Source organism: Actinoplanes sp. NPDC051411, from assembly GCF_040682075.1.
In the GTDB taxonomy this organism is placed as follows: Bacteria; Actinomycetota; Actinomycetes; order Mycobacteriales; family Micromonosporaceae; genus Actinoplanes.
In genome coordinates this window covers 1-56,570 of the sequence record NZ_JBFBAD010000043.1, presented here as the reverse complement: position 1 = coordinate 56,570, position 56,570 = coordinate 1, and the positions used below count along the sequence as shown (strand labels likewise).

Below are 56,570 nucleotides of genomic sequence, written 5' to 3'. Positions count from 1 at the left end.
GGAAGACCGTCACCAGCCCGCCCTTCATCATCGGCAGGGCGACCCGGCCGAAGGTGCGCCAGTCGCCGGCGCCGTCGATCCGGGCGGCTTCCAAAACCTCGGTGGGCACGGCGGCGGCCGCGAAGATGCGGCACAGATAGATCCCGTACGGGGAGATGATGTTGGGCAGAAGCACCGACCAGTAGGTGTTGGTCATCCCGACCTTGGCCAGCAGCAGATATTGCGGGACCGCCAGCAGCACCCCGGGCACCAGCACACCGGCCAGGACCAGGTTGAAGATCGCCGACTTGCCGGCAAACGTGTATTTGGCGAGCGCGAAGCCGGCCATCGCCGAGACCAGCATCGAGGCGGCTCCGCCGACTCCGGCGTAGAGCGCCGAGTTGAGCATCCACCGCCAGTAGAGCCCGCCGCGGTAGTCGCTGAGCGTGCGCACGTTGTCGAACAGGTGCGTGCTCGGCGACAGCGTGAGCGTGCTGAACAGCTCGCCGGCGCTCTTGGTCGACGCGATCAGTACCCACAACACGGGGAACAGGCAGTAGGCGGCGCCGAGCAGCAGGAGCACGGTGGCGGTCGGGCTCCGGCGCAGGTTTCCCCGGCTTTTGACCGCCCGCGCCGGCTTCGCGGCGGCCGGCGTGACCGGCAGGGTGGTGGTCAGGGCCATCGTGTCAGTCCTCCTGGCTGAAGGCGCGCGAGCCGACGATCTTGAGGAATCCGAACGACACCATGAAGCTCGCCAGCGCGATCACGACCGAGGTGGCGGCGGCCGAATAGATGTCGTTGCGGGTGAAGGCGTCGCGGAAGACCTTCATCAGCGGCGTCCAGGTGGTCGAGATCGTGTTGCTCAGCGGCCGCAGCGTCATCGGCTCGGCGAACACCTGCAGGGTCGCGATCAGCGAGAAGACGAACGTCATCACCAGCGAGGGCGCGATGATCGGGATCTTGATGCGGAGCGCGATCTGGGTGTCCGACGCGCCGTCGAGCCGGGCCGCCTCGAACAGGTCGGTCGGGATGGTCCGCAGCGCGGTGTAGAGCACGATCATGTTGAAACCGGTGCCGCCCCAGACCGCGATGTTGGCCACCGCCCAGAGCACCCAGGAATTGTCGAGGAAGTTGGGCGGGTGGAGACCGGCGCCCTGCATGGCGTCGACGATCGGGCTCACCCGGGGCAGGTAGAGGAAGCCCCAGAGCAGCGAGGCGACCACGGCCGGCACGGCGTACGGCAGGAAGATCGCGGTGCGCGCGAACGTGCCGACCCGGGTGCGCCCGGCGTCCAGCAGGAGGGCCATCAGCAGGGCCAGGCCGAGCATGATCGGAACGACGATCGCGCCGTACGCCCCGATCCGCTCGACGCTGGGCAGGAAGTCGGGGTCGGTCATCGACCGGGCGTAGTTGCTCAGCCCGGCCCACACCTCGGTCCGCGAACCGGCGCCCAGCCCCAGGCCTTTGACGTGCACCCGGCGCAGGCTCAGGTAGATCGTGTAGACGATCGGCGCGGCCAGGAAGGCGGCGAACAGGACCAGTGCCGGCGCGAGGAACGAATAAGGCGCTCCCCGCGTACGGGAAAAGCTTGCTCGCATGCGACCGTGACCTCCCCTCTGGTTTGTCCCGGCGTCAGCCGGCGAGTTTGAAGCCGGTGTTCTTCATGTCGGCGACGGTGGCCTGCTGCATGGTCGCGAGCGCGGCGGTGAACTGGGACGCCTGCTTCGACTCGGCCGCCTTGCCGAAGTTGTCGTTGTAGGAGCTGAAGGTGACGTTGACGTCGGGCCCGTAGGTGAACGGGTTGGTGGCCTGCCCGGCCTGCTGGGCGACCGCGTAGTAGTCGGGCTGGTTGCTGAAGAACGCCGGCGGCGAGGTCAGCGCGGTGCTGGTCGCGTCGTTGGCGGCCGGGTAGACGTTGGAGTCGCCGGCTAGGGCCTTGAGCGCGGCCGGGTCGGTGTTGAGCCAGGCGATGAACTGGGCCGCCTCGTCCTTGTGCTTGCTCTGCGTGGTGACGCTGGTCGCCGAGCCGCCCCAGTTGCCGTTGGCCGCCTTGGCGGTGTCCCACTGCGGCAGCGTCGCGGCCTTCCACTTGCCCTTGGTCTTGGCCGCGCTGCCCTCGAGGACGCCTGGGCCCCAGACCGCGCCGAGCCAGCCGACCTGGGTGCCGTCGTTGAGGGCGGCGTTCCACTCCGGGGTGTACATCGGCTTGTTGTCGATCACGCCCTGCTGCACCAGGTTGCCCCAGTAGGAGGCGACCTTCTGGGTGTTGGCGTCGTTGATGTCGACCGTCCAGGAGTCGCCCTGCACGCCCCACCAGCTGGCGCCGGCCTGCTGGGCGAGGCCCGTGAACCAGCCCGGGTCGTTGGCCGAGAAGGTGCCGAGGTACTGCTTCGTGTCGGCCTGATGGATCTTCTTGGCGTCGGCGGCGTAGTCGTCCCAGGTCTTGGGCGCCGACAGGCCGAGCTTGGCGAAGACGTCGGTGCGGTAGAAGAACATCATCGGGCCGGTGTCCTGCGGGACGCCGTAGACCGCGTCGGAGCCTAGGGTGACCGAGTTCCACGCGCTGGCCGGGAACTTGTCCTTGAGCGAGCCGGCCTGCTTGGCGATGTCGGCGATCGCGTTGGCCGAGACCAGGGTCGGGATCTTCTGATATTCGGCCTGCATGACGTCGGGGGCGCCGCTGCCGGCCTTGACCGCGGTGAGCAGCTTGGTGACCGCCGGGTCGCCGCCGTCCTGCTTGTTGACCGTGACGTGGATGTCGGGGTGGGTGGAGTTCCAGCCCGCGACGACCTTGTCCATGTTGGGGGCCCAGCTCCAGTAGGTGAGCTCGACCTTGCCGCCCGTCTTGGCCGCGCCCGTCTTGTCGTCGTCCTTGTTGCCGCACGCGCTTGCCAAGATCAAAATCGCGGCCAGGACTCCGGCCAGCGTCATCTTCCTGTTCATCGGTCCTCCGGAGACGTGCGTCACTGAACCGTGCCTGTGACCGGTTACAGTGCTGCTCGGTTTCCTCGTTGTCAAGGGCTTGCGTCAGCGCTGTTATCAGGCTGTATGGTCCTGTGACCGGTTACAGGTCCGGCAACGTTACCGCCATCGTCGGAGGAGTCGCTCGTGCTGCTCGTGCGTCACCAACCCTGGGCCACGCCGCTTCGCCGGCCGCGGATGAGCAACGACGAAGACGCGCGTCCCGGCGTCGCGCTGACCAGCCGGGCCCTGCTGCGCGACGGGGTGCCGGTCATCCCGGTCTCCGGCGAGCTGCACTACAGCCGGGTTCCGCGCTCGCGCTGGCGGTCGCGGCTGCGCCAGATGCGGGCCGGCGGGGTGACCGTTGTGGCGTCATATGTGTTCTGGCTCCACCACGTTCCGCTTCGCGGCCGCCCGCGCTTCGACGGCAACCTCGACGTGGCCGCCTTCGTCGATCTGTGCGCCTCCGAGGGAATGGACCTGATCCTCCGGATCGGTCCGTGGTGCCACGGCGAAACCCGCAACGGCGGCTTCCCCGATTGGGTTCAGCACGCTGCCGTACGCCATCGGACCGACGACCCGGCCTATCTCGCTCTGGTGCGCGATTGGTTCGGCCAGCTCGGGCGCCAACTGGACGGGCGGTCGTCCTACCTCGGCATTCAGCTCGAGAACGAGCTGTACGACCAGCCCCAGCACCTGGTCACGTTGAAATCGATGGCCCGTGACGCCGGCATGGCCGCGCCGCTCTGGACCGCGACGGCCTGGGGGAGCGCGTCGCTGCCCGCCTCCACGGTGATGCCGCTCTACGGCGGCTACGGCGACGGGTTCTGGGTCGACGCCGACGCGCCGTGGGACCCGACGTTTCGCGCGCACTACCTCTTCTCGCACGTCTGGGACGACCCGGGGATCGGGGCCGACCTGCGGCGGGACCGGCCGCCGGCCGCCCCGTCCCCGCTTTCTCCCGACTTCCCCCCGGCCACCGCCGAACTGGGCGGCGGCATGGCGACGGCCTACCATCGGCGGCCCCTTCCGACGGCGCTCGACGTGGCCGCGGTCGCGCATTGCAAGATCGGCAACGGATCGGCCTGGCAGGGCTACTACATGTATGCCGGTGGCACCAACCCACCCGGCACCCACGAATCGCACGAGACCGGCTACCCGAACGATCTGCAGCGCCTCGGCTACGACTTCCACGCGCCGATCGGGGAGGCGGGAGTGCTCGGCCCGGGCCACTCCCTGTTGCGGCAGCAGCACGCGTTCCTGGCCGCCTTCGGGGCGTCGCTGACCGAGATGCCGTCCAGCCTGCCGTCGTTTCCGCCGGCCGGCGTCGAAGACTCGTCGACCCTTCGCTGGGCCCTGCGCTCGGACGGGGTCAGCGGCTTCCTCTTCATCGCCTGGCACCAGCCGCACGTGCCGCTCGACACCTGTCGTGATGCCCAGTTCCGGGTCACGCTCGACGACGATTCCCTGGTCCTGCCGTCGCAACCGGTCGACATCCCGGCCGGAACCCTGGCGCGCTGGCCGCTCCGGCTCACGCTCGCGGGCGTACGCCTGGACTGGGTGACCGCCTCCGCCCTGACCGTCCTCCCCGGCCCCACCCTCGTCGTGACCGCCTCCCCGGGCGTCCCGGTGGAATACGCGGTCGACGGGGTGGCCCATGCGGTGACGCCGTCCCGGGAGCCTCGGCGGGTCGGTGACCTCGATCTCCTGGTGCTCCCGGCGGAGGACGCCGCGCTGGTGTGGGTCTGCTCGGACGGGCCGGGCGGCCGACGCCTGCTGCTGAGCGCGTCGGAGCTGAGCTGGGGCCCCTCGGGCCGGATCGCGGCCGCCGGCCCGGATGCCCTGGTCTACGACCCGGCGTCGCGCGCCTTCACCCCGCTCGCACTGGCCGCGATGGAAAACGGCGGAAGGTTGCCGGAGCCGGAGCGGGCAACGGTAGCGGTCGAGCGGGAGGCCGGGCGCGCGGTGCCGGTCTCCTACGGCAAGTTCGACGGGCGGGAGTCGGCGCCGGCTCAGGACGTGTTCGACGACCTCGCGGCGGTCTACCGGGTCGACCTTCCCCCGTGGGCGGCCGATCCGGCGCTCGACGCGCTGCTGTTCATCGGGTGGGCCGGCGACGTCGGACAGCTGCGGGTGGACGGGCGCACGGTCACCGACCGATTCTGGGACGGCTCCGAGTGGGTCGTGAACCTGCGTGACGCCGGCTATCGGCCCGGCGCCCGCGTCAGGCTGCATCTGCTGCCGCTGGCCGCCGGGTCGCCGGTGTGGTTGCCGGCCGAGGCGCGGGAGCGGCTGCTCGCCTCGGACGGGCAGTTGCTGGCTCTCGACCACGTCCGGGTGGCCGGGCAGCTGAGACTGGAGGAGACCTCGTAAATCCGGCCCCTAGGTCAACGACTTCGCATAGCGCCGGCAGGGGACCCGGACGCTTCCGGTGGCGGTGGCCGCCTCGTAGTCGAAGCCGCCGGTGTCGTGCCAGCCCTGGCGCTCGTAGAACCGCCGGGCCCGGGCGTTGCCCGGCACCACGGCCAGCCAGGCCTCGGCGAAGCCGGCCGCCGCGATCTGGCGCTCGGCCTCGGCCAGCAGGGCGGCGGCCACACCGGAACCGCGGTGACCGGCGGCGACGTAGACCTGTTCGGCCTCGTCGCCGGTGACCATGACGAAGCCGGCCACCTCACCCCGGACGACGGCCACGGTCGTGTCGGCCGCGCGCGCCGCGGACGCCAGCCGGGCGGCCGCGCGCACCCCGAACGACTGCGGCGTGCGATGGGCGACCAGCGCCTCGGGCACGTGGCCGAGGTGGCCGTCGAGCCAGCCGCGGTGCCAGATGTGCGCGATGGCCTCGGCGTCGGCCGTCGTCGCGATCCGCAGTTCGACCTCGGTCATGGCGGCCGGCCACCGTCCGTAAGAAAGCGTCCACAATGGAATATCGGAATCGGAAATATCAGAAACGGGAATGTCAGGATCGTCACGGTTAGCATACGCCCGCCGACGCGAGGCCCACTGATGAGCGAAAGCGAACTCGCGACCGACATCCCGCACTCCGCCCGGGTCTGGAACTACCGGCTGGGCGGCAAGGACAACTTCGAGGTCGACCGTCCGGTCGGCGATCAGTTCGCCGACTTCTATCCGACCTGTCGGACCCGGCCGCGATCCTCGAGGCGGCGGGCCGCACCACGCTCGACCTGACCGAGCCGGCCGGCCCGATCCTCATGAACATCCTCGGGCACGTGGCCGACCTCGACCGGGCCGTCGAGATCGTCCGGCATCTGATGGGCGCGCTGCCCTCCGGCAGCTGTCCGGTCACCGCCGACGGCACCAACGTGCTCGACGGGCCGGCGTTCGAGGAGGCCATCGGCGTGTGGAACGCGAACGCGCCGCTCTCCTACCACTTGCGCAGGCCGGAGGAAGTGGCCCGCTTCCTCGAGGGGCTGGAGATCGTCGAGCCGGGTCTGGTGCCGTGCAACAGCTGGCGCCCGGCGCCGGGGGCGGCGGGCGACGAGCTGCACGAGTTCGGCGCGGTCGGCCGGAAACCCTGACGCGGTCAAGGCCGAGAATTCTCCTGGTCGACCAGTTCTTTCGTTTCCGGACCGGCCGGTGTCGCCCGGTCCGGCTGCTCGGCCGGTGACTGGCTGGTGTTGTCGTTCTTCACCGCGTAGGTGAGGCCCCCGGTGCCGCCGAAGGCGACCAGGAAGGCGATCAGCGCGGTGATCCACTGGCCCATGGTGATGGTTTCGAATCCGCTGTCCTGACCCTGGAAGGCCGTCGACAGTGAGGTCAGGAATGCGATCAGTCCGCTGATGATCCCGGCGGCCCACGCCTTCTTCCTCATCATGATGTCTCCCCGTTCTGGAGGTCATCCGGGAGTGGCGCCGGCGATGGCCGGTGCCGGCCGTTCGCAAACCGGCCGGCGTGCCGCACGTCGGTCATGGTCACTCCCGTATCCGATCGGGCCGGCATTCGCGGCCCACGAGGGGAGAGCGCCCGCACCGCGGCCCAGATACCCCGGGTCAGAAATGTGGGGAGGGGAGGGTACCGGCGCCGGCGCCGGTACCCTGCGCGCCTAGGAGCTGATCTTGCCGGTGCCGGCGCCCGCGGTGACGATGGACTTCACCGAGCTCGGGGTGTCGACCGTGTAGGAGTAGGGGATCGAGCCGACGCTGCCGCTGGTCAGGATCGTGCCCGAGTTGACCGAGTAGTTGTTGCGCGCCACCAGGTTGCCCGGGTCGGAGTCGCCCTCGCTGAGGTGCGTCGGGTCGGTGATGTTCTCGAAGTAGTTGCCCTCGACCAGCACGCCCGCGTTCTCCGTCGTCGCGATGCTGTAGCTGTAATCGAACGACGTCGTGTTGGTGTAGTAGTTGTTGAAGACGTGCACCGGGTTGCCGAAACGAACCCGCGGGCCGCGCTCGGCGCAATTGATGAACGCGTTGTGGTGATAGGTGATCCGCAGGTGGCCGGTGTCCTCCGACGCGTTGCTGTCGCTGTGCCCGACCAGCGAGCACTTGATGTGGTCGTGGAGCCGGTTCCAGGAGACGGTGATGTAGTCGGCGGCGTGGGTCAGGTCGACCAGGCCGTCGTAGTAGTCGGTGCCGTGCGAGGTGTCGCTCGACAGGTCGTTGTGGTCGATCCAGATGCGGGTGCCGCCGTCGACGTGGATCGCGTCGCCGTTGCCGTTGCCGGCCAGCACCTTCGAGATGTTCAGGTTGCGGATGATGACGTTGCTGACGTCCTTGACGTTGATGCCGCAGCCGGTGAGGCCGGAGCTCGCGCCGACGCCGATGATCGTCTTGTTGGCGGCCACGCGTACGTCGTCGGAGCAGCTGAACAGGCCGCTGACCCGGATCGTCTCGGTGGTCGCCGACTTCGCCTGGGCGACCAGGTCGGCGTACGAGGTGACCGTGACCGAGCCGCCGCCGGCCCCGCCGGTCGTGCCGCCGCCCTGGGTGGCCCAGCCGACGAGGCCGGTGCTGCTGCCTCCGCCGCCGGTCGGCGGCGGGCTGGTGGGCTGGGTGGTCGGAGGTGTGGTCGGAGGTGTGGTCGTGCCTCCGCCGCCTGTACTGGAATCGACCACGACGTCGTCGAAGCGGGCCGCCGCGCTCTCGGTGAGCAGGCCGATCCGGCCGGCCGAGATCGACGAGTCGGTGGCCGAGCCGACGCTGGTGCCGTCGATCGTGCCGCTGATCGTGTGGCCCGCGACGGTGAGCTTGAGCGTGTACCAGGTGCTGGTGGAGAGCGACCGGCTGAGCGAGCCGAGCACCGTGATCGTGCTGCCGCTCATCGCCTCCAGCTGCACCTTGCCGCCGCCGACCAGCGACAGCCGGTACATCTTGGTCGCGCTGTCGACGCGGGCGGTCAGTGCGGCGACGGCGGTGCTCGATCCGAACGAGGTCGCCTTGACCCGGGCCTGCACCGAGTAGTCCGTCCAGCCGGCGTCGCCGGCGAACTCCCGGGCCCGCGCGCTGCCCGCGTCGGACTGCTGGAACACCTGTGAGCCGTCGGACACGACCGACCAGGTGCCGCCCGACTTCGACCAGCCGGTGGAGCCGGATTCGAAGTTGGACGAGAAGACCGTGGCGGCCGACGCGTCGGTGACGGTCAGCGCGAAGGTCGCGGCGACCGCCGCGGCCAGTCCCCCGGCGGCCGCCAGCCGGTGGAGCCGGCGGCGGGGGACGGATCTCGGTGCCATGCGCTTTCTCCTTGTCGCATTGGGACGACCGCTTTTCCGGGCACGGCAGATCGGCGGCATTGCAACAATTGGCCGTCGATTTGCAAGAGGGAGCGTGCTCTATTAGCACCCGTCGCTTCAGCGGTTTCCGGGACGGATTTGCTTGCTGAAATCTCTCACCGTAGATATATGAGAGTCAATGACAATTGTTTGCAGGTTTGTTGCAGCCGAGTAATTTGTCCGAGTTGCCGACGGCGGTCGATCGGCGCCGGCATTGCGCCGGCACCGCCTTTTTCTGTACGCGTGGCGCGGCGAAACCGAAGCGGCCGCGCGATATCGGCCACCGACGCCGGTCGTTCCGGCGCGGTGCCGGCGGGTGGCGGCCGGTTGTAGTCCTCTGGTACCTCTGGGTGTTCGGCGGCGACCTGGGGGAGGCCGGATGCGGCGGCGGGATGGGGATCCGGTGGCGCGGCTGCGGCAGCGGCTCGACGCGTTCGGGTCCAGTTCGGACGCTCGGCACGTGCTGGAGCCGGCGGCCGTCGACACGGCCGAGGAGGTACTCGGGCAGGCCGGTGGGCGGGTCGACCCGCGGACGGCCGAGGCGGTCTTTCTCATTGCCTGCTTCTACTGGTACCGCTTTCAGCTGCTGCCGGCCGGGCGGCGGCAGGCCGACCTCGACCGGGCGGTCGCGCTGACCGAGGCACTGATGGGGGCGGTGCCGCAGCTGGTGCCGGCGTCGATCGTGATGCTGCTCGCCGCGCACGGGGGCAAGGCGCACGGGGGCAAGGCGCACGGGGGCAAGGCGCGCCGGCCGGAGCCGGCCGGCGACGAGGCGCAGAAGCTGTTTCTCGAAGCGGCGCAGATCATGGGCCGGGCCGAGCGGAGCGGCGACTACAGCGGGGCCGACCGGGCGGCCGACCTGCTGCGGCGAGCCGTCGCGAAGGGGAAAGGGCCCGCGCGGCTGCATTTCCTGTCGGCGCTCGGCCGCGTTCATCGCGACATCTTCCTGCACCGCGGGCGGCCGGCCGAGCATCTTCGCAAGGCGGTCGAACTGCACCGGGAGAGCCTGGAATCGACGCCGGGCGGCGACCGGGAACGGCCGACGCGGATGTTCAACCTCGGCAACGTTCTCGGTGACCTGTTCGAGGTCAGTGGTGACCCGGCCCGGCTGAACGAGTCGATTGTTCTGCTCGGCGACGTCGAGCGGGCGGCCGGCGTCGATCCGCGGATCCGGGCGATGGCGCAGGGCAATCTGGGTCAGCGGCTGAGGGACCGCTGGCTGTTGCGGCGCGATCGGGCCGATCTGGACCGGGCGGTGGAAACGCTGGCGGCCGCGGTCGCGGGCCTGTCCGACGCGCGCTTTTTCGTGGTGCTCGGCACGGCCTATACGGAAAGATATGTCGAGACCCGCGATCCGGCCGACCGGGACCGCGCGATCGATGCTTATCGGAATGCGCCGCAAGCCAGTGCCACGCTCGGTCCACTGCTCGGCGACCGGTACGAGAGCACCAATGATCCCGCCGATCTGGACGGGGCGATCGACGCTTATCGGAATGCCGGCGGCGCCGCGATGAAGCATGCCGCCGGACAGTTGCTCGAGACCCGTTATGAACGGAATCGCCAGGGCGCCGATCTGAACGAGTCGATTTATCTGCTGCGGCTGAGCATCGACGAGGCCGTCGACGACGAGACGCGGGGCGAGCGGCTGGCCTCTCTGGCCTACACGTTCAGTCGATGGCACGCGGATCTGCCGGGAATCGACGGGTTGCGGCTTGCCGAGGAGGCGCTGATCGAGGCGGAGCGGCTTTTGCCGGCCGGGCACCCGGCGCGTCCGGACGCATTGAACAACCTCGGCAATCTGTGGCGGGAAGATGCCGACCGCACCGGCCGGATCGACCGGTTGGAACCGGCGGCCGCACTGCTCCGGGAGGCCGCCTCCGCCGATTCGCCGAAGACGCCGCTCTATCTGTCCAATCTCAGCCTGGTGCTGCAGGCGCTGTTCGGCCACACCCAGGACATGCCGACGCTCACCGAGGCGATCGAGGTACTGCGAAGGGCGCTGGCCACGACGCCGCCCGACTATCCCGACCGGCTTCTGCTGCTGACCAACTACGGCTCGGCGCTCAACCGCCGGGTCGAGGCCACGGCCGGCGACAAAGACCAGAATCAGCACGATGCCACCGCGTCGGTGGCCTCTCTGCGAGAGGCCGCTCTGCTCGTACGGCGGGACGGTGACGCCGGGGCCGAAGCGGCGACTCTCGGCACACTGGCTCTGGCCAACCTGAGTCGCTACCAGGTGACCGGCGAGGCGGAAGCGCTCGACGAAGCGGTCGAAGCGCTGGAGAGGGCCCGCGAGCTGGCCGGCCCGGCCGACCGGCGACGGGCATTCACCAATCTCGGCAACGTGCTGCTGGTGCGGTCCCGGCTCGACGGGCGGTCGGCCGACCTTCCGGCGGCCCTAGACGCGTATCGGCGGGCACCCGAGGGATTGGACGCCGGCCACGCCGAACAAACGATGTATCTGCTCAACATCGCGACGGCGCTGGACGAAGCTCTCGGCGTACCGGAAAGGGCGCAGGCGGAAGTCGAAGCCCTCCGAAACGAGGCGCTGGCCGCGCTCAGCGCGGCGAGCGCGGTCGAGGCCGCGCCGTCTCTGCTGAGGGCGACGGCCGCCCGAAGATATGCCGCACTGGCCGAGGGCGCCGGTGATCTGCCCGCGGCTCTGGACGGTTATACGACGGCGATTGAATTGCTCGACCTGGTCGCGTGGCACGGTATGGATCCCGATGATCAGGCGCGATTGCTGACCCGATTCGCCGGACTGGCCGGGGCGGCGGCCGCATGCGCGATCGAGGCGGGCCGGCCGGAGCGGGCGGTCGAGTTGCTGGAATACGGCCGGGGTGTGCTGCTCACGCGGGTGCGGGACGCCCGGGTGAGCCTGGACCGGTTGCGGGAAAGGGAGCCGGCGCGGGCCGATCGGCTGGCCGAAGTGCAGGACCTGCTCGACGGCGCGTCGGCGAATGGGGTGCCCGAGCGACGGCACGAAATGGCGGTTCAGCGCCGGGAAGTGCTGGCCGGCATCCGGCGGGTGCCCGGGTTCGCCGATTTCCTGCGGCCGCCGGAATTCGCCGATCTGGTGCGTGCGGCCGATCGCGGGCCGGTTGTCGTGGTCAATGTGGCTGGTCGCCGATGCGACGCGCTGGTGCTGGCCGGCGGTGAGGTCCGGGTCGTTTCGCTGCCGGGGCTGAGCGCCGGCGAACTGGCCGACCGGGTCGTCGCTTTCCTGACCGCGGTCGGCGTGGTCACCTCGTCCCCCGACGACCGCGGCCGGGGGACGGCCCGCCGGATGATCGCCGAAACGATCGAATGGTTGTCGAGCGTTGTCGCCGAGCCGGTGCTCGATGTTCTGGGGCCGGAGATTTCCCGTGTCTGGTGGTGCCCGACCGGTTTGCTGAGCCTTTTGCCGTTGCACGCGGCGGCGCTGGACCGAACTGTTCCGTCCTATACGGCATCGTTGCGGGAGCTTCTGCACGACGGCGCGAATATCGTCGACACCGCGCTTTTCGTCGGGATGCCGAAGACTGAAGGCCTGGCCGATCTGCCCGGGGTGGCACGGGAGGAAAGGATCGTCGCCGGACATGTGACTCGGGTCCGATCGCTGGTCGGCCCGGAGGCCCGCAAAGAAGAGGTGCTGGCCGCATTGGCGGGAAGTCCGGCCGTGCATTTCTCGTGTCACGGCAGCCAGGATCTGGCCGTTCCGGCGCTCGGTCGACTCGCCTTGGCCGATGGGCCGTTGAGCGTCCGCGATCTGTGGGACCTCCGGTCGACCGGACCGGCCGGGCTGGCCGTGCTGTCGGCCTGCGAGACCGTGCGGGGCGGGGAGGTGCTGCCGGACGAGACGATCAGCCTCGGCACGGCGTTTCAGATCGCCGGCTTCCGGCACGTGATCGGCTCGCTGTGGTCGATCGCCGACTCGATCACGGCCGTGGTGTGTTCGCGGCTCTATGACGGCCTGGCCGTTCCCGGCGGCATCGATCCGTCCCGGTCGGCGGTCGCGCTGCACGCCGCGGTGCTGGAAGTCAGGCGGGCGTTGCCGGACGCACCCGAGTTCTGGGCGGCCTATGCGCACTTCGGTCCGTAGCAGAATTCACCCTTGTCTAGATAGGCACGTCACGACCGCTTTTACGGGTGATTTACCAAAGTAGATATTTTCGTGCGTCAATTTCTGTCCTATGGTGGCGCTCAACCCCTCACGCCTCGCGAAGGAGCCATCATGCGACTGCGCTCAGCCCACCGGCTGGCCACCGTACTGGCCACTGCCGCCCTGCTCACCCCGGTCTCCGCCGGCCCGGCAACCGCCGCCGGCGGCTTCGGCCCGGCCCACCACCCCGCCGGGGCCACCGCACTCCGGACGATCGGCGGCAACTTCAACATCAACGGGTACAACTGGGGCGGCTACGCGGCCACGGGCACCTTCAGCTCGGTCGCCGCCACCTGGTCCGAGCCCACCGTGAAGTGCAACTCCCGCAGCGACCTGTACGCGCCCTGGGTCGGCATCGACGGCTATTCGTCGTCGACCGTCGAGCAGACCGGCGTCGCGACCGACTGCTCGTCCGGCTCGGCGGTCTACCAGGCCTGGTACGAGATGTACCCGGCCGCGCCGGTCTACCTGAGCTCGTCGTCCTACCCGGTGCGGGCCGGTGACAGCATCCACGCCTCGGTCACCCACACCAGCGGCAGCACCTACACGCTGGCGATCAGCGACACGACCCGCGGCTGGAACTACTCGACCAACAAGTCGCTCTCCGGCGCCCGCAACGCGAACGCCGAGGCGATCATCGAGTCGCCCCCCGGCAAATACCCGAACTTCGGCTCGCTCAAGTTCACCTCGGTGACCGCGAACGGCTCGCCGATCGGCAACTTCAGCCCGGTCGCGATGGACCCGAGCGCCAACGGCGTCTACGAAGCGCACGCCAGCGCCCTTTCCGGAGGCAACAGCTTCACCATGACCTACTCACACGAGTAACGCCCAGCCGACGCGCCCCGGGGGATCCCGGGGCGCGTCGCGCGCTCCCACCTTCGCCGGAAGCCCAGGTGTTCCGGGCCGCGAGCGCGCTAGATTTCTGGCGTGACGATCGCCGATCTTGACGTCGCCGCGCGGCCGGCCGGACGGCCGCTGGGGATGGTGCCGTCACGGTCGGTGGCGCTGCTGGTCATCGGGCTGTTCACGCTGGCCCTGGTCACCGGGTCGGTCCGGTCGGCCCCGCACCTCACCGGGCTGCTGTGGTCTGGGCCGTACGACCGGGACAACGACACTGTGACGCTGACGCCGGCGACGCTCTACGTGTCGCATCACGCGACGCTGACGGCGTACGGGCTGGCCGACGGCGCGGTGCGGTGGTCGGCCGCGTCGCCCGGCGTGGTGGCGGCGGTTCCGTCCGTGGCCGGCGGGGTGATCGTGGCGCCGGACGGCTTCGAGAGGTACTTCGAACGCCCCGACCTGCTGCTCTCCCGGACGACCCGCACGATCGGCCGGGACGCGCGGACCGGTGCGGTGCTGTGGCGGGCGGCGGGCGCCCCGCAGGACGTCACCGACCGGTCGGTGCTGCTGCTCGACGACACCGGCGGGCCGCCCGAACTCCGCGACGTCGGACTGCACGACGGCCGCGTGCTGTGGAGCCGGCCGGTGCCCGGCCTGGCGAGCGTGGTCGTCGCGGGCGGCGCGGTGGTCACGGCGGGCGTGGACGGGCGGCTCACGGTCCTGCGGTACGCCGACGGTGCTGTTACGCGTACGGCAAAGGTGCCGTGGCCGGGCAACGCCCGGCTGTCCGCCGCCGCCGGCCGCCTGGTTGTCACCAGCCAGGGCTCGTCCGGTCAGGCGAACACGGTGTACCGCCCCGACACGCTCGCCGAGTTGTGGCATGCCGGCGGCTCACTCTTCGACTGCCGGGCGGTGCTGTGCGGCACGGTGCCGGGCGCCCTGATCGGCTACGACCCGGACACCGGCGCGGGCCGCTGGCGCCTGCCCGGCGTGACGGTCGCCTGGCCGGTCCGCGACGACCGGATCATCGCCTCGTCCGACCTGGACGGCCGCTTTCAGCTCCTCGACCCGGCGACCGGCCGCCCACTCGGCGCCGGGAGCGCCGGGCTCGGCAGCTGGCGCCCGGACGGGCGGACCACCGTGTCCGGCGCCCCGGAGGCGTCGTCGGCCTACGTGATCCGCGACGAGGCCGCGCTCGTACGCCTCGACCTGCGCACCGGCAGCCAGTACCTCGCGGGCACGGTGGCCGGCACCGGGTGGATCGGCTGCCGCAACGTCGCGAAGTATCTGGTCTGCCTGCAGAACAACCGGCTCACGGTGACCGCCGTCGACTGACGCCGGGCGCCCTACGTCGCTACAAGCTGAGCGGATCGACGTCGCAGTTCACCCGGATGCCCGCGCCGGCCGCCGCGGTGACCGGATGTTCCTCGCCGAGAGTGGTGCGGAACGCGTTCATCGTGGCCTCGAACAGCGTGCTCGCCTCGCCGTCCCGGCCCAGGCCACGGAGGTCCATCGCCAGATTGACGCCGCAGGCGAGCGTCGTGGGGTGCCGTTGACCGAGGAACTTCCCGCACTGCCGGTAGTTTTCCTCGTCGAGCGCGAACGCCTCGTCGAACTCGCCGAGTCCGAAACGGTCACTGGCCAGGTTGATGCGCGCGGCCAGAACCAGCGCGTGCGACTCGCCGAGCCGCTCGCTCAAGGACCGGACGGCCTGCTCGTTCAGGTCCCTTGCCCGCTGATGGTCACCGAGTAGACGCAAGGTCACGGCAAGGTCGGACCGGGCCCCGGCGGTGTGCGGGTGGCCGTCGCCGTACCGCTCTACGAGACTCCGCAACGCGGCCTCGCCGGACTCGCGGGCGGCGTTCCAGTCGCCGGTTTCCCGTTGATCGATCGAGACGGTCAGCTGAGCGAGAACCGTTTCCGGATGCTGGTCGCCGTACCGGTCACGGTAGCGGCGAAGCACGTCACTGGACAGGTCGAGGGCCTCCCGGCGCAGGCCCGCCTTACGCCGGAACCGGGCCAGCTCGCGGTTGACGCGCAACAGGTCCGGGTGATCGTCGTAGCCCAGGACACGGCGGGTCGCGACCACGACATCCTCCTGGTCGGCATGCGCCTTGACATAGTCGCCGAGCTCACGCCGGTCGAGGTTGATGCCGCCGGCGGTGAGCAGGCTGTCCGGATGATCGTTGCCGAAGATCTGCACCTTCGACTGATACGTCCGCTCGTCGAGTTGAAGGGCCCGCCCGAAGAGGCCGGAGAGCCGCATGCTGACGGCGAGATTGTGGGCCGCGTTCAGCGTGAACGGGTCGTCGGCGCCGAAGGCCCGGTCGGCACGCTCGTAGACGGTCTGGGAGAGCACCAGGGCGCCGGCGAAGTCGCCGGCCACGCGGCGGTCGGACGCGACCGCACCCATCGCGTTCAGGGTCTCCGCGGCGTCTTCGCCCTCCGCTGACCGGTAGAGCTCCAGAGTCCTGGCATTCAGGGTGGCCGCGACCGGGTAGTCGCCGATCACGAAGTGCAGGAAGCCGAGCCAGTAGGCCATCCGCAACGTGCCCGGCTCACTCTCGTCACCCCACTCCAACCAGGCCCGGTAGGCGCGCCGGGCGAGTTCGCGGGCTTCTTCGTGCTCGCCCCATCGCCAGAGATAGCGGACCTCGTTCATGATCATGGCGCGGACGAGATCGTCCCGGCAGCTCTCGGCCTGCGAGGCGACGAGGTGGGGATACAGCTCGGCGTACCGGGGCCAGTAATCCGGATCGTCCGGCTGATCGGGGTCGTTGCCCGCGAGAATGAGGTGGGCGCCGTGACGCATGGCCTCGCGCGTGGCCGGGTCCATCTGGCTGATCAGGACCCGCTGAACCAGACGGTGCATCTGGAAGGAGCCGCTGCGGTGATCGAGGCGGACGAGTGCCAGCTTGCCGATGGTGCGGATCGCCCTGTCGCGACGATCCGAGTTGAACACCAGCGGGTCGAGCTTGGAGATCAGTTGCTTGCTGATCGGTTCCGGCGCCAAGAACGCACACAGCTGCAACAGCCGCAGGGCCGAGGGATCGCGCCGGCCCAGGCCCTGCAGCGAGATGTTCCAGACCGCGGCCACCTGGGGCGGATAATCCAGCTCCTCGCGGGCCGAGTCTTCGCCCAGTTCCGATCGGCTCTCGTCGAGGAGCGTCAGATAGTCATCGGGCGCCATCTTCGTCTCGGCCCGCCAGGCGGCCGCCGCCTCGATCGCCAGCGGCAGGTCACCGAGGACGGTGGCCAGCCGGTCGGCGTCGTCCGAGGCGAGGCCGGGGTCGCGGCGGCGCATCAGCTCGACGCTTTCGTTCCGGTCGAAGACCTGGATCGGCAGGGCGCTCGCCATTTCGCTCCAGTTCGGATTTCGCGAGGTGACCACGATGCTCCCCGGACCCCCGCGCGGGAAGAAACGCTCGACCTCCGCCGGATTCTCGGCGTTGTCGAAGATGAGAAGCCAATTCGCGTACGGCCGGCCGATCCGTAACGCTTCGAGAGCGGCCGGCACGGCGGTATTCGCCGTCATCGGCACCGGCAATGCGAGACGGGCGGCCAGGTCGGTCAACGCGGTTCGGATCTGGGTCGGCTGCTCGGCCGGGACCCACCAGATCAGGTCGAAGTCTGACTGATGCCGATACACGTACTCGGTGACGAGCTGCGACTTGCCGATTCCGCCCGGGCCGTGGACCGCCGAAGGAAGAACCGCGGTCGTGCCCGTCCGAAGCCGCTGGTGGAGCCGGTCGAGCAGCTCGCTCCGGCCGGTGAAGTCGGCGTTGCGCAGCGGCAGATTACCGACGACGGCCGGAAGGCGGGAGGCGTGTTGCCGACCCGCCGGCAATTCGTTGATGATGCTCGGCACCGAGCTTCCTTCCGCATCTGGACCGAGACTCACCGGCGGCAAGCCACCGGCGTCAGGTCTCGGCGTACCCCGTGACGACATTGACTCAGACATCGCGGACTCCATTGCAAAGCCGTCGGTCGTAACTCTCGGCGGCACGTTGTGCCGATACCGCCATCGGAGCGGCGTGACGGTTCCCGACAATAACCGGCAAGCCCGATTGAAGTGTTACCAGTAGCTGTATTTTTCAGCGGCGTCGCCCGGACGGCCACGGCTCGACCGGCTTATTGAACAGTGTGGCCGGAATGAACAATGCGAGGGGCCGGCGTCGACATAGGACGCGGCTCCCGGCTGAGCCGGCCCGGTAGCCGAATCAGCCGCCTGTCGCCGGCGGACGGAAGTGGAAGCGGTAGAGGCCGGCGGCGCCGGCGACGGACAGGGTGCGGGGAGAGGTCCAGGTGCAGGCGTACGCCACCTGGTCGAGCCGCATCATGGCGACCGCGCCGTCGGTCCCGTGCCAGATCTGGATCGCCCGCCGGCTGTCGACGGTGGCCAGGTGGTCGCCATCGGGGGAGATCGCCAGCGATCGGATCAGGCCGCCGGCCGCGGTGCGGAACCGGGTGCGCTGCCGGCTTCTCAGGTCGAACAGGTCGAGGGCCGGGCCCCGCGCGACCGCGATTTTCCAGCCGTCGGAGGTGACGGCCACGGCGCCGATCAGGCCGGGGGCGTCGGTCGCGCGGCGGCGTATCGTGCCGGTCGCGGGATCGACCAGCACGATGTCGTGGTCGGTGGTCGCGACCACGAGCACGCCGCCGTCGGGGCTGAACGCGGCCGTCGTCACGCCTCGCACCTGCCACAGCGCGCGCCCGTCGGCGCTGTCCCAGAGCTGCAGTGGTGCGTCCGGCCCCCAGGTGGCGATCAGCGAGCCGCCCGGCGCGATGAGGATCGAGGCCGCGTCGCCCTGGTGGCCGCGCAGGACCGACCGGATGCCGCCGGTCACCGTGTCGCGGATCGTCCGGTCGTCGCCGAGCACGAACCAGGCGCCGTCGTCGGCGACCGCGGCGGCCGAGACCGGGCCGGGCGCGGCCACGAAGTGTGAGCCGATGTTGATCGCCTGGTCGGTCGCGGTCAGCAGCGTCCGGCCGTCGGGGGAGAGCGAGACCGCGCGCAGCGGTCCGCCGGCCGGCACCGACCGGGGGCCGAAGCCGGCCTCCCAGACGCGCACCAGTTCGTCCTGACCGCCGGTGGCCAGCCACTGCCCGCCGGGCGCCACCGCGAGAGCGTCGACCCGCCCGTCGACCCAGTTCAGGGAGTCGGTGCTGCCGCGATGACCGGGGTAGCGGCGAAGCTCCCGGCCGCTCGCGGTCCACAGGAGAACTCGGTTGTCGATCCCGCCGACGGCGAGCCACCTCTCGTCCGGGGCCCAGACCAGGCACTGGGCGGGGCCGCCCAGCCGGGTCTCGTCCATCGTCCGGAGGTCCCACCGGCGGGTCGGGGAGGACCAGTGGGCGGTGGCCAGGAACCGGGAGGACGGGCTGACGGCGAGGGCCGAGACGACGCCGCCGGTGGAGAAGTGGAGGGTCTTGCGGCCGGAGCCCGGGTTGAAGACGCGGACCTGGCCGGTGAAGTCGCCGGACGCCACGAAGCCGCCGTCCGGCGCGATCGCCACCGACCGGGCCGCCGCTCCCGGCCCGCGCAGCTGGCGCCGGGGCCGCCCGCTGACCGCGTCCCACAGCCGTACCGTGCCGTCCTCGCCGCCGGTCACCAGCCAGCTTCCGTCGGGCGAGATCGCGACGGTCCACACCGGCCCGCTGCCGCAGTCCAGTTCGGCCCGCGCCTCGCCGGTGGCGGCGTCCCACAGCCGTACGAGATGGTCGTTGCCGGCGGTGACCAGCCACCCGCCGTTCGGTGCGATCGCCAGCGCGTGGACCGCCTCCGGATGGGCTTTGATCCGCAGCCGTAGCGAGCCGTCGGTGAGGTTCCACGCGCGCACCTCGCCGGTCACCGTCCCGGCCGCGAGCCAGCTTCCGTCCGGTGCGACGGCGAGGGCCTGGGTCCACGACCCGGCGGCCAGGGTGCGGATCAGCGCCGGGTCGAGCGGGTCGGGCACCACGCCCTCGACCGCCAGGACCGGCTGGTGGGACGTCGGCAACCGGCTGTGCAGGATGTCGGTCACGGCGTGCGGCGGATCGGTCGGCGCCAGCAGGTGGGCGGCCCGGGCCAGGGTCCGGCGCAGATCGCCGGAAGGCCGGCGGGCGAGGTCGGCGAGCGGTCCGGCGAGGCCGTCCCGCTCCAGGCGTACGGCGAGCCAGTCGAGTCCCGGCGGCTCGCGCCCGGCGGCGAGCAGATGTTCGACGTAGTGGTGCCGCAGGTAGCGGGAGTCGGCCGGCACCGGGGTGCTGTCGAGCAGCGCGGCGTGCAGGGCGGGTGCGCCGGCGGCGGCTCCCGGCAGCCGTACGGTGGCGCCCACGCCCGTCGAAGCCCGCGCGATCAGCCGCAGGTCGGCGAGCCGCGAGAGCAGTGCGTCGGCTTCGTCGCGGGTCATCCGGCCGGTCTCGAACCAGAATCCCAGCACCAGCTCGACCGGCACCGCGTCGTCGGCGAACACCGCCAGCTCGGCCCACCGGTCCCGTTCGTCGGGCTTGAGCAGGTCGGCCAGCGCCGTCACCGCCCCGTCCCGTTCGAGCGCGAAGGCGACCGCCCGCGGGTCGGGCCGGTCGGCGAGCAGCCGGTTGGCCCGCCGCAGGGACCGGGGCAGCCCGTCGCCGAGCGAGGCCAGCGCGGCGACCGTCTCCTCGGGCAGCGGCGGTCGCCCGGCCATCAGCACCGACCGGGCCAGCTCCGGCGGCACACGGCCGAGAGCGAGCGAGAGGCCGGCTCCGGCGGCCAGCGACGCGTCGCGGGTGGTGACGAGACGGGCCGAACGGCCGGTGACCGGGAACGCGGCCAGCTGCTCGGCCGAGCGTACGTCGTCGAGGATCAGCAGGTGGGGCCGCTGACCGGCGAGAACCGTGGCGAGTTGTCCAGCGGCGTCGGCCACGTCGGACGCGGGGTGGGCGGGTGCCGGATCCAGCCCGCGTACGAGATGGGAAACCTTGCCCGCCAGGGCACCCAGCCGGGCGTGTGGTCCGAGGGTGACCCAGTGAACGCCGCGGAAGCGGCGCTCGATGCGCGGGTCGGCCCGCACCAGCCGGGCCAGCGTGGTCGTCCCCGAACCGGCCGGCCCGTGCACCGTGACCGTCATGCCCGGTTCGCGCAGCGCGTCGACGATGCGGGCGACCTCGGCCGCCCGGCCCAGCATCCCGCCCGCCGGCACCGGCTCCCCGGGCGCGGTGCGTGCGCCCCGCAGGCGGGCGGCGAGCCGGCGGAAGTCCATGATCAGCTCTTGCGGCCGACTCCCGCGTAGAGGCCGACCGCGGCCCGGTCGGGGATCTCGTCACCCGACTGCCGGTCGGCCGCGAAGTTGTCCTTGCCGCCCAGCCAGTAGTCGTAGCGGCGGGCCGGGTGGGCGACCGACGTGTCGAGCTGATCCATGGGCGACATCATTTCGTCCCCGGCGCCCGTGCGAAACCCCGCGAGTCGGGCTAGGGTCTGATCTCGTGGGCGTACGAACCTGGATCGAGGGTTGGCCGGTCTATCGCCAGCTGACCGGGACCGACCCGCTGGGCCGGGGCGCCGCCGCGCAGTCCGACCAGTCGAAGTCGTTGACCGCCCGCACCGAGACCGCCGACTCCGTGGCCCGGTCCGTGTGCCCCTACTGCGCGGTCGGTTGCGGACAGAAGGTCTTCGTCAAGGACGGCAAGGTCGTCCAGATCGAGGGCGACCCCGACAGCCCGGTCTCCCGCGGCCGGCTGTGCCCCAAGGGCTCGGCCAGCAAGAGCCTGGTGACCAGCGACCGGCGCCAGCAGAAGGTGCTCTACCGGCGGGCGTACGGCACTGACTGGGAGACCCTCGACCTCGAGACGGCGATGGACATGATCGCCGACCGGGTGCTGGCCGCGCGCGAGGCGACCTGGCAGGACACCGACCCCGACGGCAAGCCGCTCAACCGCACGCTGGGCATCTCGAGCCTGGGCGGCGCGACGCTCGACAATGAAGAGAACTATCTGATCAAGAAGCTCTTCACGGCGATCGGCGCCATCCAGATCGAGAACCAGGCGCGTATTTGACACTCCGCCACCGTCCCCGGTCTGGGGACCTCCTTCGGCCGTGGCGGGGCCACCAGCTTCCTCCAGGATCTGGCTAACGCCGACTGCATCGTGATTCAGGGTTCCAACATGGCCGAGGCCCACCCGGTGGGCTTCCAGTGGGTGGTGGAGGCCAAGAAGCGCGGCGCCAAGATCATCCACATCGACCCGCGGTTCACGCGGACGAGCGCGCTCGCGCACACTTTTCTGCCGGTGCGCGCGGGGGCCGACATCGCGTTCCTGGGCGGGGTGATCAACTACATCCTGAACAACGAGAAGGACTTCCGGGAGTACGTTCTGGCGTACACCAACGCGTCCATGATCGTGAGTGAGGACTTCCGCGACACCGAGGACCTCGACGGGCTGTTCTCCGGTTTCGACCCGGAGACCAACACCTACGACCAGTCCAGCTGGATGTACTCGGGTTCCGAGGAGGACGCGGCCGGGTCGGGGGAGTCGCACACCGGGCGGGAGACCGCGTCCGGGCTGCGGCACGAGTCGCACGGCGTACCGGTGCCGTCCGACGTGCCGCGTGACCCGACGCTGCAGGATCCGCGCTGCGTCTACCAGATCCTCAAGCGGCACTACGCCCGCTACACGCCCGAGGTCGTCGAGCGGCTCTGCGGCGTGCCCCAGGACAAGTTCCTCGAGGTCTGCGAGGCGTGGACGGCCAACTCGGGCCGCGAGCGCACCAGCGCGCTGGTCTACTCGGTCGGCTGGACCCAGCACAGCGTCGGCGTGCAGTACATCCGCACCGGCGCGATCATCCAGCTGCTGCTCGGCAACATGGGCCGGCCGGGCGGCGGCGTGCTGGCCCTGCGCGGGCACGCCAGCATCCAGGGCTCGACCGACATCCCGACCCTGTTCAACCTGCTGCCCGGCTACCTGCCGATGCCGCACCACACCAAGCACGAGTCGTTCCGCGACTGGGTCGACGAGATCCGCCACCCGGGCCAGAAGGGCTTCTGGGCCAACGCCGAGTCGTACGCGGTCAGCCTGCTCAAGGCCTATTTCGGCGACGCCGCGACCAAGGACAACGACTGGGGCTTCGGCTGGATGCCGAAGATCACCGGCGATCACGGTACGTACCGGCAGACGCTCGACATGATCGACGGGAAGATCAAGGGGTTCTTCCTGCTCGGCCAGAACCCGGCCGTCGGGTCGGCGCACGGCCGCGCCCAGCGGATCGGCATGGCCAACCTCGACTGGCTCGTGGTCCGCGACCTCTACATGATCGAGAGCGCCACGTTCTGGAAGAACGGCCCCGAGGTCGCGACCGGCGAGATGAGCCCGGAGTCGGTCAGGACCGAGGTCTTCTTCATGCCCGCCGCCTCGCACGTCGAGAAGGAGGGCACGTTCACCCAGACCCAGCGCATGCTGCAGTGGCGCGAGAAGGCGGTCGAGCCGCCGGGCGACGCCCGCAGCGATCTCTGGTTCTTCTACCACCTCGGCCGCCGCATCAAGGAGCGGCTGGCCGGGTCGACGCTGCCCCGAGATCAGGGCATCGCGGCACTGACCTGGGAATACGGCCGCGACGAGCCGGACGCCGAGGCCGTGCTCCGGGAGATCAACGGCTACGATCTGACCACCGGCAAGCCACTGTCGACGTTCAACCAGATGAAGCCCGACGGCTCGACCTCCGGTGGCTGCTGGATCTACACCGGCGTCTTCGCCGACGGGGTCAACCAGGCCGCGCGCCGCAAGCCGGGCTCCGAGCAGAACTGGGTGGCCGGCGAGTGGGGCTGGGCCTGGCCGGCCAACCGGCGCACGCTCTACAACCGCGCCTCGGCCGACCCCGACGGCAAGCCCTGGTCGGAGCGGAAGAAGTACGTCTGGTGGGACCCGTCCGGGAAGGAATGGGTCGGCGAGGACGTGCCCGACTTCGAGAAGACGAAGCCGCCCTCGTACCGCCCGCCGGACGGTGCCTCGGGCGTCGAGGCGATCTCGGGCGACGACGCGTTCATCATGCAGGGCGACGGGAAGGGCTGGCTGTACGCCCCGAGCGGCCTCATCGACGGCCCGATGCCGACCCACTACGAGCCGGCCGAGTCGATGGTCCGCAACCCGCTCTACACCCAGCAGGCCAACCCGACCCGCAAGGTCTACGACCGGTCGGACAACCTGACCAACCCGAGCCCGCCCGAACCGCACTCCGAGATCTTCCCGTTCGTCTTCAGCACGAGCCGGCTCACCGAGCACCACACCGCGGGTGGCATGAGCCGCCAGTTGGCCTACCTGTCCGAGCTGCAGCCGGAGATGTTCGTCGAGGTGTCGCCCGAGTTGGCGTCGCTTCGCGGTCTCGACCACCTCGGCTGGGCCCACATCGTGACCGCGCGGGCCGCGATCGAGGCCAAGGTGCTGATCACCGACCGGCTGACCCCGCTGCGCATCGAGGGCCGCATCGTGCACCAGCTCTGGCTGCCCTACCACTGGGGCGGCGAGGGCCTGGTCACCGGCGACTCGGCCAACGACCTCATCGGCATCACCCTCGACCCCAACGTGCTCATTCAGGAGAGCAAGGTCGGCACCTGCGACATCCAGCCCGGCCGCCGGCCGGTCGGTCCGGCGCTCCTGACGTACGTTGAGGGCTACCGTCAGCGCGCGGGACTGACCCCCGACCACCACACGCCGGCCGTCACCAAGGACTCGCCCGATGCCTAACAGCCTGTTCGGACCGCTCGACCCGGCGCCCGACGCCGGGTATGTCGACGCGCCGCCGAGGGTCGGCTTCTTCACCGACACGTCGGTCTGCATCGGCTGCAAGGCGTGCGAGGTGGCGTGCAAGGAGTGGAACGCCATCCCGGACGACGGCTTCAACCTGCTCGGCCAGTCCTACGACAACACCGGTGGGCTGTCGGCCAACTCGTGGCGGCATGTGGCGTTCATCGAGCAGCCCCGGGCCGGCTCCGGCGCGGCCACGGATGTGCCGGGCGCCTTCGCGGGCCAGCCGGTCGGCCCGTCGGCAAGCGCGCGGACCGCGGTCGTGGCGGCCACGACGACCGTGCCGACCGGCACCGAGCCGGGCATCACGCCCGCGGTCGACGCGCTCGCGGCAGCGGCCATGATCGGGACTCCGCCGGGCGCCCCGCAGACCGCCCCCACCCCGACACTGGGTGGGGACACTATTGCAGCCGGGTCCGACAGTTTCTCCGGCTCGTCCACCGGGCCGCAGTTTCTCGGCATGCCGGGATCGGACCTGCCCGGCCGCACGCTCGACGCTCCGCGCAGCGACTTCCGCTGGCTGATGATGTCCAACGTGTGCAAGCACTGCACGCACGCCGCCTGCCTCGACGTCTGCCCGACCGGTGCGCTGTTCCGCACCGAGTTCGGCACGGTCGTCGTGCAGGACGACATCTGCAACGGCTGCGGCTACTGCATTCCGGCCTGCCCGTACGGCGTGATCGACCGCCGCGAGGACGACGGCCGGGCCTGGAAGTGCACGATGTGCTACGACCGCATCGGCGACGGCCTGCAGCCGGCCTGCGCGACCGCGTGCCCGACCGAGTCCATCCAGTACGGCGAGCTCGACGAGCTGCGCGAACGCGCGGCGGCGCGGGTGGCCGCACTGCACGAGCAGGGCGTCGAGTCGGCCCGACTCTACGGCCACGACCCGTCCGACGGGGTGGGCGGCGACGGGGCCTTCTTCCTGCTGCTCGACGAGCCCGAGGTCTACGGCCTGCCGCCCGACCCGGTCGTCGCCACGCGCGACCTGCCCAAGATGTGGAAGAAGGCGGGCCTGGCCGCCCTGACCATCGCCGCCGCCGTGGTGGTCTCGTTCTCCGGAAGGCGCCCATGACCGACCCCCAGCCGACGAGCGATCCCCAGCCGATCAACGGGTCGCGCTCCGAGAGCGCGCGCGGGAATGGTCCGCGGTCCGGGCGCGGCCGGGATGCCGGGGAGCGGCGGCGTCGCGGCGGGGGCGACCGGGCTATGGTGCCGCCGGCGACGTTCCGGTCCTACTACGGGCGGCCGGTCGTGCGGGCCGCGCCGTGGGAGAAGGACGTCCCGGCGTACCTGTTCACCGGTGGCCTCGCCGCCGGCTCGGCCCTGCTCGCCGCCGGGGGTCAGCTGACCCGTCGCCGGGGGCTGCGCCGGGCCGGGCGGCTCGGTGCCGCGGGCGCGCTCGGCCTGAGCACCTACTTCCTGATCAACGACCTCGGCCGGCCCGAGCGGTTCGTCAACATGCTGCGGGTGGCCAAGCCGACCTCGGCAATGTCGATGGGCACCTGGATCCTGTCCGGCTTCGGCGTGGCGGCCGGCGCGGCCGCGGCCGCCGAGGCGGCTCCGATGCTGCCCAGGCGCGGGCTGCTCGGCCTGGTGCGCAAGGTGCTGCCCCCGGTCGGGGCGGCCGCAGGCCTCGGTGCGGCGGCGCTCGCACCCGCGCTCGCGACGTACACGGCTGTGCTGCTCACCGACACCGCGACGCCGAGCTGGAACGCCGCGTACAAGGAGTTGCCGTTCGTCTTCGCCGGGAGTGCGATGGCCAGTGGCGCCGCGGTCGGCCTGATCGCCGCACCGGCCGACGAGGCGGGGCCGGCCCGGCGGATGGCTGTGCTCGGTGCCGGGCTCGAGCTCTACAACGCACACCGGGTGGAGACCGGGAAAGGCATTCTCAGCGAGCCCTATCAGAACGAGCAAGCCGGGAAATGGCTGCGCTCCGCCCGTACGCTCACCGCGGCCGGCGCCCTCGGGGCGCTCGCCGGGCGACGCAGCCGGATCATCTCCGCGCTGTCCGGGTTCGCTCTTCTCGCCGGGTCGGCATTGACGCGGTTCGGTGTCTTCGAGGCCGGCATCGCATCGGCCAAGGACCCGAAATACACGGTCGTCCCGCAGCGGGAACGGCTCGACGGCAAGCTTCGCTGATCAAGCGTTCCTCCTGCTCGAACAGAAGATGCGCGGGGGCGCCGGGGCCGGTAGCGTCATTGACTAAAGTCGATCAAGACGCGCCCCGGCGAGGAGGTCGAGATGGCGACGTCCAGCACCAATACTCCCGAACAGGTGACCGTCGAGAGAAATCCGACCCGCGGCCGCTGGTGGATCGTCGCCGCCGCCGTTCTCGTCCAACTGGCCCTCGGCGCGGTCTACGCGTGGAGTGTCTTCAACAAACCCTTGCAAGCCGAATTCGGCTGGAGCAAATCCGAGGCCGTGCTGCCGTTCGAGTTCGCGATCGGCACGATTTTCATCGGCAGCCTGATCGGCGGCCGCATTCAGGACCGCCGCGGCCCGCGCACGGTCGCCCTCGCCGGTGTCGTGCTCTATGCGATCGGCACCATGCTCGCCTCGCTGGTCAACACCGGCGGCCAATTGTGGCTGCTCGTGGTGACCTATGGCGTGCTCGGCGGCATCGGGCTCGGCGCGGCCTACATCACGCCGATCGCGATGCTCTCGAAATGGTTCCCCGACCGGCGTGGCCTGATCACCGGCATCGCGGTGGCCGGCTTCGGATTCGGCGCCGTGATCACCGCCCCGGCGGCCAAGGCGCTGCTCAACGGCACCGACGACAAGACCAGCGTCTTCCTGCCACTGGGCATCGCCTATCTGATCGCGGGCGTGGTCGGCGCGCTGTTCTTCCGCAATCCGCCGGCCGGCTACCAGGTGCCCGGTTTCGTGCCCGCGTCGACCGGGCGGGCGGTCGCCGGAACCCGTAACTACTCGCTGCCCGAGGCGCTGCGCACCAAACAGTGGTACATGCTGACCGCCATTCTGACGCTGAACGTGACCTGCGGCATCGGCTTCATCTCGCAGGCCTCCGACGCGGCCCAGGGGGTGGCCGGGGTGTCGGCGGGGACGGCGGCCACGATGGTCGGCGTGCTCGGCCTGTTCAACGGCGGCGGCCGCATCTTCTGGGCGTGGCTGTCCGACCGTACGGGCCGGATGTTCGCGTTCCTCGGCATGCTGGCGTTGCAGCTGGTCTGCTTCGCGATCCTGCCCTGGGCGTCGGCGTTCGCGCTGTTCGCGGTCCTGGCCGCGCTGATCTACCTGGCCTACGGCGGCGGGTTCGGCACGATGCCGGCGACGGCGGCCGACTACTTCGGCACGCCCAACGCGGGCGCGATCTACGGCGCGATGATCGTCGCCTGGAGTATCGGCGGCGTGGTCGGGCCGCTGCTCACGGCCGCGCTCTACGACGCCGACAACCAGAGCTACACGCTGCCGTTCCTGGTGCTGGCGGCGATCGCGCTGGTGTCGCTGGTGCTGCCGCGGATCACGAAGATGCCCGCGGCGCCCGCACTCGAAGAGGCACCCGCGGTTCAATAGAGCGGTGGCAACCTGGCCGGCCGCGATCCGGTTTCCGGACGGCACAACCAAATACGCCCGGTACAGCACGGTCGTCGAGGCCGTGCTGTCCGGCTTCTACTCGGACGCGCTTCTGACCGAGCCCGATCCGCCGGTCGTCGCGGACTTCGCGCCGGTCGCCGACCTGGTCCCGGTGACGGTCACGGTCGCCCCCGACGACCGGACCTGGCATGCGGTCGTCGACCCCGCGCGGAACGAACTGGTCGGGCCGCGGTCGGCGAGCATCGGGTACGACCTGCAGGAACGTTTTGAGCTGGCACGGGACGCGGACGGCGTACGTCATCTGCGCGCAAGGAAAGACGTGGCCCTCTGTGGCCGGTCAGCGCAAGGCCCGGCCCTGCCTTTCCATCGTCCGTGGTCCCTGGACGGTTCGGGACCGGAGGTCCCGGACGTCGACCTGTTCGCTTCCTGGGCCGGCGGCGCCGTATGCCGGGACTGCCTGCTGACCGGTCTGCCGTCTAGCATTCACCGGCATGGACGCCAGGGAGATCACGACTGACGAGCCCGATCCGCGCGCGATAGCCGCCGAGCGACTGACCTTCTTCGCCGACGCGGTCATCGCGATCGCCATCACGCTGCTCGCTCTCGAGTTGCCGGTGCCCACGGGGAACACCAACCACCTGGTGCTGCACTCGTTGTCCGCCAATCGCGGCGAATACATCTCGTTCGTCATCAGCTTCTATGTGATCGGCTTCTACTGGGCCCACCATCACAAGGTCTTCCGCTATGTGACCGTGCTCGGCGGCCGGCTGGTCTTCCTGACCCTCCTGTGGCTTTTCATGCTGGTGCTGACGCCGTTCGCCACCCGCATGCTGAGCGGCGACGGCGGATTCCAGGTGCGGTTCGTGTTCTATGCGATCGTGCAGGCGCTGGCCGGCCTGGTGTGGCTGCTCATGGTCCTCCAGATTCAGAGGAACCGGCTCTACCGCGCCGACACACCGCCCGATCTGTTCAAGAACGCCTATTTCGGCACCGGCGGTCTGGCGGCCGGCTTCCTGCTGTCGATACCGTTCGCGTTCTTCCTCAGCGACTACGCCTACGACCTGTGGATCGCCGTGCCGATCGCGACCGCACTCGTCGGGCGGCGCTTCTTCAAGCAGCGCTAGCGGACCTGGATCGTGATCCCGTCGCCGTGCGCGGGGAAGAGCTCGCCGATCACCGGGTGACCCGGGATCTCGCCCGCGATCAGCAGACCGCCCGAGGTCTGGGCGTCGGCCAGCAGCAGCAGCTCGTCCTCGGACGCGGAACCCGGGTCGAGGTGCGGCCGCACCCAGTCCAGGTTGCGTCGGGTGCCGCCACTGACGTACCCGCCGCGCAGCGCCTCCCGGGCGCCCTCCAGATAGGGCACCGCGGCAGCGTCGACGCGGGCCGTCAGGCCGCTCGCCCGGGCGAGTTTGTGCAGGTGGCCGAGCAGGCCGAAGCCGGTGACGTCGGTCGCGCAGACCACGCCGGCCTTCAGGGCGGCCTCGGAGGCGTCCCGGTTGAGGGCGCTCATCGTGGCGACCGCGTGCGCGAAGACCTCGCCGGTCGCCTTGTGGCGGCTGTTGAGCACGCCGATGCCGAGCGGTTTGGTCAGGGTGAGCGGCATGCCGGGCGCGCCCTGGTCGTTACGCAGGATCCGGTCGGGGTCGGCGACGCCGGTGACCGCCATGCCGTACTTCGGCTCCGGGTCGTCGACGCTGTGCCCGCCGGCGACATGGCAGGCGGCCTCCCGGGCGACGTCGAGGCCGCCACGCAGCACCTCGGCGGCCAGCTCCATCGGCAGCAGCTCCCGCGGCCAGGCGAGCAGGTTGACCCCGACGACGGGCGTTCCGCCCATCGCATAGACGTCGGAGAGAGCGTTGGCGGCGGCGATCCGGCCCCAGTCGTACGCGTCGTCGACCACCGGCGTGAAAAAATCGGCCGTCGCGACGATCGCCGTACCCCGCATGATCTTCACAACGGCCGCGTCGTCCCCGTCGTCGAGGCCGACCAGCAGCTCACCGGGCCCGTTCGGCGTCTCGGCCCCGACCAGGCCGGCGACCACCGCTTCGAGCTCCCCGGGCGGGATCTTGCAGGCACAGCCACCGCCGTGCGCGTACTGGGTCAGCCGAGTGATCGTCATGCGTCCACTTTTACACCGTCGGACTCGGATAGGGTGATCGGCGGAGGCGTTCAGGTGGCTGGTGCCCCTCCCGGTCTTCAAAACCGGTGTGACCCGGCACCCGGGTCAGGCGGGTTCGATTCCCGTCCGCCTCCGCTCAAGTTTGCGCTTCACGAGCGGGACTAGTCAGGCCGCTGCAAGTGGGCTGGCACGCGGAGACCGTGCCGTTCTTTGACTCTCACCTGGGCGAGTCGATCAACATTGGGCTGGAGCGGTCTACCGCGGACTCGTTCGACGTCCCCGCGGGCAAAGCTCGAACTGCGGAAAAGCGCGAGAAGGCGCTCGTCGATCGTTTCGCGGCTGTCCTTGCCGGCGAAGGTCACCAGGTGGCTCGACGAAGGATCACGCCGGCGGGCCAGTTGGTGCCGATGTATACCGATATCTATGACGTCACTGTCGGTGAGCTTTTCGAGGCGAAGGCCACGGCCCGACGGGAAGATGTGCGGATGGCTATTGGGCAGCTATTCGACTATCGCCGTCATATGCCGGCTGGAACGGACCTGACAATCCTGCTGCCCAGCCGACCATCGAACGACATCCTTCACCTCATCAGAAGCGTTGGCTTCGCTTGTGCTTATGAGTCCGACGGCCATTTCGAGCGTATCGAGCCGTAACCGGAGGGCGCCGCGAAGCCGTACTATCCGTCGATGCGTTCGTTGATGATTCGGCCGGGTGGGCCGGGCGACGTCGGTGCTGTGCTCACCGTGTTCGACGATGCGGTTCGGTGGCTGGTGGCACGCGGGCAGCCCGGGCAGTGGGGGAGCACGCCGTTCTCCGAGGTTCCGGAGACGGTCGCGCTGGCCGAGGAGTACGCGGCTTCGGCCGGGTTCTTCGTCGCCGAGCATGCCGGCCGGACCGTCGGGGTGCTGGTCGTCGGGCAGTCGTCCGAGCCGGTGCCGGCGCCGAGCGAGCCCGAGCTGTTCGTCAAGCTGCTGGTGACCGACCACTCGGATGCCGCGCGGGGCGTCGGCTCCCTGCTGCTCGAGCATGCGCGGGTCCTGGCCGTCACGGGCGGCGTCGGGCTGCTGCGCCTGGACTGTTACGCGGGCAACGGCGGCGGCCTCGTGCACTACTACGAGCGGCAGGGCTTCACGGCCACCCAGACTTTCACCGTCGATAAGCCGGACGGCCCGTGGCATGGCCAGCTGCTGGAGCGGCGTCTGCCAGGGCGGCGGTGATCTGGCGGGTGGTCTGCGCGGCGATGCGGGCGTCGCCGGCGGCGTAGGCGCGGTGGGCCAGCAGGCCGCCGGTCAGGGTCCAGCCGCGGCCGCGGGCCCACGTGGCCTCGTCGAGATCGAGCGCGGCGCGGAAGGCGGCCCTCGGGGCCGGTTCCAGGAGGGTGTACGCGATCTGCAGGTCGGTCGCCGGATCGCCCACGCCGAGGCCCCCGAAGTCGATGACCGCGCTCAGCCGGCCGTCGGCCGCGAGCAGGTTGCCGGTGTGGAAGTCGCCGTGAAACCAGACCGGCGCGCGGCCCCAGGGCGGGGCCTCGAGGGCCTCCTCCCACACCCGGGTCAGCACCGCGGCGTCGAAGAACCCGGCCAGCTCCGTGATCGCCGCCCGCGTGACCTCATCGCGACCCGCGAGCGGCCCGGCGTCCAGTTCCCGGCCCGGGAGCGGCCCGGCGTCCGCGTCCAGTTCCCGGCCCGGGAGCGGCCCGGCGTCCGTGTCCGGGTCACGGCCCGCGAGCGGCCCGGCGTCCGGCCAATCGTCGGCCGGCGGGGGAACGGGCAGGCTCTGCAGAGTGGACAGGAAGCCGGCCAGTGTCAGAGCGGTCTCGACCGAACCGCCCAGCCCTTCGGCCGACGTCCCCGGCAACCAGCGCGGCACGCCCCACGACCACGGATAGCCGAAGTCGGCCCGACCCACCGCGACCGGCACCGGCACGGTCAGCGGCAGATGCGGCGCCAGCACCGGCAGCCACGCCGCCTCCTTGGCCGCCTGACCGACCGCACCCGGGTGCCGCGGGAACCGGGCCGACAGCTCCGCCCCCAGCCGATAGATCACGTGGTCGGATCCGGCCGGGTCGAGGCGCCGGAGCGGCAGCCCACTCCATTGCGGGAACTGCGTGTCGATCAGCTGCCGGGCCAGCGGTGCGTCAACGGGAAACACCGGTCGAACCTGTCAAACGGCGGGGGAGATGTCGACGGGATTAACGTACGGGTGTGACGACGGATGCGCGACGGCTCGTGCCGCGTACGGATGTGGTGTTGAACGACCCGCGCCTGCGGGAAGCCGCGGACCGCCTGGGGCGGCCCGTCGTCAAGGCGGCCGTGACCGCCGCCCAGCAGCGGGTCCGCGACGGTGATCTGGCTCCCGGCGAGGTCGCCGCGGCGGCCGTCGCCGCGTTGCCGGGGACCGCCGGTGGCCTGCGTCCGGTGCTCAACGCGACCGGCGTCGTCCTGCACACCAACCTGGGCCGGGCGGCACTGTCCGATGCGGCGCGGGAGGCGGTCGCGGCGGCGAGCGGCCACACCGACGTCGAGCTCGACCTGGGCACGGGAAAGAGGGCGCGCCGCGGGCGCGGTGCCGTCCAAGCCCTCGCGGCGACGGTCCCCGAGGCGGGCGGCGTCCACGTGGTCAACAACGGCGCGGCCGCCCTGGTGCTGGCCGCGACCGCGCTGGCCCGCGACAAGGAGATCATTGTCAGCCGCGGCGAGATGGTGGAGATCGGCGACGGTTTCCGCCTGCCCGACCTGCTGGCGTCGACCGGTGCCCGGCTCCACGAGGTCGGCACCACGAACCGCACGTCGCGCAAAGACTATGAAGACGCGATAAATCGCGACACCGGATTCATCCTCAAGGTCCATCCGTCGAACTTCGTGATCAAAGGCTTCACGAGCGGCGCCGCGATAAGCGCGTTGAAAGACCTGAGTGTCCCGATTGTCGCCGACATCGGCTCGGGCCTGCTGCGGCCCGACCCGCTCCTGCCCGACGAGCCCGACGCGGCGACGACGCTGACCAGCGGCGCCGACCTGGTCACGGCCAGCGGCGACAAACTCATGGGTGGCCCCCAGGCCGGCCTGATGCTCGGCACCGGGCCCCTCATCGAGAAGCTCCGCCGGCATCCCCTGGCCCGGGCGCTGCGGGTCGACAAACTCACCCTCGCCGCGCTCCAGGCCACCCTCGAAGGCCCCGAAACCCCCACCTGGGAAGCGTTGCGGATGCCGCCCGAAACCCTCAAACACCGCACGGAACGGCTCATCGCGATGCTCGCGGTCGAGGACATCACCCTCGAGAAAACCGAGGCCGTCGTGGGTGGCGGCGGGGCGCCCGAGGTCGCGCTCCCGTCGTGGTCGCTCTCACTGCCGGAGGCGTACGCGAAAAGCTTGCGGGAAGGCACGCCGCCGATCGTCGGGAGGGTTGAGCGCGGGCGCCTCCTGCTCGATCTCCGCTGCGTGCCGGCGGACCGTGACCGGGACGTCGTCGAGGCCATCCAGCGATGCACGTCCTAGCCACCGCCGGCCACGTCGATCACGGCAAGTCGACGCTGGTCCGGGCCCTGACCGGCATGGAGCCGGACCGCTGGGCCGAGGAGCGCCGCCGCGGCATGACCATCGACCTGGGCTTCGCCTGGACGACCCTGCCGTCGGGGGTGACGGTCGCGTTCGTCGACGTGCCCGGGCACGAGCGGTTCGTGCCCAACATGCTGGCCGGGGTCGGGCCGGTCCCGGCCGCGATGATCGTGGTCGCGGCCGACGAGGGCTGGATGCCGCAGTCGGCCGAGCATCTGGCCGCGCTGGCCGCGCTGGACGTGCGGCACGGTCTCCTGGTCGTGACGCGAAGCGACCTCGCCGACCCGTCGGCCGCGATCGCCGAGGCGCGGGCGGAGATCGCGCGGACGGCCCTCGGTGACGTGCCCGCGGTGGCGGTGAGCGGCGTGACCGGCGCCGGCCTGGACGAGTTGCGGGCCGAGCTCGACGAACTCCTGGCGACCCTGCCCGGCCCCGAGATCGAAGCCCCGGTCCGCCTCTGGATCGACCGCGCGTTCACCGTCAAGGGCGCGGGCACCGTCGTCACCGGCACCCTCGGCGCGGGCCGGATCAGAACCGGCGACGAGCTCGTGCTCGGCGATCGGACGGTCCGGGCCCGCGGGTTGCAGAGCATGGGCGCGCCCGAGCCCGAGGTCGCGGCCGTGGCCCGGGTCGCGGTCAACCTGCGGGGCGTCGAGAAGGACGCCGTCGGCCGGGGAGACGCGCTGCTGAGCCCCGGCCAGTTCCGCGGCACCGACCTGATCGACGTCCGGGTGCACGGCGATCCCGCCGCCGACCTGCCCGCGACCATCACCTTCCACATCGGATCGGCCGCGGTTCCGGTCCACGTCCGGCCCCTCGGCGAGGACACCGCCCGGCTGCGACTCGCGAGGCCACTGCCCCTGCGCATCGGGGACCGGGGTCTTCTCCGCGACCCCGGGAAGCATCACGTCGCCGGAGGTGTGACGGTGCTCGACTGCGTACCCCCAGGTTTGAGCCGGCGGGGATCCGCCGCGGCCCGGGCCGCCGTTCTGTCCGAAATGGACGGTGTCCCGGACCTGGCCGGCGAGGTGGCCCGGCGGCGGCTGATCCGCGCCGGGGACCTGGCCGCGATGGGAGTTCCGCTGTCGTCGCCGCCGACCGTCGCGGGCTGGTTCGTCGCCCCCGACCTCTGGTCCGAGCTGTCCGAGCGGGCCGGCCGGCAGGTGGCCGACTATCAGAAGGCCAATCCCCTGGAGCCGGGGATGCCCGTCGACGCCCTCCGCCACCGACTCGAACTGCCGGACCGCGCCCTGACCGAGGCCCTGATCCGCCCGCCGCTGATCCTGCGCAACGGACGAGTCTCCGCCGGCAGATCGGACATGTCCGACCTGGAGGCGCTGATCGGCAAAGCCTTCGACGGCCTGCCGGCCCACACCGCCCCCGAGGCCAACGACCTGACGGCCCTGGGGCTGGGCCCCCGTCAACTGGCCGCCGCGGTCCGCACCGGACTCCTGATCCAGCTCGCCCCGCAGGTCGTGCTCCGCGCCGACGCCGTCGAAACCGCGGCGGCCGTTCTGTCGCGGATATCCACACCCTTCACTCTCAGCGAAGCCCGTCAGGCTCTCAACACCACCCGCCGGGTAGCGGTTCCCCTGCTGGAACTCCTCGACAAACGCGGCATCACCCGCCGCCTTCCCGATGATCGCCGGACAGTGACCTGACTCGATCAGTTCTTCTCCGGGTCGCCCCCTGTTTGCGATCGCCGGGAGAAGAATGGCGGCCATGAGCCCGATCAACCGCCGTGGATTCCTGGCGCTGGCCGGTGGTGCCACCGCCATGGCCACCCTGTCACCCAGCATCGCGCGCGCCGCGGCCATCCCGGCCGACCGCCGCACCGGGAGCATCAAGGACATCGACCACATCGTCGTCCTGATGCAGGAAAACAGGTCGTTCGACCACTACTTCGGCTCGCTGCGCGGGGTGCGCGGCTTCGGCGACCGCACGCCGGTGACCCTCCCGGACGGCCAGTCGGTGTGGCACCAGGACGGCATCCTGCCGTTCCGCCCCGAGGCCGACGACCTGGGCCTGCAGTTCATCCAGGACCTGGCGCACGGCTGGAACGACGGGCACGACGCGTTCAACGGCGGCCGCTACGACCGGTGGGTGCCGGCCAAGACGCCGACCACGATGGCGTACCTGACGCGGGAGGACATCCCGTTCCACTACGCGCTGGCCGACGCCTTCACGATCTGCGACGCGTACCACTGCTCGCTGCTCGGCCCGACCGACCCCAACCGCTACTACATGTGGACCGGTTACGTCGGCAACGACGGCCAGGGCGGAGGCCCGGTCGTCACCAACGACGAGCTGGGCTACAACTGGACGACCTATCCCGAGCGGCTCGAAAAGGCCGGCGTCTCCTGGAAGATCTACCAGGACCAGGGCGACGGACTCGACGCGGCCGGCTCCTGGGGCTGGACGCAGGACGCCTACATCGGCAACTACGGCGACAACTCGCTGCTCTACTTCGACAACTACCGCAACGCGCAGCCGGGCAGCCCCCTGTACGAGAAGGCGCGTACCGGAACTTCCGGCAGCGATTTCTTCGCGCCTTTGCGAAACGACGTCGTCAACGGCAAGCTGCCGCAGATCTCCTGGATCGTCGCCCCCGAGGCCTACAGCGAGCACCCGAACTGGCCGGCCAACTACGGCGCCTGGTACGTCGCTCAGGTCCTCGACGCGCTGACCGCCGACCCCAAGGTCTGGGCGCGCACCGCGCTGTTCGTCACCTACGACGAGAACGACGGCTTCTTCGACCACATGGTCCCCGGCTACCCGACCGCCGGCCAGTCCACGGTGTCGACCGCCGGCGAGTTCCTCGACGAGCCCGCCTTCACCCCCGGCCCCTACGGCCTCGGCGTCCGCGTCCCGATGGTCGTCGTCTCCCCGTGGAGCACCGGCGGCTACGTCTGCTCCGAGGTCTTCGACCACACGTCGATCATCCGGTTCATGGAGAAGCGGTTCGGCGTCCACGAGCCCAACATCTCGGCCTGGCGCCGCGCGGTCTCCGGCGACCTGACCACCGCGTTCGACTTCGGCAAGACCCGCACGACCCCGCCCCACCTGCCCGACACGGCCGGCTACGAGCCGCCGGACCGCGTCCGCCACCCCGACTACGTGCCGACGCCACCCACCGACCCGAAACTCCCGCACCAGGAACCGGGCCGCCGCCCCACCCGCCCGGTGCCCTACGACGTGGCCGCGGACGCCCACTACCACGGCTCCCAACTGGAAATCACCTTCGCCAGCAAGGGCCCGATCGGCGCCGTCTTCCACGTCACCCGCCCCGGCGCCGACCCGCAGACCTTCACGGCCGCCCCGCGCACCCACCTGACCGGCTCGTGGCCGTCCGAGGCCGACGTCACGGTCCACGGCCCGAACGGCTTCCTCCGCCACTTCCGCGGCGCCGGCGTCGACGCCACCGTCCGCCAGGACCACATCACCCTGGCCAACCCGTCCGCCCGCCCGGCCCGCGTCATCCTCACCGACGCCTACACCGGCGACCGCACGGTGGTCCGCCTCAACCCGGGCCAGAGCCAGGTCCACAAGGTCCGCCTCCGCGACGGCTGGTACGACGTCGCCCTCGCCGGCGACCTCGACAAAACCTACGCCCGGCGGCTGGTCGGCCACGTCGAGGACGGCAAGCCGAGCCTCAGCCAGCCTTAAAGAACAAGATGTCGTAGCGGGGTGGGTGGTGACGGACCGCCGCTCCCGCCGAGGGCCCGGCCGGGCCGAGCAGGGCGCTGGCGCGCCCAAACCGCTCACCCCGGCCGGGCGACCTGCGTAATCGGTTGCGCTCCCAAAGACCGGATGCGTCCCCGCGCGCTAATCGGTTGCGCTCTCCGGACCAGGGCGCCCACCATGCGCGGATGACCTCACCACCCGCGCTGGGCAACGGTTCTCGCCTCGACTTCAACTCGCCGCTGTCCGAGGACCGTGCCGCACGCCTGGTGACTTCGCTGGCCGCCCCGTCACCGGCGACGATTCTGGATCTGGGCTGCGGCTGGGCCGAACTCCTGCTCCGCCTCCTGGCCGCCGCCCCGGTCGCCACCGGCACCGGCGTCGAAGTCCACGGGCCCGACCTGGCCCGCGCCCGCACCAACGCGGCCGCCCGCAAGCTGGCCGACCGCGTGTCCTTCGTCGAGGGCCCGGCCGAGTCCCACCCCGACCCGGCCGACGTGGTCATCAGCATCGGCGCGTTCCACGCCTTCGGCACCGTCGCCGAGGCGCTGAAGGCGCTGCACTCCCGCGTGAACCCCGGCGGCCGGCTGCTGTTCGGCGCCGAATTCTGGGAGCGGCCCCCACCGGCCGACCGTCTCGCCGGCATGTGGCCGGGCGCGTCGCTCGACGACTGCACCGACCTGGCCGGCCTGGTCGACCAGGCTATCGTGGCCGGCTTCCGCCCCCTGCAGGTCCAGACCGCCTCCACCGCCGAGTGGGAGGACTTCGAGTCGGGCCTGGCCGCCGACGTGGAGGAGTGGCTGGCCTCCCACCCGGCCCATCCGGAGGCGGCCACCGTCCGCGAAAAGCTCGACGCCCAGCGCGGCATGTGGTTGAGAGGCCACCGCGGCTTCCTGGGCTTCGCCTATCTGACGCTGGCCGTCAGCTGACGGCTGGCGCTGCCGGTCGGCTGGCGCTGGCGGTCGGTTTGCGCTGGCTGGTGGCCGGCTGGCGCTGGGTCGGCTGACTGTTGCCGGCCGCTGCCTCTGGCCGTCGGCCGACTCTGGCCAGACGCTGAGCATGGCTGCAGTGGAGTGTGGCCTCAGCTGACCCCCGCTGGCGGCCGACCTCGGCTGGCGGCTGGCGGCTGGCGGCTGGCTCATGCTGCGCGGACTGACCTGCTCAGCGTCGCCAGGATGGCGATGAGTGTGAGCCAGCCGGCCAGGATCCAGGTCAGGGCCGGCGCGCCGAGCAGGGCGATCAGGGTGCCGCTGGCGGTGGTTCCGATCGCGGCGGCGCCGGTGGTCAGGGTGTCGATGGTGCTGGTGATCCGGCCCCGCAGGGCGTCGGGGATGACGGCCAGCCGGTAGGTGTCGAGGGCGATGTTGTAGACCGGGGCGACCACTGACTCCGCGAACGCGACGACCAGGAGCAGCCACCACGTCGGTGCCAGGGCGTAGAACGGGAAGGCAAGCGCCTCGATCCACAGCATCGTGATCGACAGGGCGCCGAGCGAGAACCGCCGGGTGAGGCCGGGGGCCAGGAGGCTGCCGAGCAGGGCGCCGGCTCCCGCGCCGGTGAAGACCAGGCCGACCTGGGCCGGGTTGGCGTGCAGGCCCTGGGCCAGCACGATGATCAGCAGGTAGCCGGCGCCGAAGCGGAGGCCGTCGGCCGCGTCCAGCACGGCCAGCGTACGGATTACCGGTTGGCGCCACAGCCATGCCAGGCCGTGGCCGATGTCGGTCACGAGAGTCGGGTGCGAAGCGGTCCGGGCCGGCTGGAAGTCGGCCCGGATGGCCCGCAGGGTTGCCGCCGACGCCAGGAACGAGACCGCGTTCACGGCGAACGGGAACATGCGGCCGACGGCGTAGGCGAGGCCGGCCACGGCGGCACCGGCGATGCGGAGCGCGCTGGACATCGCGCCGATCGTTCCCAGCGCCCGCGGCAAGGCGGCGCGGGGGACGACGTTGGGCAGCGCCGAGCTGTTCGCCGCGCCGAACAGGGTGCTGAGCGCCCCGTTGAGCACCGCGGCGGCATAGAGCTGCGGCATTCCCAGCACTCCGAACAGCGCGGCGGCCGGGACGCCGGCGGTGATCACCGCGCGGCCGATCTCGCACCAGATCATCGTTGTCTTGCGGTTCCACCGGTCGGCCAGGGCGCCCGCGAGCAGGCCGAACACGAGGCCGACCAGGGTTTGCAGGCCGAGCAGGAGGCCGGCCTGTTTCGACGACCCGGTCAGGGCGATTACCAGCAGGGGCAGGGCCAGGAACTGGAGTGAGTCGCCCAGCTGCGAGACCAGCCGTCCGCCGAGCAGCAGGCGGAAGTCGTGGCGGGGCGGCAGAACGGTGAGACTGTCCATCGCGGACTCCGGTCGACGATTGAGCTTCGGCCAGGGACACGGAAGACACGCCGGAAAAGGGCAGACTCCACCCGCGTGTCGAAGCGTGGCCGCTAAACGTCGCGGGGCGAGAACATGGGCGAGACGCTATCGGCCGGCGCGGTGCCCGGCAACGCGAATTCCTCAGTCGAAGTAGTGGACCAGGCAGAACTCGTGGCCCTCGGGATCGGTCACGACGACGACCACGCCCTCGTCGTAGTCGTGGCGCTCGCCGGTGGCCCGCCCGCCGAGCGCGATCACCGCCCCCACGGCCTCGTCGATGTCGTCGACGGAGATGTCGAGGTGGATGCGCACCTTGCCGGTCGCGGGCTCGGGCACCGGCTGGAACACCAGCCGGGGCTGCGGGTCGCCCTGCTCGCCGAGGTAGACCCAGCCGTCCCGGGACGGCCCGGGCTCACGATCGAGCAGGGCGCTCCAGAACCGGGCGACCCGCTCGGTGTCGAGGCAGTCGATCGTCACGCCGGACCACACGTTCGCCATGGGGGCGATCCTCGCATTTGTCGGGCGGGCTCACCGCGTACGGGAAATGGCCAGCGCCGCCTCGGCGGCGGCAACCAGATCGGCCCGTTCGGAAGGGTTTGGTGGGCGGCCGGTGGCCGTCATGAGCGCGAGCGTGCCGTTTTTGACCGCGGCGAAGGCCGCGTGAGCGCGGGGCGTCGGTGACCCGCCGGCCAGAGCCGAGGTCAGAGTGTCGTTGAGTTCCCGCGACTGGGGCAGCGCGCGTTCCCGCATCGCCCGCGCGGTCGACGGGTCGTCGCCCAGCAGGCGGCTGACCGCGTAGAGCGAGGCCGTGTGGTCGACGATGGCGCCGAGCAGCTCGGGGAGCGGGCGCCCGGAAGCGGTCGAGGCCAGCGTCTGGAATGCGTCCATCGGCTCGGCGACCAGCGCGGACAGGATCTCGTCCTTGGCCGTGAAGTGGTAATAGAGCGCGGCCTTGCTGATGCCCAGCCGCTTGGTGATGTCGGCGATCGACGTGCCCGCGTAGCCGTGTTCGCCGAAGAGCTCGAGCGCCACGTCGAGGATCCGCTGCTGGGTGTCCGCCATGGCGACCACCCTACTTGACGACCGGTCGGTAAGGAGCGCAGGCTACTTACCGACCGACCGGTAAGCGACGGAGGAACCAGATGAGCGAAGTTCGAGACGCCGTCGAGCGGATGTTCGCGGCCGCCAACCGGGGCGACTACGAGGCGGCCGACACGGTCTTCACCGCCGATTTCCGCAGCCACCCGCTGGGCACGACCGGCATCCCGCCGATCCGCGACTCGTGGCGGGCGATGTTCACCCGCTTCCCCGGCCTGCGGGTCGTGCCCCAGCGGATGATCAGCGACGGCGACCGCGTGGCCGTCTGGTCGAAGATCGAGAACATGCCCGGCACCCCCGAGCTGATGGAGCTGATCCGCGTGCGCGACGGCCGGGTCGCCGAACTCTGGGCCCTTGGCACGATCCGGCAGAATCTGGGCATGCGACTGGAGCCGATGACCGAAGCCCGCTATCAGACCTATTACCAGGAGCAGCTCGACTCCTACGCCACCAGCGTCGAGAAGAGCGGCGTCCCGCGCGACGAGGCGGTCCGGCGGTCCAAGAGGGACAGCGACCGCCTGCTCACCGAGGGCCGGCAGACCCCCGACCACCACCTCCTCGTCGCCTGGGACGGCGACGAGGAGGTCGGCCACATCTGGATCAAGCTGACCGATCGGCGCGCGTACGTGTACGACTTCGGCGTCCCCGAACACCTGCGGCGACAGGGTTACGGGCGCGCCACGATGGAGCTCGCCGAGCAGTGGTGCCGCGAACAGGGTGCCACCGAGATCGGCCTGCACGTCTTCGCCCACAACCCGGGCGCCCGCCGCCTCTACGAGCAGCTCGGCTTCCAGGAGACCGGCCGCCTCATGGACAAGAGACTCTGACTCGGTCGTATCGGCGGCTTCGGCCGGGAATCCGGGAAACTCGCTTGCCACCGCCGCGTGCCGGCGCCAGGGTTCGGTCGTGGAACCGTTGCCCGAACGCCTTTCCGTCGGCGTCCCGCTGGTGCGCCGGCTGATCGACACGCAGTTCCCCCGCTGGGCCGATCAGCCGATCCGGCCGGTGCCGCGCGGAGGCTGGGACAACCACACCTTCCGCCTCGGCACCGACATGCTGGTCCGCCTGCCGAGCGCCGCGTCCTATGCCCTGGCGGTCGAGAAGGAACAGCGCTGGCTGCCGTTCCTGGCGCCGAGGCTGCCGTTGCCCATTCCGGTTCCGCTCGCCGCGGGCCGGCCGGACGTGGATTATCCCCATCCGTGGTCGGTCTACCGCTGGATCGACGGCGAAACCGTGAGCGTCCCTCTCGATTCCTGTGCCGACGCGCTGGCCGATTTCCTCACGGCACTGCGGGGGGTCGATCCGGCCGGCGGACCGGGGCCCGGGCTGCACAACTGGTACCGCGGGGGCCCGCTGCAGACCTATGACGAGGGCATCAAGGACGGCATCGAGAAGCTCGACGATCCGGGCCTGCGCGGCGCCGTCGCGGATTCCTGGCAGGAGTCGCTCGACGCCCCGTGGCACGGCGAGCCGGTCTGGTTCCACGGCGACATCGCCCCGGGCAACCTGCTGGCCGACCGGGGTGCCCTCAGCGCGGTCATCGACTTCGGCACGTGCGGCGTCGGCGATCCGGCCTGCGACCTCGCGATCGCCTGGACCTCGCTGACCGCGTCGGCCCGCGAGGCCTTCCGCAACCGTATGGGCGTCGACGACGCGACGTGGCTGCGCGGGCGCGGCTGGGCCCTGTGGAAGGCCACGGTGGCCGGGCCGGCGCTCGACGTCATCGACCGGATCCTGGGCCGGGCGGACAGGTGGCCGGCGTCCTCCTGCTGACCCTGACCGCCGAACGCGACTTCCACCCGCCGCCCGCGCCCGCCTGCACCGCGTGCTGGTCGACGAACTCCACGAGCCCCCGAACAGCCCCTCCGCCTGCCGTCTCCCCACGACGACCGGCTGCGCACGATCGCCCGCACCCTGAGCCGCCTCTTCACGACGAGCTGGGCATGACCTTCTACGAGTGGCGCACCCAGCTGCGCATCTGCCACGCCCTGGTCCTGCTGGCCGAGGGCCACGACACCACCCGCGTGGCCCTCGCCTGTGGCTGGTCCAACCCGAGCCGATTCATCGCCGCCTTCACCGCAGTGGCCGGCAGCGCACCGTGGCCGTAGTTGAGGCTTGACGAGCCCATCGGTAAGCCGTAGCTTACGGTAAGCCATGACGAACGCAACCGCGATGTTGAGCGCGCTGGGCGACCCGACCCGGCAAGCCATTCTCGACAAGCTGACCCACGGGCCCCTCGCCGTCGGCCAGCTGGCCGACGTGCTGCCGGTGAGCCGCCCGGCCGTCTCCCAGCACCTCAAGGTGCTCAAGGAGGTGGGCCTGGTGACCGACCGGCAGGAGGGCACCCGCCGCCTCTACCAGGCCGACCCCGAGGCGCTGGCCGTGCTCCGGGCCTACCTCGACGCCTTCTGGGAGCGCTCGCTGGCCGCCTTCCAGGACCGGACCGCGAAAGACCGGACCGCGAAAGACCGGGCCGCGACAGACCGGACCGCGAAAGACCGGGCCGCGACAGACCAGACCGCGAAAGACCAAACTGCGAAAAACCAGACCGGAGAAAGCCCATGATCGAGACGGATAGCGCCGTCCGGCGGGAGATCGTCGTCGACGTCCCACCGGAGCGCGCGTTCGAACTGTTCACCGCCGAGATGACCTCGTGGTGGCCGGCCGACCATCACATCGGCTCGGCCCCGATCGCCGAAGTGCTCATCGAACCGCGCCCCGGCGGCCGCTGGTACACCCGGCACGAGGACGGCACCGAGACCTCGACCGGCGTCGTCGTGGCCTGGGAGCCGCCCGGCCGTTTCGTCGTCACCTGGCAGATCGGCGCCGACTGGAAGTTCCACACCGACCTGGTCACCACCGTCGACGTCCGCTTCGAGCCGGCCGGCGACGGGCGCACCCGGGTCCGGCTCGAGCACCGCGACCTCGACGCCTTCGGCGCCGACGCGGCCGCGATGAAGAAGACGTTCGAGGATCCGGGCGCCTGGGATTCCACGCTCCGGGCGTACGCGTCGGCGGCGTCATGACGACCCGCTACGTGATGCTCTACCACTCGGCCGACGACGTGGCCCAGAAGGCACCGGCCCACTTCCCGGCCCATCTCGCCCGCATCCACGAGTTCCGCGACCGGGGCGAGGTCCTCTCCATCGGCACGTTCGCCGACCCTCAGCAGCACGGCGCCATGGCGATCTTCCCGACCCGCGAGGCGGCCGAGAAGTTCGTGGCCGACGATCCCTTCCTGCTCAACGGCGTCATCCGCGCCTACGAGATCCGGGAGTGGAACGACATGCTCAGCTGACCGTCGCCGGTGAGAGCCGCAGGAACGGCAGCCGGCGGCCGAGTTCGGCCAGATCCGCGTCGGAGCCGTCGATCTCGTATCCCATCCGGCGGGCGACCACCCGGGCCGCCCGCCGGTGCCGGCGGCCGTAGGCGAGCAGCACCGCCGAGCCTTCCTCGGCGTCGAGCGCCCGGACCGTCACCGGCTGCCGGTGGGTGCCGAGCGTCATCGTCGTGCGGGGCGAGGCGAGCAGGTTGCGATACCAGTCCGCGCGCGGCCCGTACCCCGACGCCACCGTGACCGCGCCGCCGGCCCGGTCCACCACCTCGAGCACCACCTCATGCTGCCGCCCGGTGCGCCGCCCGACGTGTTCGACCAGCACCAGCCGCCGCCCGAAGACCCCGCCGAGCCCGGCGTGACAGAGCGCGATCGGCAATCTCAGCAGCCGTCGGCCAAGGCCGCCGGGAGGGTCCGGCTTTCCGACCGTACGCACGGAATCAGCGCCTCACCGGCGTCAACTCGACCGGGCGGCGGTCGTCGGGGTCGAGGTGCAGGATGCCGTCGATCGCCGCGATCATGGGCGAGATCACCCAGTTGTAGCAGGGAACGGCCACCGCCTCGGCGATCTCGTGCACGTTGCGCGCGGTCACGCTGGCGTCGATGTGTGGGATGTCGGGCCGGACGTCGCTCATGATTCCCCCTAAAGTCATTGCACACTGCAATCATTGTCCTATGCACCGGTCGAGCGCCAGCCCTCTCACCCCGGACGACAAGTCAGACGTATAGCCCCGCCCACCCCCGGGTATCCGCAGTTCAGAGGCGGGGAGGGCGACATGGCGGAAATGGCGGTCCGGACCGCCGAGGGCGCGGCCCTCGACGGCGACCTCACGCTGCCGGCGCACACCCGGGGCGTCGTGCTGTTCGCGCACGGCAGCGGCAGCTCACGGCACAGCCCCCGCAACCGCGCGGTCGGCGGGGCCCTCAACCGGCACGGCCTGGCGACCCTGCTCGTCGACCTGCTCACCGCCGACGAGGAGGTGCGCGACGCACGTACCCATGATCTGAGGTTCGACATCGGCCTGCTGGCCGACCGCCTGGCCGGCATCGTCGACCGGCTCGGCGGCGCGCCGGAGACGGCCGGCCGGCCGGTCGGCCTCTTCGGCGCCAGCACCGGCGCCGCGGCCGCCCTGGTCGCCGCAGCCGGGCGGCCCGGCGACATCGCCGCCGTGGTCTCCCGCGGCGGCCGCCCCGACCTGGCCGGCCCGGCCCTGATCCAGGTCACGGCGCCCACGCTGATGCTGGTCGGCGAGCTCGACACGGCCGTACGCGAGCTCAACGAGCAGGCCCGCACCGTGATGACCGCGCACGCCGAACTGCGGATCGTCCCCGGCGCCACCCACCTGTTCGAGGAACCGGGCGCGCTCGACGTGGTCGCCGAGGAGGCGGCCGCCTGGTTCACCACCTACCTCTGAGGGGGTCAGCCATGCTCTTCGCCGACCGGGACCAGGCGGGCCGCGAGCTCGCCGACGAGATCACGCGACTGTGCCCGCCGGGCGCGGCCGACCAGCGGCCGCTCGTGCTGGCGCTGCCCCGCGGCGGCGTACCGGTGGCCGCCCACGTCGCCGCGGCGATCGACGCCGACCTCGGCGTGGTGGTCGCCCGCAAGATCGGGGCGCCGGGCCGTCCCGAGTACGGCATCGGCGCGATCGCCGAGGACGGGCCGCCCACCTTCGACATCGAGGCCCTGGACGCCCTCGGCCTGACCGAAACCGACCTGGCCGGCGCCGTGGCCGCCGAGCGCACCGAGCTGGCCCGGCGCATCCGGCGCTACCGCGGCGACCGGCCGCTGCCGGCCATGACCGGCCGCACCGTCATCCTCGTCGACGACGGCCTCGCGACGGGGGTCACGGCGGTTGCCACCCTGCGCTGGCTGCGGCTCCGCGCCCCGGCCCGGCTGATGCTCGCCGTGCCGGTCTGCGCCGCCGCCGCCCGCGACCTGGTCGACGCCGAATCCGACCAGGTCGTCTGCCTGCACATGCCGCCACTGTTCCGCGCGGTCGGCCGCTGGTACGACGACTTCGCCCAGCTCACCGACGCCGACGTGGACCGGCTGCTCCACGCCGCGGCCCACTGACCCCGCCGGCCCCACCCGAGGGTTTTCGAGGGTTTCCGCGGCAGTCTTCCGCATGGCGACGGCCCGTCCGTCTCGGTGGTTCGAGTCAGTTTCGCCGCGCTACCCACTGGCGGGCGTGGGCTCAGGGCGTTCGCGTCAGCCTCCACCAGAGGGACGGGGCGGTCACGGCGCGGTCGGTGCGGAGCTCGACGCGTACAGCCGAAGGGCCGGGGCGCGCCTCGGCCGCACCGACGGTCTGGCCGGAACGCACCGAGGCGCCCGGCGCCGAGGTGATGACCTTGACCGGCACGCTCAGGCCGGGCCAGCCGATGACCTTCAGCGCGGAGGCCGCGCTGACCGTGGCCTCCGCGCCCCACGCCGTCGTGATCTTGCCGATCGGCTGGGCGGGAATGATCGAATAGGTGTGGATCGCCGACCGAACCGAGGTCAGCAGCTTGTGCACGACCTTGTTGACCCGCTCGAGCTGCGCGGGCGTGCCCTCCCCGGGCTGGTTGAAGACCGCGCCGACAATCGTGAGAACCTGGCCGTCGAGCTCGAGCCGGCTGGCGAAGACCAGATTGCCGCCGGCCTCCGTCGTCGACCCGGTCTTGATGCCGAAAACGCCGTCCCGGCCGAGCATGTCGTTGTAGTTCTTGATCCTGCCAGCGACCGGGATCGTGGCCGCCGGCTCGGCGATGATGTCCGCGAACACCTCGTCCTCCACCGCGGCCCGGGCGAGAATGACCTGGTCAGCCGCGGTGCTCACGGTGCTCGGCAGAAAGCCGCTCGGGTCGGTGTACTTCGTGCCGGTCATGCCCAGCTCGGCCGCCGCATCATTCATGTCGGCGATGAACGCGTCGGCGCTCCCGGCATCCCAGACGCCGAGCATGTGGGCAATATTGTTGGCCGACGGCAGCATCAAAGCCTCAAGAGCCTGCCGCTCGGTGATCCGCTCACCCGTCGCGACCTTGACCAGCGACTGCCCGCTCGGAATGCGCGACTGATAGTCCTCCACGTCAGCCGCGCTCACGGTGAGCATCGGGCCGGGGTCGTCGCCGCTCAGCGGATGGTTCTTGAGAATCAGGTACGCCGTCATCACCTTGGCGACGCTCCCGATCGGAGCCGACTTCTTCCCGTTGACACCACCGAGACGGCCAAGCCCCTCGACCATCATCTCGGCCGAGCCGCTCTTGGGCCACGGAAGCTTGAGCGCCGAGCCCGGAATCTTGATGCTCTGCGCGACGGTGACCGTGACGTGGGGCGGGGGAGGGGTACGACGGAGCTGGACGGTGACGCCGGAGGTGAGCGCGGCCAGCACCACGATGAGGGTCAGCAGGAGAGCGCGGCGCTTGGTCAGGTGGAGCTTGAGGGTGATCGGGGTCGGTTCTTTTCCCAGTTCCGGCGCGGTCGTGGGCCTGGGCTCGGGTTCGTCCTTGGGGCCGTCCTTGGGGTCGTCCTTCGGCCTGTCGTTTGGCTCGGCTTCGGGCGCGGTGGTCGGCTCGGATTTGGGCGGGGCTTTCGGTTCGGCCTTCGGTTCGGATTTGGGCCGGGTTTTCGGCTCGGATTCGGGTTCGGTTTCTGGTTCGGTCTTTGGTTCGGCTTTCGGTTTGGTTTTCGGTTTGGTTTTCGGCTCGGCCGCAGGCAGAGCGATCGGCTGGGTGGCGTCCGACTGCGGGATGGCCTTCGCCGGCGACACGGCCTTCGCGGATGCCGGCGGGAGGGCCATGACCTGCGTGGTGTCTGCCGTCGCACCTGGTGCCGAGGGCGCGGAGCCTTGCGCGGGCGAGGACGATGACCTGCTGCCAGCGGGCGAGGTGCCCTTTGCCGGCGCCGATGACGTGGTGGCCGTCGTGATCGGGCGAGTGGCTTCCGCCGGCGGCGACGGCGCCGCGGCCTTCGCCGTTTGCGCGATCGGCCGCGTGGCATCGGCGGGCCGGTCGGCCTTCGCCGGTGCCGAGGGCCCAGCCGCTACGGGCGCAGCACCTTTCGCGCTCGCCGCAGGCTGGGCCGGCCACGGCGGCGCGGGTCGCGCGGTTCCTCTCGCGGGTGGGGTAGTGGTCGGGGGTGTTGCCTGTGCTGAGCCCTTCGCGGGTGGGGTGGCGGTCGGGGATGTCGCTCGCGCCGAGCCCTTCGCGGGTGCTGCGGCTGGGGTAGTGGTCGGGGGTGTTGCCCGTGCCGAACCCCTTGCAGGTGCTGCAGGTTGGGTAGTGGTCGGGGGTGTTGCCGGTGCCGAACCCCTCGCGGGTGGTGCGGGCTGGGTAGCGGGCGGCGGTGTTGGGGGCGCATCCTTCGCCGGCGCTGCGGATTGGGCAGCGGTCGGCGGCTCGGTGGCAGCTGCCGCGTTCGAGGGTTCGGCGCGCTTCGGCGGAGTTACGGATGCGGAGGCTCTCGCCGCTGCCGCAGGCTGTGCCGTCGTCGGCCGCGCGGTGCCCTTCGCCGGTGCTGTGGTTTGGCCGCCGCTCGGCGGTTCCGCCGGGGTTTTGGGCTGGGCGGCAGTCGGTGGTTCCTTGGGGGTTGCGGGCTGGGCGGTAGGCGGTGGCTGGGTGGAAGCCTGGTCATGGGCAGCCTCCGGCGGCGTCGCGGATGTGCTGGCCTTCGTGGGTTCTGTGGGCCTTGCGGTCGTCGGTGGTGTCGCCCGTGCGGTGCCCCTTGCCGGCGCCGTGGGTTGCGCAGTCGTCGGTGGTGTCGGCTCTGCGGCGGCCTTTGCGCCCGTCGCGGGCTGGCCGGTCGTCGGTGGCTGCGCTGACTCTGCGGGCTGGGTGGCAGTCGGTGGCTGAGCTGGCGCTGCGCGCTGGGTGGCAGTCGGCGGCTGAGCTGGCTCTGCGGCCTGGGTGTCACTCGGCGTCTGAGTGGAGGCCTCGCCTTGGGACCCCTTAGGCGCCGCGGATGCTGCGGCATTCGACGGTGTCCCGGATTGGGGGGCGGTCGGTTCCGCGGGATCTGTGCCCTGAGGAGGCTTGGCGGGCGTCATGGCCTTCGTGGTCGCCGGAGGCGTCGCCCGTGCGGTTCCTCTGGCTGGGGCGGCTTCTTGATTCGCCCCTGCCTGCGCTTCGCCCGCGGAGTCTTTCGCGGACATTGCCGGTGCGGATGTTGCCGGCTGGGCGCCAGACGGTGGCCCCTCGGGCGCCGCCGCCTTCGACACGGCCGTCGGTTGCGCGGTCGTCGCCGGCGACGTGGGCTGCGTTTCCGCCGACGCTGTGGGCTGCGCCGGTGTCGGCTCCGCGGTGTCCTTGGCGGGCACCGTCCCAGCCGGTGTTTCCGCTGGCGATGTGGCGGGCGCCGCCGCAGCCGGTGTTTCCGCTGGCGGTGTCGCGGGCTTGGCCGCCTTCACCGGCGACGTCGCCTGGGCGGCCCGTGGCGGCCATGACGGCGGGCCCGGCTTCGTCGGTGCCGCGGCCTCCGCCTTCGGAGGCCATGACGGCGGGCTTGCCTTTGTTGGCGACGCGGGCCGCGTACCCGTCTCGGCGCCCGCCGGTTTCGAAGGCCCGGCCGATGGGGGTGTCGCCGAATCTTCGGGGAGCGGTTTTGCCGGTACGTTAGCTTCCGACAGGGCGGTAGGCTGCGTCGGGGCTTCCGCCTCAACCGTGCCCGGGCCATCCGGCTCGGCCGCCGCCTTCGCCATTCGTTCGCTCCTTCCCCGGCCCGGACCGCCCGGGCGCGGGGACATTATTGCCGGTGCGAAGTATCTCCGCGGTTGTCGGCTGTGCGATTGCACACACGAACCAACCACCGCTAGGAGTGGTACACGCTGGCAACGTCGACTCCCGGGAGTTCGGATGACCGCGACAGTGCCTCAGACCAGCACCGCCACCTCGCCGGCACGCACCGCCCGCGTGGTGGCCGCCGTGTTCGTGGTCGCCAATCTGGCGATCGTCGAGGGGATGTACTTCACCGCCAGCCCGCCGGCACACAACACGCTGACCGCGGTCGGGCGTTTTCTCGGGCTGCACCTGGCGTTCGTGATGGCCATGCAGCTTCTGCTGATCGCCCGGCTGCCTTTCCTCGACCGTCGGGTCGGGATGGACCGGCTGACCACGTGGCACCGGCGGACCGGGTTCACGCTTTTCTGGCTGGTGTTGCTGCACCCCACGTTTGTGCTGCTCGGCTACTCGAAGCTTGACAAGATTTCGTTCTTCGGCGAGTTTTCCAATCTGGCCAAGCAGACCCCGGTCCTTTTCGGGATGGTCGCGGCGGCCCTGGTTCTGATCACCGGCTTCTTCTCCGTGCGATTCGCACGGCGCCGACTTCCGTACGAGGCGTGGCACGCTCTCCACCTCGTCGTCTACGTCGTGATCGTCCTGGCGATCCTGCACCAGTTGTCGGAGGGCAGCGCCTTCAAGACGAACGCCCTGACCCAGCTCTACTGGTGGGCGCTCTGGGCGTTCGCGATCGGCGCCCTGATCACCGGCCGGATGATCGTCCCGCTGGTTCGTAACGCCCGGCACCGGCTGACCGTCGCCGCGGTCGTGCCCGAGGCCGGCGACGTCGTCTCGGTCTATGCGACCGGCCACGACCTGGGCCGGCTCAACGCGCGGGCCGGCCAGTTCTTCCTGTGGCGTTTCCCGGGTGACAACGGCTGGTTCCAGGTCAACCCGTGGTCGCTCTCGGCGGCCCCCGACGGCCGCAACCTTCGGCTGACCGCCAAGGGCATCGGGAAAACCAGCCGCTCGCTGCGGAACCTTCAGGTCGGGGCGAAGATCTTCGCCGAGGGACCGTACGGGGCGTTCACCGCTGACCAGCGCACTCGGCCCGATGCGCTGTTGATCGCGGGCGGCATCGGTGTCACGCCGATTCGGGCGCTGCTCGAGGATGAGCACATGACCGGCGACATCGTGGTGCTCTACCGGGTGCGGGACGAGGCCGAGGCGGTGCTGCTGGGCGAGTTGCGCAATCTGGCGTCGGCGCGCGGTGCCCGGCTTCACCTGGTCACCGGGCGGACGGGGGCGGGGTCGCCGCCGTTCGACCCGTTCAGCCCGGAAAACCTGCGCCGGATGGTTCCGGACGTGACCGAGCGGGACACGTACGTCTGTGGACCGTTGCCGATGACCGAGGCCGTCCTCCGCGGTCTTCGCGGTCTTGGGGTGCCGTCGCGGCAGGTCCACGCGGAGGTCTTCCGCCTGGCGAGTTGACATTGCGGGCATCCCGTAGGGTGCCCGCGTGATTGATGAGCGTCGTCGTCTTCGGTTCGGCGCGTGCTGTGCCGTGCTCGTGTTGCTGTCGCTCGCGGGCTGCGGCCCGGCGGCGGCTCCTGCGACGGCGGTTCCGGTGCCCGTGGTCAGTGCCGTCAGTGTCGCGCCGACGGCGGGCACGCGCCCCGTTCCGCCCTCTCAGCCGCCGCCGGTCGGCTGGAAGCTTTCCGATGTGCCGCAGTTCGGACTGCCGCCCGCGCCCGAGCCGATCACGTTGCCGCCCGGCGACCAGGTGCCGTTTCTGTCGCGGGTCCCGGTCACTCAGCCGGTGGCGTTCCTGACGATCGACGACGGCTATCTGAAGCCGGCCGAGGCGCCGAAGCTGCTGGCCGCCGCGCGCATCCCGGTCACTTTGTTCCTGACCACCGACGCCATCCACGACAACGTGCCGTTCTTCGACAACCTTCGGTTGTACGGCGCGGTCATCGAGGCGCACACGATCACCCACCCGGAGCTCAGCGGCCGGGGCGAGGAGTTCCAGCACCGCCAGATCTGCGACGGCGCCGACCAGCTCGGCACGTGGTACGGCCGTCGGCCGCTGCTGTTCCGGCCGCCGTTCGGCGACAAGGACAGCACCACACTGCGGGTCGCCAAGGGCTGCGGCATCAAGGCCGCCTTCATGTGGAAGGAGACGGTCGACAAGGGCATCGTGCGCTTCCAGGAAGGCAACCGGGTCCAGCCCGGCGACATCATCCTGATGCATTTCCGGCCGGCGTTCGTGAAGGATTTCCTGGCCGCCCTCCGCGCGATCAAGAAGGCCGGGTTGACGCCGGCGCTGCTCGAGAACTACGTCCCCGGCGCCGTCTGACGCCCGGCCGGGGCCGACGGGCGGCGGCGAATTTTGGCAGGATGCCGTCATGCCTTCCTCCACCCGGCACCTGGGCGAACGCATCGCCCGTCCCGCCGCCGAGGTCTACGCGTTCGTCGCCGACCCGGCCAACCTCCCGCGCTGGTCGTCCGGCCTCGGCAGCTCGATCCAGCTGGTCGACGACGAGTGGATCATCGAGTCGCCCGAGGGCAAGCTGCGCTTCGAATTCGTCGAGGCCAACGACCTGGGCGTGCTCGACCACCGGGTCACGTTCCCGAGCGGCGACACCTTCTACAACCCGATGCGCGTCGTCCCCTACGACGACGGCTGCGAGATCACCTTCGCGGTGCGGCGGTTCGGCGACATCTCCGACGCCGACTTCGACCGTGACACCGCGGCCGTCGCCGCCGACCTGGCCAAGCTCAGAGAGGTGCTCGAGGCGGGCGGGTAAATCGATGGCCGGGCCGGCCGGGTCTTGCGACGATCGGCCCATGCACGTGACCGTCACCCGTGCCGCGACCGGCTCGACGTGCGCGACCATTCGGCGCGACGACGGCGTGGTGCTCGAACTGCCCGGCTACGACCGCACCTTCCGCGTGCCCCACGACCTGGCCCACGCGGTGACCGAGCGCGCCCTCGGCCTCTCCCGGGGCGTCTTCGGCTCGATCGCGGGCGGCGGCGTCTTCGACAACATGCGCGTCGTCGCCGGCCGCCGCCCCCGCCACGACGCCGCCGAGCGCAGCCGACGCCTGCTGGCCGCCAACAAGGCCGAACTCGGCCGGGCCGAGCTGATCGCCGGCGTCATGCACCAGGGCGTCGAACACCACACCGACCCGCTGCCCCGGGCGAGGGAAGCCTGGCACGCCTTCACGACCGACCCGTTTCCCTGCTCCGACGACGAGTTCCGCGCCGCCGCCGCCGACCTGGCCGCCCTGGCCGACGCCTACACCGCGACCGGCACGGTCGAGTTCACCTGGCCCACCCGTCTGACCAGCCCGGTTCCGCCCCCGGTGGTCAAGAAACGCCGAGGCCGCCAGTGATGTTGATCCGGTAGACAAGGGCCCACCTCTGGAGTTGGCTGGAACCCGCTGACTATCCCGGAGAGAAGGATCAACACATGCAGTACCGGCAGCTTGGCCGTACGGGTCTGAGGGTCTCGACGTTCACCCTCGGCACGATGGGCTTCGGCGGCACCGGCTGGGCCACCCCCGTCGGCACGATCGGCGTGGACGGCGCCCGCGAGGAGATCGCGATCGCCAAGGACGCGGGCGTCAACATGATCGACACCGCGGACGTCTACTCGGAAGGCCTGGCGGAGGAGATCCTCGGCCAGGCGCTCGGCACCACCCGCGACGAGTGGCTGATCGCGACCAAGGTGCGCATGCCGATGGGTGACGGCCCGAACGACGCCGGCCTCTCCCGCCACCACGTGATCCGTGGCGCCGAGGCCAGCCTGCGCCGCCTCGGCACCGACTACATCGACCTCTTCCAGGTGCACGAGTGGGACGGGCAGACGCCCCTCGAGGAGACGCTGAGCGCGCTCGACGACCTGGTCCGCAGCGGCAAGGTGCGCTACATCGGCTGCTCCAACTACGGCGCCTGGCAGATGATGAAGGCGCTCGGCTTCTCGGAGCGGCTGGGCATCGAGCGGTTCGCCGGCAACCAGCTCTACTACTCGCTGCAGAACCGCGACATCGAGACCGAGATCGTCCCGGCCGCGGTCGACCAGGGCGTCGGCATCCTGGTCTGGAGCCCGCTCGCCGGCGGCCTGCTTTCCGGCAAATACCGTCGCGGCGTCGACGCCCCGCCCGGCAGCCGTCACCTCACCGAGTGGTCGGAGCCCCCGGTCCACGACGAGGACAAGCTCTACGACACGATCGAGCTCGCGGTGAAGATCGGCGAGTCGCACGGCGTCTCGGCAGCCCAGGTCTCCCTGGCCTACATCGCCCAGAAACCCGCCGTCACCTCGATCATCGTGGGCGCCCGCACGCCGGAACAGCTCCGCGACAACCTCGCCGCGGCCGACCTGGTGCTGACCGCCGACGAGGTCAAGGCGCTCGACGACGTGAGCAGCACCCCGCTGAGCTACCCGTTCTGGCACCAGCGCAACACCAGCACCGACCGGCTCTCGGAGGCCGACCTGACGCAGATCAACCACTACCTGTGAGACGCGGCCGCCCGGGGTTGTGACAACCCCGGGCGGCTTTGGTGCCGGGTCAGGCGAGGACGGCGTCGACCTCGACCGAAGGGAGGCCCAGCGCTTCACCGACGGAAGCATTGGTGAGCTGCCCGGCGTGCACGTTCAGGCCGAGAGCCAGGGCGTCGTCGGCGCGCAGCGCGGCCTCCCAGCCGAGGTCGGCCAGCCGCAGGGCGTATGGCAGAGTGGCGTTGGTCAGCGCGTACGTCGACGTGTTCGGCACCGCGCCCGGCATGTTGGCCACGCAGTAGAAGATCGAGTCGTGCACGCGGTAGATCGGGTCCTCGTGGGTCGTCGCGTGCGAGTCCTCGAAGCAGCCGCCCTGGTCGATCGCGATGTCGACCAGCACCGAGCCGGCCTTCATCCGCTTGACGAGGTCGTTGCTGACCAGCTTGGGGGCCTTCGCGCCCGGCACGAGCACCGCGCCGATCACCATGTCGGCCTCGAGCACCGACTGCTCGATCGCGTAGGCGGACGACACCAGCGTCTTGACCCGCCCGCCGAACTGGGCGTCGATCTGCCGCAGCCGGTTGATGTTGAGGTCGAGGATCGTCACCTCGGCGCCCAGCCCGAGCGCGATCGTCGCCGCGTTCACCCCGGAGACGCCACCGCCGATCACCGTCACCTTGGCCGGCGCCACACCGGGCACGCCACCCGGCAGCACGCCCCGGCCGCCGCTGTTGCGCATCAGGCTGTACGCCCCGACCTGCGGCGCGAGCCGCCCGGCCACCTCGGACATCGGCGCGAGCAGCGGCAGCGAACCGTCGGCCAGCTGCACGGTCTCGTACGCGATGGCGGTCGTCCCGCTGTTCATCAGAGCTTTGGTGCCCTCGGCGTCGGCGGCCAGGTGCAGGTAGGTGAAGAGCACCTGCCCGGCGCGCAGCCGGTGATATTCCTGCGCGATCGGCTCCTTGACCTTGAGCAGCAGGTCGGCCTGCGCCCACACGCTGTCCGCATCCGGGATGATCGTCGCGCCCGCACCGGCGAAGTCGTCGTCGGCGATCGCGGACCCGGCCCCCGCACCGGCCTGGATCAGCACCTGGTGACCGCGGCGCACGAACTCCGCGACTCCCGCCGGGGTGATCGCCACCCGGTACTCGTGGTTCTTGACCTCGGACGGCACACCGATCCGCATGGGCTTGTTCCCTCTCCGTAACGGGAGCGACGTTGCTCTCTGATGGTTAGAGTGAAACGATGTGCTGCGCGGGCGCAACAATGGCGCAGAAGATTCTGCGGCCTACTACCGCAACGAAGAAGATGCGAAAAGACAGGGTCCGATGACCGACGTACCGAAGGATCTTCGAAGTGTCGATCCGATCGACAGAGAGTTACTGACCCTGCTCGAGGCTGACGGCCGCATGGCCAACAACGCCCTCGCCGAGCGCGTCGGCATCGCCCCCTCGACCTGCCTCACCCGCATCCGCCGCCTCCGCGAGATCGGCGCCATCCGCGGCTTCCACGCCGACGTCGACCCGGCCTGGATCGGCCGCCCCATCGAGGCAATGATCGCCGTCCGCATCCGCTCCGAATCCCGCGACGCCATCGGCAAGTTCGCCGAGTCCCTGGCCGGCATCCCAGCCGTCCGCGACGTCTACTTCGTCTCCGGCTCCTACGACTTCCTCCTCCACGTGGCCGCCGCCGACGTCGACGACCTCCGCACGGTCATCACCGACCGCCTCAGCGGCACCCGCCTCATAGCCGGCACCGAGACCTACCTCATCTTCGAACACCGCCGCGGCGCCTGACTCCTTGGATGTACGCGGGTGAACGGCGCTCGAGGCCCGTGTGCCCGCCACCCAGCTGCCCGCACCGGCTCCCCGCCGCGCCCCGCGGACCTTGCATGGTCACCCCAACCCGGTCCGCACCCGAGCCACTTTGTTCCGCGTGCCGATCTCAAGCGGGCCCCGTCCGTGCTGCCGCCGCTCGGCCCGCGCGCCTGCCCGCCTGCCCGAGCGCCGGCCCGCCTGCCCGAGCGCCGGCCCGCCTGCCCGAGCGCCGGCCCGCCTGCCCGCGCGCCGGCCCGCCTGCCCGCGCGCCGGCCCGCCTGCCCGAGCGCCGGCCCGCCTGCCCGAGCGCCGGCCCGCGCGCCCGAGCGCCGGCCCGCGCGCCTGCCGGCCCGCTCGCCTGCCGGCCCGCTCGCCTGCCGGCCCGCTCGCCTGCCGGCCCGCTCGCCTGCCGGCCCGCTCGCCTGCCGGCCCGCTCGCCTGCCGGCCCGC

50 protein-coding genes, 1 tRNA gene and 1 pseudogene (1 of these 52 running past the window's edge) are annotated in these 56,570 nt (G+C 70.9%); 34 read left to right on the top strand and 18 right to left on the bottom strand.

The window, feature by feature from the left end:
* The 3 genes in view from AB0M88_RS24020 to AB0M88_RS24010 are tightly spaced (at most 34 nt apart) and all read right to left on the bottom strand, a layout consistent with a single transcriptional unit that may run on beyond the window.
* A protein-coding gene (locus tag AB0M88_RS24020; protein ID WP_364105755.1) for a carbohydrate ABC transporter permease crosses the window boundary here: on the bottom strand, positions 1–661 show its 5' portion. The gene continues 242 nt to the left of window position 1, outside the view; the window shows 661 of its 903 coding nt (coding positions 1–661); it begins with the start codon at positions 659–661; its stop codon lies off the left edge, out of view.
* Between the two features lie 4 nt (positions 662–665).
* Positions 666–1,577 (bottom strand): sugar ABC transporter permease, encoded by a 912-nt coding sequence (locus AB0M88_RS24015; protein ID WP_364105753.1) that lies wholly within the window; start codon positions 1,575–1,577, stop codon positions 666–668.
* A 34-nt stretch (positions 1,578–1,611) separates the two neighbouring features.
* Positions 1,612–2,922 (bottom strand): extracellular solute-binding protein, encoded by a 1,311-nt coding sequence (locus AB0M88_RS24010; RefSeq protein ID WP_364105751.1) that lies wholly within the window; start codon positions 2,920–2,922, stop codon positions 1,612–1,614.
* A 165-nt stretch (positions 2,923–3,087) separates the two neighbouring features.
* Here AB0M88_RS24010 and AB0M88_RS24005 point away from each other — a divergent pair, with 165 nt between their 5' ends.
* Positions 3,088–5,313 (top strand): beta-galactosidase, encoded by a 2,226-nt coding sequence (locus tag AB0M88_RS24005; protein ID WP_364105749.1) that lies wholly within the window; start codon positions 3,088–3,090, stop codon positions 5,311–5,313.
* 9 nt (positions 5,314–5,322) lie between these two features.
* Here AB0M88_RS24005 and AB0M88_RS24000 read toward each other — a convergent pair whose 3' ends face one another.
* Entirely contained in the window at positions 5,323–5,823 is a 501-nt protein-coding gene (locus tag AB0M88_RS24000) for a GNAT family N-acetyltransferase (RefSeq protein WP_364105747.1), read from the bottom strand.
* 120 nt (positions 5,824–5,943) lie between these two features.
* Between AB0M88_RS24000 and AB0M88_RS23995 the strand changes: the two genes are divergently transcribed.
* Both AB0M88_RS23995 and AB0M88_RS23990 read left to right on the top strand, forming a co-directional pair.
* On the top strand, positions 5,944–6,126 hold the full coding sequence (locus AB0M88_RS23995; protein WP_364105745.1) for an SAM-dependent methyltransferase: 183 nt from the start codon (positions 5,944–5,946) through the stop codon (positions 6,124–6,126).
* Between the two features lie 23 nt (positions 6,127–6,149).
* On the top strand, positions 6,150–6,476 hold the full coding sequence (locus tag AB0M88_RS23990) for an SAM-dependent methyltransferase (RefSeq protein WP_364105743.1): 327 nt from the start codon (positions 6,150–6,152) through the stop codon (positions 6,474–6,476).
* Between the two features lie 5 nt (positions 6,477–6,481).
* On the opposite strand, the gene AB0M88_RS23985 is transcribed toward AB0M88_RS23990, so the two are convergent.
* Complete coding sequence (locus AB0M88_RS23985; RefSeq protein WP_364105741.1) at positions 6,482–6,772, bottom strand: hypothetical protein; 291 nt, start codon at positions 6,770–6,772, stop codon at positions 6,482–6,484.
* A gap of 228 nt (positions 6,773–7,000) precedes the next feature.
* On the bottom strand, positions 7,001–8,623 hold the full coding sequence (locus tag AB0M88_RS23980; protein ID WP_364105739.1) for a pectate lyase: 1,623 nt from the start codon (positions 8,621–8,623) through the stop codon (positions 7,001–7,003).
* 418 nt (positions 8,624–9,041) lie between these two features.
* On the opposite strand from AB0M88_RS23980, the gene AB0M88_RS23975 reads away from it, so the two are divergent.
* From AB0M88_RS23975 to AB0M88_RS23965, 3 genes are all read left to right on the top strand, one after another.
* Entirely contained in the window at positions 9,042–12,743 is a 3,702-nt protein-coding gene (locus AB0M88_RS23975) for a CHAT domain-containing protein (RefSeq protein ID WP_364105737.1), read from the top strand.
* Between the two features lie 132 nt (positions 12,744–12,875).
* Positions 12,876–13,628 carry a G1 family glutamic endopeptidase gene (locus tag AB0M88_RS23970; RefSeq protein WP_364105735.1) on the top strand — a complete coding sequence of 251 codons (753 nt, stop codon included), beginning with the start codon at positions 12,876–12,878 and terminating at the stop codon, positions 13,626–13,628.
* Between the two features lie 102 nt (positions 13,629–13,730).
* Positions 13,731–14,978 carry a PQQ-binding-like beta-propeller repeat protein gene (locus tag AB0M88_RS23965; RefSeq protein ID WP_364105733.1) on the top strand — a complete coding sequence of 416 codons (1,248 nt, stop codon included), beginning with the start codon at positions 13,731–13,733 and terminating at the stop codon, positions 14,976–14,978.
* Between the two features lie 19 nt (positions 14,979–14,997).
* Here the strand turns inward: AB0M88_RS23965 and fxsT are convergent, their stop codons facing one another.
* The 3 genes and pseudogenes from fxsT to AB0M88_RS23950 all read right to left on the bottom strand — a co-directional run.
* Positions 14,998–17,511 carry an FxSxx-COOH system tetratricopeptide repeat protein gene (fxsT, locus tag AB0M88_RS23960; RefSeq protein ID WP_364105731.1) on the bottom strand — a complete coding sequence of 838 codons (2,514 nt, stop codon included), beginning with the start codon at positions 17,509–17,511 and terminating at the stop codon, positions 14,998–15,000.
* A 352-nt stretch (positions 17,512–17,863) separates the two neighbouring features.
* Entirely contained in the window at positions 17,864–20,866 is a 3,003-nt protein-coding gene (locus tag AB0M88_RS23955; RefSeq protein ID WP_364105729.1) for an NB-ARC domain-containing protein, read from the bottom strand.
* Between the two features lie 53 nt (positions 20,867–20,919).
* A pseudogene (locus tag AB0M88_RS23950) lies at positions 20,920–21,024 on the bottom strand (SAM-dependent methyltransferase); the annotation flags it as partial.
* Between the two features lie 65 nt (positions 21,025–21,089).
* On the opposite strand from AB0M88_RS23950, the gene fdh reads away from it, so the two are divergent.
* From fdh to AB0M88_RS23920, 6 genes are all read left to right on the top strand, one after another.
* Positions 21,090–24,338, top strand: coding sequence for a formate dehydrogenase (gene fdh / locus AB0M88_RS23945; RefSeq protein ID WP_364105727.1), 3,249 nt, complete (start codon positions 21,090–21,092; stop codon positions 24,336–24,338).
* Positions 24,331–25,473 carry a 4Fe-4S dicluster domain-containing protein gene (locus AB0M88_RS23940; RefSeq protein ID WP_364105725.1) on the top strand — a complete coding sequence of 381 codons (1,143 nt, stop codon included), beginning with the start codon at positions 24,331–24,333 and terminating at the stop codon, positions 25,471–25,473. Before fdh ends, AB0M88_RS23940 begins: the two co-directional genes overlap by 8 nt.
* Before the next feature lie 134 nt (positions 25,474–25,607).
* Positions 25,608–26,540, top strand: a complete 933-nt coding sequence (gene nrfD / locus AB0M88_RS23935; protein ID WP_364105788.1) for an NrfD/PsrC family molybdoenzyme membrane anchor subunit — start codon at positions 25,608–25,610, stop codon at positions 26,538–26,540.
* Positions 26,541–26,642: 102 nt separating this feature from the next.
* Positions 26,643–27,935, top strand: a complete 1,293-nt coding sequence (locus AB0M88_RS23930) for an OFA family MFS transporter (RefSeq protein ID WP_364105723.1) — start codon at positions 26,643–26,645, stop codon at positions 27,933–27,935.
* A 4-nt stretch (positions 27,936–27,939) separates the two neighbouring features.
* Positions 27,940–28,473 (top strand): hypothetical protein, encoded by a 534-nt coding sequence (locus AB0M88_RS23925; RefSeq protein WP_364105721.1) that lies wholly within the window; start codon positions 27,940–27,942, stop codon positions 28,471–28,473.
* Complete coding sequence (locus tag AB0M88_RS23920; protein WP_364105719.1) at positions 28,448–29,080, top strand: TMEM175 family protein; 633 nt, start codon at positions 28,448–28,450, stop codon at positions 29,078–29,080. Before AB0M88_RS23925 ends, AB0M88_RS23920 begins: the two co-directional genes overlap by 26 nt.
* Here the strand turns inward: AB0M88_RS23920 and selD are convergent.
* Positions 29,077–30,078, bottom strand: coding sequence for a selenide, water dikinase SelD (selD, locus tag AB0M88_RS23915; RefSeq protein WP_364105717.1), 1,002 nt, complete (start codon positions 30,076–30,078; stop codon positions 29,077–29,079). The two genes, AB0M88_RS23920 and selD, sit on opposite strands and share 4 nt — an antisense overlap.
* Positions 30,079–30,120: 42 nt before the next feature.
* On the opposite strand from selD, the gene AB0M88_RS23910 reads away from it, so the two are divergent.
* The 3 genes from AB0M88_RS23910 (at position 30,121) to AB0M88_RS23900 (ending at position 31,295) form a co-directional block, all read left to right on the top strand.
* Positions 30,121–30,214 (top strand) — tRNA-Sec (locus AB0M88_RS23910).
* Between the two features lie 43 nt (positions 30,215–30,257).
* Positions 30,258–30,731, top strand: coding sequence for a hypothetical protein (locus AB0M88_RS23905; RefSeq protein WP_364105715.1), 474 nt, complete (start codon positions 30,258–30,260; stop codon positions 30,729–30,731).
* A gap of 33 nt (positions 30,732–30,764) precedes the next feature.
* Positions 30,765–31,295, top strand: a complete 531-nt coding sequence (locus tag AB0M88_RS23900) for a GNAT family N-acetyltransferase (protein WP_364105713.1) — start codon at positions 30,765–30,767, stop codon at positions 31,293–31,295.
* Here AB0M88_RS23900 and AB0M88_RS23895 read toward each other — a convergent pair.
* Entirely contained in the window at positions 31,225–32,229 is a 1,005-nt protein-coding gene (locus AB0M88_RS23895; RefSeq protein ID WP_364105711.1) for an aminoglycoside phosphotransferase family protein, read from the bottom strand. The two genes, AB0M88_RS23900 and AB0M88_RS23895, sit on opposite strands and share 71 nt — an antisense overlap.
* Before the next feature lie 53 nt (positions 32,230–32,282).
* Here AB0M88_RS23895 and selA point away from each other — a divergent pair, with 53 nt between their 5' ends.
* The 4 genes from selA to AB0M88_RS23875 all read left to right on the top strand — a co-directional run bounded on the left by selA (position 32,283) and on the right by AB0M88_RS23875 (position 38,242).
* Complete coding sequence (gene selA / locus AB0M88_RS23890) at positions 32,283–33,572, top strand: L-seryl-tRNA(Sec) selenium transferase (RefSeq protein ID WP_364105709.1); 1,290 nt, start codon at positions 32,283–32,285, stop codon at positions 33,570–33,572.
* A complete protein-coding gene (gene selB / locus AB0M88_RS23885) occupies positions 33,560–35,293 on the top strand; it encodes a selenocysteine-specific translation elongation factor (RefSeq protein WP_364105707.1) in 1,734 nt (577 codons plus the stop codon). Before selA ends, selB begins: the two co-directional genes overlap by 13 nt.
* Positions 35,294–35,354: 61 nt before the next feature.
* Complete coding sequence (locus tag AB0M88_RS23880) at positions 35,355–37,298, top strand: phosphocholine-specific phospholipase C (protein ID WP_364105705.1); 1,944 nt, start codon at positions 35,355–35,357, stop codon at positions 37,296–37,298.
* A gap of 203 nt (positions 37,299–37,501) precedes the next feature.
* A complete protein-coding gene (locus AB0M88_RS23875) occupies positions 37,502–38,242 on the top strand; it encodes a methyltransferase (RefSeq protein ID WP_364105703.1) in 741 nt (246 codons plus the stop codon).
* A 209-nt stretch (positions 38,243–38,451) separates the two neighbouring features.
* Here AB0M88_RS23875 and AB0M88_RS23870 read toward each other — a convergent pair whose 3' ends face one another.
* The 3 genes from AB0M88_RS23870 to AB0M88_RS23860 form a co-directional block, all read right to left on the bottom strand.
* Positions 38,452–39,651, bottom strand: a complete 1,200-nt coding sequence (locus AB0M88_RS23870; protein ID WP_364105701.1) for an MFS transporter — start codon at positions 39,649–39,651, stop codon at positions 38,452–38,454.
* Positions 39,652–39,813: 162 nt separating this feature from the next.
* Positions 39,814–40,170 (bottom strand): VOC family protein, encoded by a 357-nt coding sequence (locus tag AB0M88_RS23865; RefSeq protein ID WP_364105699.1) that lies wholly within the window; start codon positions 40,168–40,170, stop codon positions 39,814–39,816.
* A 30-nt stretch (positions 40,171–40,200) separates the two neighbouring features.
* The gene (locus AB0M88_RS23860) at positions 40,201–40,734 is read right to left on the bottom strand and encodes a TetR family transcriptional regulator (RefSeq protein ID WP_364105697.1); all 534 of its coding nucleotides are present in this window, start codon (positions 40,732–40,734) and stop codon (positions 40,201–40,203) included.
* Between the two features lie 80 nt (positions 40,735–40,814).
* On the opposite strand from AB0M88_RS23860, the gene AB0M88_RS23855 reads away from it, so the two are divergent.
* The 6 genes from AB0M88_RS23855 to AB0M88_RS23830 all read left to right on the top strand — a co-directional run bounded on the left by AB0M88_RS23855 (position 40,815) and on the right by AB0M88_RS23830 (position 44,068).
* Positions 40,815–41,597, top strand: a complete 783-nt coding sequence (locus AB0M88_RS23855) for a GNAT family N-acetyltransferase (protein ID WP_364105695.1) — start codon at positions 40,815–40,817, stop codon at positions 41,595–41,597.
* Between the two features lie 79 nt (positions 41,598–41,676).
* Entirely contained in the window at positions 41,677–42,543 is an 867-nt protein-coding gene (locus AB0M88_RS23850; protein ID WP_364105693.1) for an aminoglycoside phosphotransferase family protein, read from the top strand.
* Positions 42,544–42,713: 170 nt separating this feature from the next.
* The gene (locus tag AB0M88_RS23845; RefSeq protein ID WP_364105691.1) at positions 42,714–42,878 is read left to right on the top strand and encodes a helix-turn-helix domain-containing protein; all 165 of its coding nucleotides are present in this window, start codon (positions 42,714–42,716) and stop codon (positions 42,876–42,878) included.
* A gap of 46 nt (positions 42,879–42,924) precedes the next feature.
* Complete coding sequence (locus AB0M88_RS23840; protein WP_364105689.1) at positions 42,925–43,335, top strand: metalloregulator ArsR/SmtB family transcription factor; 411 nt, start codon at positions 42,925–42,927, stop codon at positions 43,333–43,335.
* Positions 43,332–43,796: an SRPBCC family protein gene (locus AB0M88_RS23835; RefSeq protein WP_364105687.1), complete on the top strand. Its 465-nt coding sequence runs from the start codon at positions 43,332–43,334 to the stop codon at positions 43,794–43,796. The genes AB0M88_RS23840 and AB0M88_RS23835 overlap by 4 nt, the downstream gene beginning before the upstream one ends.
* The gene (locus AB0M88_RS23830) at positions 43,793–44,068 is read left to right on the top strand and encodes a YciI family protein (RefSeq protein ID WP_364105685.1); all 276 of its coding nucleotides are present in this window, start codon (positions 43,793–43,795) and stop codon (positions 44,066–44,068) included. The genes AB0M88_RS23835 and AB0M88_RS23830 overlap by 4 nt, the downstream gene beginning before the upstream one ends.
* On the opposite strand, the gene AB0M88_RS23825 is transcribed toward AB0M88_RS23830, so the two are convergent.
* Both AB0M88_RS23825 and AB0M88_RS23820 read right to left on the bottom strand, forming a co-directional pair.
* Positions 44,061–44,483: a nitroreductase family deazaflavin-dependent oxidoreductase gene (locus AB0M88_RS23825; protein WP_364105682.1), complete on the bottom strand. Its 423-nt coding sequence runs from the start codon at positions 44,481–44,483 to the stop codon at positions 44,061–44,063. The genes AB0M88_RS23830 and AB0M88_RS23825 overlap by 8 nt on opposite strands.
* Before the next feature lie 61 nt (positions 44,484–44,544).
* Positions 44,545–44,739: a hypothetical protein gene (locus AB0M88_RS23820; protein ID WP_364105680.1), complete on the bottom strand. Its 195-nt coding sequence runs from the start codon at positions 44,737–44,739 to the stop codon at positions 44,545–44,547.
* Between the two features lie 141 nt (positions 44,740–44,880).
* On the opposite strand from AB0M88_RS23820, the gene AB0M88_RS23815 reads away from it, so the two are divergent.
* Positions 44,881–45,519, top strand: a complete 639-nt coding sequence (locus tag AB0M88_RS23815) for a dienelactone hydrolase family protein (RefSeq protein ID WP_364105678.1) — start codon at positions 44,881–44,883, stop codon at positions 45,517–45,519.
* 11 nt (positions 45,520–45,530) lie between these two features.
* On the top strand, positions 45,531–46,181 hold the full coding sequence (locus AB0M88_RS23810) for a phosphoribosyltransferase family protein (RefSeq protein WP_364105676.1): 651 nt from the start codon (positions 45,531–45,533) through the stop codon (positions 46,179–46,181).
* A 121-nt stretch (positions 46,182–46,302) separates the two neighbouring features.
* Here AB0M88_RS23810 and AB0M88_RS23805 read toward each other — a convergent pair whose 3' ends face one another.
* Positions 46,303–47,478 (bottom strand): D-alanyl-D-alanine carboxypeptidase, encoded by a 1,176-nt coding sequence (locus tag AB0M88_RS23805; RefSeq protein ID WP_364105674.1) that lies wholly within the window; start codon positions 47,476–47,478, stop codon positions 46,303–46,305.
* Between the two features lie 52 nt (positions 47,479–47,530).
* Between AB0M88_RS23805 and AB0M88_RS23800 the strand changes: the two genes are divergently transcribed.
* From AB0M88_RS23800 to AB0M88_RS23775, 6 genes are all read left to right on the top strand, one after another.
* Complete coding sequence (locus AB0M88_RS23800) at positions 47,531–48,937, top strand: hypothetical protein (RefSeq protein WP_364105672.1); 1,407 nt, start codon at positions 47,531–47,533, stop codon at positions 48,935–48,937.
* A gap of 999 nt (positions 48,938–49,936) precedes the next feature.
* The gene (locus tag AB0M88_RS23795; RefSeq protein WP_364105670.1) at positions 49,937–51,289 is read left to right on the top strand and encodes a ferredoxin reductase family protein; all 1,353 of its coding nucleotides are present in this window, start codon (positions 49,937–49,939) and stop codon (positions 51,287–51,289) included.
* Positions 51,290–51,521: 232 nt separating this feature from the next.
* On the top strand, positions 51,522–52,157 hold the full coding sequence (locus AB0M88_RS23790; RefSeq protein ID WP_364105668.1) for a polysaccharide deacetylase family protein: 636 nt from the start codon (positions 51,522–51,524) through the stop codon (positions 52,155–52,157).
* A 49-nt stretch (positions 52,158–52,206) separates the two neighbouring features.
* Positions 52,207–52,608, top strand: a complete 402-nt coding sequence (locus AB0M88_RS23785) for an SRPBCC family protein (RefSeq protein ID WP_364105666.1) — start codon at positions 52,207–52,209, stop codon at positions 52,606–52,608.
* A gap of 40 nt (positions 52,609–52,648) precedes the next feature.
* Entirely contained in the window at positions 52,649–53,197 is a 549-nt protein-coding gene (locus AB0M88_RS23780; RefSeq protein WP_364105664.1) for a hypothetical protein, read from the top strand.
* A 77-nt stretch (positions 53,198–53,274) separates the two neighbouring features.
* Positions 53,275–54,324 carry an aldo/keto reductase gene (locus AB0M88_RS23775; RefSeq protein WP_364105662.1) on the top strand — a complete coding sequence of 350 codons (1,050 nt, stop codon included), beginning with the start codon at positions 53,275–53,277 and terminating at the stop codon, positions 54,322–54,324.
* 49 nt (positions 54,325–54,373) lie between these two features.
* Here AB0M88_RS23775 and ald read toward each other — a convergent pair whose 3' ends face one another.
* Positions 54,374–55,489 (bottom strand): alanine dehydrogenase, encoded by a 1,116-nt coding sequence (gene ald, locus AB0M88_RS23770; protein ID WP_364105660.1) that lies wholly within the window; start codon positions 55,487–55,489, stop codon positions 54,374–54,376.
* A gap of 142 nt (positions 55,490–55,631) precedes the next feature.
* Here ald and AB0M88_RS23765 point away from each other — a divergent pair, with 142 nt between their 5' ends.
* Positions 55,632–56,099: an Lrp/AsnC family transcriptional regulator gene (locus AB0M88_RS23765; RefSeq protein WP_364105658.1), complete on the top strand. Its 468-nt coding sequence runs from the start codon at positions 55,632–55,634 to the stop codon at positions 56,097–56,099.
* Positions 56,100–56,570 lie beyond the last annotated feature (471 nt).

Excerpts from the sequence above, each read along its gene's own strand:
- AB0M88_RS23920 (WP_364105719.1), top strand. The coding sequence starts at position 28,448 with ATGGACGCCAGGGAGATCACGACTGACGAGCCCGATCCGCGCGCGATA.
- nrfD (WP_364105788.1), top strand. The coding sequence starts at position 25,608 with ATGGTGCCGCCGGCGACGTTCCGGTCCTACTACGGGCGGCCGGTCGTG.
- AB0M88_RS23930 (WP_364105723.1), top strand. The coding sequence starts at position 26,643 with ATGGCGACGTCCAGCACCAATACTCCCGAACAGGTGACCGTCGAGAGA.
- AB0M88_RS23975 (WP_364105737.1), top strand. The coding sequence starts at position 9,042 with ATGCGGCGGCGGGATGGGGATCCGGTGGCGCGGCTGCGGCAGCGGCTC.
- AB0M88_RS24015 (WP_364105753.1), bottom strand. The coding sequence starts at position 1,577 with ATGCGAGCAAGCTTTTCCCGTACGCGGGGAGCGCCTTATTCGTTCCTC.
- AB0M88_RS23970 (WP_364105735.1), top strand. The coding sequence starts at position 12,876 with ATGCGACTGCGCTCAGCCCACCGGCTGGCCACCGTACTGGCCACTGCC.
- AB0M88_RS23775 (WP_364105662.1), top strand. The coding sequence starts at position 53,275 with ATGCAGTACCGGCAGCTTGGCCGTACGGGTCTGAGGGTCTCGACGTTC.
- AB0M88_RS23845 (WP_364105691.1), top strand. The coding sequence starts at position 42,714 with ATGACCTTCTACGAGTGGCGCACCCAGCTGCGCATCTGCCACGCCCTG.
- AB0M88_RS23940 (WP_364105725.1), top strand. The coding sequence starts at position 24,331 with ATGCCTAACAGCCTGTTCGGACCGCTCGACCCGGCGCCCGACGCCGGG.
- AB0M88_RS23855 (WP_364105695.1), top strand. The coding sequence starts at position 40,815 with ATGAGCGAAGTTCGAGACGCCGTCGAGCGGATGTTCGCGGCCGCCAAC.
- AB0M88_RS23785 (WP_364105666.1), top strand. The coding sequence starts at position 52,207 with ATGCCTTCCTCCACCCGGCACCTGGGCGAACGCATCGCCCGTCCCGCC.
- AB0M88_RS23780 (WP_364105664.1), top strand. The coding sequence starts at position 52,649 with ATGCACGTGACCGTCACCCGTGCCGCGACCGGCTCGACGTGCGCGACC.
- AB0M88_RS24000 (WP_364105747.1), bottom strand. The coding sequence starts at position 5,823 with ATGACCGAGGTCGAACTGCGGATCGCGACGACGGCCGACGCCGAGGCC.
- AB0M88_RS23995 (WP_364105745.1), top strand. The coding sequence starts at position 5,944 with ATGAGCGAAAGCGAACTCGCGACCGACATCCCGCACTCCGCCCGGGTC.
- ald (WP_364105660.1), bottom strand. The coding sequence starts at position 55,489 with ATGCGGATCGGTGTGCCGTCCGAGGTCAAGAACCACGAGTACCGGGTG.
- AB0M88_RS23980 (WP_364105739.1), bottom strand. The coding sequence starts at position 8,623 with ATGGCACCGAGATCCGTCCCCCGCCGCCGGCTCCACCGGCTGGCGGCC.
- AB0M88_RS23900 (WP_364105713.1), top strand. The coding sequence starts at position 30,765 with ATGCGTTCGTTGATGATTCGGCCGGGTGGGCCGGGCGACGTCGGTGCT.
- AB0M88_RS23865 (WP_364105699.1), bottom strand. The coding sequence starts at position 40,170 with ATGGCGAACGTGTGGTCCGGCGTGACGATCGACTGCCTCGACACCGAG.
- AB0M88_RS23840 (WP_364105689.1), top strand. The coding sequence starts at position 42,925 with ATGACGAACGCAACCGCGATGTTGAGCGCGCTGGGCGACCCGACCCGG.
- AB0M88_RS23815 (WP_364105678.1), top strand. The coding sequence starts at position 44,881 with ATGGCGGAAATGGCGGTCCGGACCGCCGAGGGCGCGGCCCTCGACGGC.
- AB0M88_RS23860 (WP_364105697.1), bottom strand. The coding sequence starts at position 40,734 with ATGGCGGACACCCAGCAGCGGATCCTCGACGTGGCGCTCGAGCTCTTC.
- AB0M88_RS23880 (WP_364105705.1), top strand. The coding sequence starts at position 35,355 with ATGAGCCCGATCAACCGCCGTGGATTCCTGGCGCTGGCCGGTGGTGCC.
- AB0M88_RS23830 (WP_364105685.1), top strand. The coding sequence starts at position 43,793 with ATGACGACCCGCTACGTGATGCTCTACCACTCGGCCGACGACGTGGCC.
- AB0M88_RS23955 (WP_364105729.1), bottom strand. The coding sequence starts at position 20,866 with ATGGACTTCCGCCGGCTCGCCGCCCGCCTGCGGGGCGCACGCACCGCG.
- selD (WP_364105717.1), bottom strand. The coding sequence starts at position 30,078 with ATGACGATCACTCGGCTGACCCAGTACGCGCACGGCGGTGGCTGTGCC.
- selB (WP_364105707.1), top strand. The coding sequence starts at position 33,560 with ATGCACGTCCTAGCCACCGCCGGCCACGTCGATCACGGCAAGTCGACG.
- AB0M88_RS23810 (WP_364105676.1), top strand. The coding sequence starts at position 45,531 with ATGCTCTTCGCCGACCGGGACCAGGCGGGCCGCGAGCTCGCCGACGAG.
- AB0M88_RS24010 (WP_364105751.1), bottom strand. The coding sequence starts at position 2,922 with ATGAACAGGAAGATGACGCTGGCCGGAGTCCTGGCCGCGATTTTGATC.
- AB0M88_RS23835 (WP_364105687.1), top strand. The coding sequence starts at position 43,332 with ATGATCGAGACGGATAGCGCCGTCCGGCGGGAGATCGTCGTCGACGTC.
- AB0M88_RS23820 (WP_364105680.1), bottom strand. The coding sequence starts at position 44,739 with ATGAGCGACGTCCGGCCCGACATCCCACACATCGACGCCAGCGTGACC.
- AB0M88_RS23875 (WP_364105703.1), top strand. The coding sequence starts at position 37,502 with ATGACCTCACCACCCGCGCTGGGCAACGGTTCTCGCCTCGACTTCAAC.
- AB0M88_RS23985 (WP_364105741.1), bottom strand. The coding sequence starts at position 6,772 with ATGATGAGGAAGAAGGCGTGGGCCGCCGGGATCATCAGCGGACTGATC.
- AB0M88_RS23795 (WP_364105670.1), top strand. The coding sequence starts at position 49,937 with ATGACCGCGACAGTGCCTCAGACCAGCACCGCCACCTCGCCGGCACGC.
- AB0M88_RS23765 (WP_364105658.1), top strand. The coding sequence starts at position 55,632 with ATGACCGACGTACCGAAGGATCTTCGAAGTGTCGATCCGATCGACAGA.
- AB0M88_RS23870 (WP_364105701.1), bottom strand. The coding sequence starts at position 39,651 with ATGGACAGTCTCACCGTTCTGCCGCCCCGCCACGACTTCCGCCTGCTG.
- AB0M88_RS23990 (WP_364105743.1), top strand. The coding sequence starts at position 6,150 with ATGAACATCCTCGGGCACGTGGCCGACCTCGACCGGGCCGTCGAGATC.